The organism is Streptomyces prunicolor NBRC 13075, from assembly GCF_000367365.1.
Classification (GTDB): Bacteria; Actinomycetota; Actinomycetes; order Streptomycetales; family Streptomycetaceae; genus Streptomyces; species Streptomyces prunicolor.
Genome location: NZ_BARF01000033.1, coordinates 57,672 through 100,403 on the forward strand (window position 1 = coordinate 57,672; position 42,732 = coordinate 100,403).

47 protein-coding genes and 3 pseudogenes (1 of these 50 cut by a window edge) are annotated in these 42,732 nt (G+C 70.0%); 24 read left to right on the forward strand and 26 right to left on the reverse strand.

Annotated features, from left to right (window positions below; genetic code table 11):
* Positions 1–724 carry the 3' portion of a polyphosphate kinase 2 gene (ppk2, locus tag SPR02S_RS15540; RefSeq protein WP_019057898.1) on the forward strand. It extends 80 nt beyond the left edge of the window, so the window shows 724 of its 804 coding nt (coding positions 81–804); the start codon falls outside the window, past its left edge; it ends in the stop codon at positions 722–724.
* 21 nt (positions 725–745) lie between these two features.
* The gene (locus SPR02S_RS15545) at positions 746–2,485 is read left to right on the forward strand and encodes a SulP family inorganic anion transporter (RefSeq protein ID WP_019057899.1); all 1,740 of its coding nucleotides are present in this window, start codon (positions 746–748) and stop codon (positions 2,483–2,485) included.
* 188 nt (positions 2,486–2,673) lie between these two features.
* On the opposite strand, the gene SPR02S_RS15550 is transcribed toward SPR02S_RS15545, so the two are convergent.
* Positions 2,674–3,504 carry a serine hydrolase gene (locus SPR02S_RS15550; RefSeq protein ID WP_019057900.1) on the reverse strand — a complete coding sequence of 277 codons (831 nt, stop codon included), beginning with the start codon at positions 3,502–3,504 and terminating at the stop codon, positions 2,674–2,676.
* 500 nt (positions 3,505–4,004) lie between these two features.
* On the opposite strand from SPR02S_RS15550, the gene SPR02S_RS15555 reads away from it, so the two are divergent.
* From SPR02S_RS15555 to SPR02S_RS15570, 4 genes are read left to right on the forward strand one after another with little or no spacing between them, the layout of a single operon-like run.
* Positions 4,005–5,036, forward strand: coding sequence for a FecCD family ABC transporter permease (locus SPR02S_RS15555; protein WP_052346984.1), 1,032 nt, complete (start codon positions 4,005–4,007; stop codon positions 5,034–5,036).
* Positions 5,037–5,050: 14 nt separating this feature from the next.
* Positions 5,051–6,103 carry a FecCD family ABC transporter permease gene (locus tag SPR02S_RS15560; RefSeq protein ID WP_026150566.1) on the forward strand — a complete coding sequence of 351 codons (1,053 nt, stop codon included), beginning with the start codon at positions 5,051–5,053 and terminating at the stop codon, positions 6,101–6,103.
* Positions 6,104–6,156: 53 nt separating this feature from the next.
* Complete coding sequence (locus SPR02S_RS15565; RefSeq protein ID WP_019057903.1) at positions 6,157–6,966, forward strand: ABC transporter ATP-binding protein; 810 nt, start codon at positions 6,157–6,159, stop codon at positions 6,964–6,966.
* 26 nt (positions 6,967–6,992) lie between these two features.
* Positions 6,993–8,087: an iron-siderophore ABC transporter substrate-binding protein gene (locus tag SPR02S_RS15570; RefSeq protein ID WP_019057904.1), complete on the forward strand. Its 1,095-nt coding sequence runs from the start codon at positions 6,993–6,995 to the stop codon at positions 8,085–8,087.
* A 287-nt stretch (positions 8,088–8,374) separates the two neighbouring features.
* On the opposite strand, the gene SPR02S_RS63110 is transcribed toward SPR02S_RS15570, so the two are convergent.
* Both SPR02S_RS63110 and SPR02S_RS63115 read right to left on the reverse strand, forming a co-directional pair.
* Positions 8,375–8,608, reverse strand: coding sequence for a helix-turn-helix domain-containing protein (locus SPR02S_RS63110; protein ID WP_026150567.1), 234 nt, complete (start codon positions 8,606–8,608; stop codon positions 8,375–8,377).
* Positions 8,608–8,803, reverse strand: a pseudogene (locus tag SPR02S_RS63115) (DUF2975 domain-containing protein); the annotation flags it as partial. The gene SPR02S_RS63110 and the pseudogene SPR02S_RS63115, both read right to left, overlap by 1 nt.
* Positions 8,804–8,862: 59 nt before the next feature.
* Here SPR02S_RS63115 and SPR02S_RS65710 point away from each other — a divergent pair.
* Entirely contained in the window at positions 8,863–8,988 is a 126-nt protein-coding gene (locus SPR02S_RS65710; RefSeq protein ID WP_281169881.1) for a hypothetical protein, read from the forward strand.
* A gap of 139 nt (positions 8,989–9,127) precedes the next feature.
* On the opposite strand, the gene SPR02S_RS15585 is transcribed toward SPR02S_RS65710, so the two are convergent.
* Positions 9,128–9,850 carry a dienelactone hydrolase family protein gene (locus SPR02S_RS15585; RefSeq protein ID WP_026150568.1) on the reverse strand — a complete coding sequence of 241 codons (723 nt, stop codon included), beginning with the start codon at positions 9,848–9,850 and terminating at the stop codon, positions 9,128–9,130.
* Between the two features lie 241 nt (positions 9,851–10,091).
* Positions 10,092–10,823, reverse strand: a complete 732-nt coding sequence (locus tag SPR02S_RS15590) for an MgtC/SapB family protein (RefSeq protein ID WP_019057908.1) — start codon at positions 10,821–10,823, stop codon at positions 10,092–10,094.
* 179 nt (positions 10,824–11,002) lie between these two features.
* Here SPR02S_RS15590 and SPR02S_RS15595 point away from each other — a divergent pair, with 179 nt between their 5' ends.
* Positions 11,003–11,575, forward strand: a complete 573-nt coding sequence (locus tag SPR02S_RS15595; RefSeq protein ID WP_019057909.1) for a dihydrofolate reductase family protein — start codon at positions 11,003–11,005, stop codon at positions 11,573–11,575.
* Between the two features lie 191 nt (positions 11,576–11,766).
* On the opposite strand, the gene SPR02S_RS15600 is transcribed toward SPR02S_RS15595, so the two are convergent.
* Positions 11,767–12,168 carry a hypothetical protein gene (locus tag SPR02S_RS15600; protein ID WP_026150569.1) on the reverse strand — a complete coding sequence of 134 codons (402 nt, stop codon included), beginning with the start codon at positions 12,166–12,168 and terminating at the stop codon, positions 11,767–11,769.
* A gap of 200 nt (positions 12,169–12,368) precedes the next feature.
* Between SPR02S_RS15600 and SPR02S_RS15605 the strand changes: the two genes are divergently transcribed.
* Entirely contained in the window at positions 12,369–12,923 is a 555-nt protein-coding gene (locus tag SPR02S_RS15605; RefSeq protein WP_026150570.1) for an alpha/beta hydrolase, read from the forward strand.
* Entirely contained in the window at positions 12,890–13,294 is a 405-nt protein-coding gene (locus SPR02S_RS15610; RefSeq protein WP_026150571.1) for a hypothetical protein, read from the forward strand. Before SPR02S_RS15605 ends, SPR02S_RS15610 begins: the two co-directional genes overlap by 34 nt.
* A 76-nt stretch (positions 13,295–13,370) precedes the next feature.
* Here SPR02S_RS15610 and SPR02S_RS15615 read toward each other — a convergent pair whose 3' ends face one another.
* The gene (locus tag SPR02S_RS15615; protein ID WP_158697832.1) at positions 13,371–14,069 is read right to left on the reverse strand and encodes an RICIN domain-containing protein; all 699 of its coding nucleotides are present in this window, start codon (positions 14,067–14,069) and stop codon (positions 13,371–13,373) included.
* A 361-nt stretch (positions 14,070–14,430) separates the two neighbouring features.
* Between SPR02S_RS15615 and SPR02S_RS15620 the strand changes: the two genes are divergently transcribed.
* The 4 genes from SPR02S_RS15620 (at position 14,431) to SPR02S_RS15630 (ending at position 16,709) form a co-directional block, all read left to right on the forward strand.
* A complete protein-coding gene (locus tag SPR02S_RS15620; RefSeq protein WP_026150572.1) occupies positions 14,431–14,886 on the forward strand; it encodes an RpiB/LacA/LacB family sugar-phosphate isomerase in 456 nt (151 codons plus the stop codon).
* A 147-nt stretch (positions 14,887–15,033) separates the two neighbouring features.
* Positions 15,034–15,204, forward strand: a complete 171-nt coding sequence (locus tag SPR02S_RS64850; RefSeq protein ID WP_078622906.1) for a hydrophobic protein — start codon at positions 15,034–15,036, stop codon at positions 15,202–15,204.
* A gap of 51 nt (positions 15,205–15,255) precedes the next feature.
* Positions 15,256–15,606 carry a PRC-barrel domain-containing protein gene (locus SPR02S_RS15625; protein ID WP_019057913.1) on the forward strand — a complete coding sequence of 117 codons (351 nt, stop codon included), beginning with the start codon at positions 15,256–15,258 and terminating at the stop codon, positions 15,604–15,606.
* A gap of 170 nt (positions 15,607–15,776) precedes the next feature.
* Positions 15,777–16,709, forward strand: a complete 933-nt coding sequence (locus SPR02S_RS15630; protein ID WP_019057914.1) for an anti-sigma factor RsbA family regulatory protein — start codon at positions 15,777–15,779, stop codon at positions 16,707–16,709.
* Between the two features lie 4 nt (positions 16,710–16,713).
* Here the strand turns inward: SPR02S_RS15630 and SPR02S_RS15635 are convergent, their stop codons facing one another.
* From SPR02S_RS15635 to SPR02S_RS15660, 6 genes are all read right to left on the reverse strand, one after another.
* A complete protein-coding gene (locus SPR02S_RS15635) occupies positions 16,714–17,076 on the reverse strand; it encodes an STAS domain-containing protein (RefSeq protein WP_019057915.1) in 363 nt (120 codons plus the stop codon).
* Positions 17,073–18,341, reverse strand: coding sequence for a PP2C family protein-serine/threonine phosphatase (locus tag SPR02S_RS15640; protein WP_019057916.1), 1,269 nt, complete (start codon positions 18,339–18,341; stop codon positions 17,073–17,075). The genes SPR02S_RS15635 and SPR02S_RS15640 overlap by 4 nt, the downstream gene beginning before the upstream one ends.
* On the reverse strand, positions 18,341–19,150 hold the full coding sequence (locus SPR02S_RS15645) for an alpha/beta fold hydrolase (protein ID WP_026150573.1): 810 nt from the start codon (positions 19,148–19,150) through the stop codon (positions 18,341–18,343). The genes SPR02S_RS15640 and SPR02S_RS15645 overlap by 1 nt, the downstream gene beginning before the upstream one ends.
* Positions 19,151–19,211: 61 nt before the next feature.
* The gene (locus tag SPR02S_RS15650) at positions 19,212–19,658 is read right to left on the reverse strand and encodes a GvpU-like protein (protein WP_019057918.1); all 447 of its coding nucleotides are present in this window, start codon (positions 19,656–19,658) and stop codon (positions 19,212–19,214) included.
* 52 nt (positions 19,659–19,710) lie between these two features.
* A complete protein-coding gene (locus SPR02S_RS15655; protein ID WP_026150575.1) occupies positions 19,711–20,586 on the reverse strand; it encodes an RNA polymerase sigma factor SigF in 876 nt (291 codons plus the stop codon).
* A 224-nt stretch (positions 20,587–20,810) separates the two neighbouring features.
* On the reverse strand, positions 20,811–21,665 hold the full coding sequence (locus tag SPR02S_RS15660; RefSeq protein ID WP_019057920.1) for a DUF1206 domain-containing protein: 855 nt from the start codon (positions 21,663–21,665) through the stop codon (positions 20,811–20,813).
* A 271-nt stretch (positions 21,666–21,936) separates the two neighbouring features.
* On the opposite strand from SPR02S_RS15660, the gene dacB reads away from it, so the two are divergent.
* Together dacB and SPR02S_RS15670 are read left to right on the forward strand one after the other, a co-directional pair.
* Entirely contained in the window at positions 21,937–23,208 is a 1,272-nt protein-coding gene (dacB, locus tag SPR02S_RS15665; protein ID WP_019057921.1) for a D-alanyl-D-alanine carboxypeptidase/D-alanyl-D-alanine endopeptidase, read from the forward strand.
* A 173-nt stretch (positions 23,209–23,381) separates the two neighbouring features.
* Entirely contained in the window at positions 23,382–23,669 is a 288-nt protein-coding gene (locus tag SPR02S_RS15670; protein ID WP_043258301.1) for a DUF6355 family natural product biosynthesis protein, read from the forward strand.
* 60 nt (positions 23,670–23,729) lie between these two features.
* Here the strand turns inward: SPR02S_RS15670 and SPR02S_RS15675 are convergent, their stop codons facing one another.
* Complete coding sequence (locus SPR02S_RS15675) at positions 23,730–24,728, reverse strand: L,D-transpeptidase (protein ID WP_019057923.1); 999 nt, start codon at positions 24,726–24,728, stop codon at positions 23,730–23,732.
* A gap of 223 nt (positions 24,729–24,951) precedes the next feature.
* Entirely contained in the window at positions 24,952–26,079 is a 1,128-nt protein-coding gene (locus tag SPR02S_RS15680) for an NAD(P)/FAD-dependent oxidoreductase (protein WP_078622907.1), read from the reverse strand.
* A 71-nt stretch (positions 26,080–26,150) separates the two neighbouring features.
* Between SPR02S_RS15680 and SPR02S_RS15685 the strand changes: the two genes are divergently transcribed.
* Positions 26,151–27,248 carry a hypothetical protein gene (locus SPR02S_RS15685; RefSeq protein WP_026150577.1) on the forward strand — a complete coding sequence of 366 codons (1,098 nt, stop codon included), beginning with the start codon at positions 26,151–26,153 and terminating at the stop codon, positions 27,246–27,248.
* Positions 27,249–27,284: 36 nt separating this feature from the next.
* Here the strand turns inward: SPR02S_RS15685 and SPR02S_RS15690 are convergent, their stop codons facing one another.
* From SPR02S_RS15690 to SPR02S_RS15705, 4 genes and pseudogenes are all read right to left on the reverse strand, one after another.
* Positions 27,285–27,572 (reverse strand): hypothetical protein, encoded by a 288-nt coding sequence (locus SPR02S_RS15690; RefSeq protein ID WP_373283321.1) that lies wholly within the window; start codon positions 27,570–27,572, stop codon positions 27,285–27,287.
* 56 nt (positions 27,573–27,628) lie between these two features.
* Positions 27,629–29,504 (reverse strand): annotated as a pseudogene (locus SPR02S_RS55770) (APC family permease); the annotation flags it as partial.
* Between the two features lie 159 nt (positions 29,505–29,663).
* The gene (locus SPR02S_RS15700; protein WP_019057929.1) at positions 29,664–30,596 is read right to left on the reverse strand and encodes an LLM class F420-dependent oxidoreductase; all 933 of its coding nucleotides are present in this window, start codon (positions 30,594–30,596) and stop codon (positions 29,664–29,666) included.
* 135 nt (positions 30,597–30,731) lie between these two features.
* A complete protein-coding gene (locus SPR02S_RS15705; RefSeq protein WP_019057930.1) occupies positions 30,732–31,385 on the reverse strand; it encodes a nuclear transport factor 2 family protein in 654 nt (217 codons plus the stop codon).
* 213 nt (positions 31,386–31,598) lie between these two features.
* On the opposite strand from SPR02S_RS15705, the gene SPR02S_RS15710 reads away from it, so the two are divergent.
* On the forward strand, positions 31,599–32,249 hold the full coding sequence (locus tag SPR02S_RS15710) for a TetR family transcriptional regulator (protein WP_019057931.1): 651 nt from the start codon (positions 31,599–31,601) through the stop codon (positions 32,247–32,249).
* Positions 32,250–32,273: 24 nt separating this feature from the next.
* Here SPR02S_RS15710 and SPR02S_RS15715 read toward each other — a convergent pair whose 3' ends face one another.
* From SPR02S_RS15715 to SPR02S_RS15730, 4 genes are all read right to left on the reverse strand, one after another.
* Positions 32,274–33,614: a cytochrome P450 gene (locus SPR02S_RS15715; RefSeq protein ID WP_019057932.1), complete on the reverse strand. Its 1,341-nt coding sequence runs from the start codon at positions 33,612–33,614 to the stop codon at positions 32,274–32,276.
* Positions 33,615–33,702: 88 nt separating this feature from the next.
* Positions 33,703–34,980, reverse strand: a complete 1,278-nt coding sequence (locus SPR02S_RS15720) for an MFS transporter (RefSeq protein ID WP_019057933.1) — start codon at positions 34,978–34,980, stop codon at positions 33,703–33,705.
* A gap of 12 nt (positions 34,981–34,992) precedes the next feature.
* A complete protein-coding gene (locus tag SPR02S_RS15725; RefSeq protein ID WP_019057934.1) occupies positions 34,993–35,886 on the reverse strand; it encodes a dihydrodipicolinate synthase family protein in 894 nt (297 codons plus the stop codon).
* 93 nt (positions 35,887–35,979) lie between these two features.
* A complete protein-coding gene (locus tag SPR02S_RS15730) occupies positions 35,980–37,305 on the reverse strand; it encodes an aminotransferase class I/II-fold pyridoxal phosphate-dependent enzyme (protein WP_019057935.1) in 1,326 nt (441 codons plus the stop codon).
* 246 nt (positions 37,306–37,551) lie between these two features.
* Here SPR02S_RS15730 and SPR02S_RS15735 point away from each other — a divergent pair, with 246 nt between their 5' ends.
* Positions 37,552–38,064, forward strand: a complete 513-nt coding sequence (locus SPR02S_RS15735) for a hypothetical protein (protein WP_019057936.1) — start codon at positions 37,552–37,554, stop codon at positions 38,062–38,064.
* A 34-nt stretch (positions 38,065–38,098) separates the two neighbouring features.
* On the opposite strand, the gene SPR02S_RS15740 is transcribed toward SPR02S_RS15735, so the two are convergent.
* A complete protein-coding gene (locus SPR02S_RS15740; RefSeq protein ID WP_026150578.1) occupies positions 38,099–38,488 on the reverse strand; it encodes a VOC family protein in 390 nt (129 codons plus the stop codon).
* Positions 38,478–38,786, reverse strand: a complete 309-nt coding sequence (locus tag SPR02S_RS66145; RefSeq protein WP_019057938.1) for a TetR family transcriptional regulator — start codon at positions 38,784–38,786, stop codon at positions 38,478–38,480. Before SPR02S_RS66145 ends, SPR02S_RS15740 begins: the two co-directional genes overlap by 11 nt.
* A gap of 100 nt (positions 38,787–38,886) precedes the next feature.
* Between SPR02S_RS66145 and SPR02S_RS15750 the strand changes: the two genes are divergently transcribed.
* A complete protein-coding gene (locus tag SPR02S_RS15750; protein ID WP_158697833.1) occupies positions 38,887–39,048 on the forward strand; it encodes a hypothetical protein in 162 nt (53 codons plus the stop codon).
* A 170-nt stretch (positions 39,049–39,218) separates the two neighbouring features.
* On the opposite strand, the pseudogene SPR02S_RS15755 reads toward SPR02S_RS15750, so the two are convergent.
* A pseudogene (locus SPR02S_RS15755) lies at positions 39,219–39,467 on the reverse strand (sugar phosphate nucleotidyltransferase); the annotation flags it as partial.
* A 278-nt stretch (positions 39,468–39,745) separates the two neighbouring features.
* Between SPR02S_RS15755 and SPR02S_RS62225 the strand changes: the two are divergent.
* From SPR02S_RS62225 to SPR02S_RS15775, 4 genes are all read left to right on the forward strand, one after another.
* The gene (locus tag SPR02S_RS62225) at positions 39,746–40,186 is read left to right on the forward strand and encodes a hypothetical protein (protein ID WP_158697835.1); all 441 of its coding nucleotides are present in this window, start codon (positions 39,746–39,748) and stop codon (positions 40,184–40,186) included.
* A 340-nt stretch (positions 40,187–40,526) separates the two neighbouring features.
* On the forward strand, positions 40,527–41,519 hold the full coding sequence (gene dhaK / locus SPR02S_RS15765) for a dihydroxyacetone kinase subunit DhaK (protein ID WP_019057942.1): 993 nt from the start codon (positions 40,527–40,529) through the stop codon (positions 41,517–41,519).
* A gap of 46 nt (positions 41,520–41,565) precedes the next feature.
* Entirely contained in the window at positions 41,566–42,180 is a 615-nt protein-coding gene (gene dhaL / locus SPR02S_RS15770; RefSeq protein WP_019057943.1) for a dihydroxyacetone kinase subunit DhaL, read from the forward strand.
* On the forward strand, positions 42,173–42,583 hold the full coding sequence (locus SPR02S_RS15775; RefSeq protein ID WP_019057944.1) for a PTS-dependent dihydroxyacetone kinase phosphotransferase subunit DhaM: 411 nt from the start codon (positions 42,173–42,175) through the stop codon (positions 42,581–42,583). Before dhaL ends, SPR02S_RS15775 begins: the two co-directional genes overlap by 8 nt.
* The last annotated feature ends 149 nt before the right edge of the window (positions 42,584–42,732 follow it).

Genomic DNA, 42,732 nt, shown 5'->3' on the forward strand with positions numbered 1-42,732 from the left:
GCTCCAGGAGTGGGTACGGGCCGAGGGCACCCGGCTGGTGATCGTCTTCGAGGGGCGGGACGCGGCGGGCAAGGGCGGCACCATCAAGCGCGTCGCCGAGCACCTCAACCCCCGTGTCGCCCGGATCGCCGCACTGCCGAAGCCGACCGACCGCCAGCGCACCCAGTGGTACTTCCAGCGGTACGTCGAGCATCTGCCGGCCGCCGGGGAGATCGTGCTGTTCGACCGCTCCTGGTACAACCGGGCCGGCGTCGAGCGGGTGATGGGCTTCTGCTCCAAGGAGGAGTACCAGCTCTTCCTGCGCCAGTGCCCCATCTTCGAGCGGATGCTCGTGGAGGACGGGATCGTGCTGCGCAAGTACTGGTTCTCGGTGAGTGACGCCGTGCAGCAGGACCGGTTCCGGCGCCGGCTGGAGGATCCACTGCGGCGCTGGAAGCTCTCGCCGATGGACCTGGAGTCCATCACCCACTGGGAGGACTACTCGCGGGCCAAGGACGAGATGCTGGTGCACACCGACATCTCCGAGGCCCCCTGGTACGTGGTCGAGAGCGACGACAAGCGCCGGGCCCGGCTGAACATGATCGCCCACCTGCTCGGCTCGCTCCCCTACCGCGAGGTGTCGCCCCCGGTCCTCGAACTCCCGCCGCGCCCGCCGTCCACCGGCTACGAACGCCCGCCGCGCGATCTGCAGACGTACGTCCCGGACCACGCGGCGAGTCTCTGAGCCGGTCGGTCGAGGAGCACCATGTCCCCCAGCCCGGGCGGGCCCGCCCTGGAGTGGCGGCGCCTGACGCCCGGAATCGCCGCGCTGGCCGGATACCGGCGTTCATGGCTGCGCGGCGATCTGCTGGCCGGAGTCACGGTGGCCGCGTACCTCGTCCCGCAGGTGATGGCGTACGCCGGGGTGGCAGGCCTCCCGCCGGTCGCCGGCCTGTGGGCGATCCTCCCCGCGCTCGCCCTGTACGCCGTCCTGGGCTCGTCCCGGCTGCTCTCGGTCGGCCCCGAATCGACGACCGCGCTGATGACGGCGACGGTCGTAGGCCCGCTCGCCGCAGGCGACCCGGCCCGCTACGCCACCCTCGCCGCCGCTCTCGCGGTCACGGTCGGCCTGCTCTACCTCGTCGCATGGGCGGTACGGCTCGGCTTCGTCGCCGATCTCCTCTCCCGCCCGGTCCTGATCGGCTACTTGGCGGGCGTGGCCCTGATCATGATCGTGGACCAACTGCCCAAGCTCACCGGGGTGTCGACGACAGGCTCGGCCTTCTTCCCCCAACTCTGGTCGTTCCTAAGGCACTTGAGCCAACTCCACACGCCCACACTCCTGTTCGCCGCCGTCATGCTCACGTTCCTGTTCACGGTGGCCCGCATGTCCCGGATGGTGCCCGGCCCGCTGCTGGCCGTGGTGCTGGGCACGGCGGCCGTAGCCGTCTTCAACCTCGACGACCGCTACGGCATCAAGGTGATCGGCCACGTCCCGGCGGGACTTCCCACGCTCGGCCTGCCCGACCTCACCCAACTCCCCCACCTGGTACTGCCCGCCCTCGGCGTCCTGCTCGTCGCGTACACCGACTTCATCCTCACCGCGCGGGCCTTCACCGGCGGTGACGATGACGGCCCCGGGCTCGACGCCGACCAGGAGTTCCTGGCGCTGGGCGCGGCCAATCTCGGCGCCGGCGTCCTCCACGGCTTCCCGGTGAGCAGCAGCGCCAGCCGCACCGCGCTGGCCTCCTCGGCGGGCGCCCGCAGCCAGGCGTACTCACTGATCGCCGGAGCGGTCGTCCTGGCCGTCCTGCTCTTCCTGAGCCCCCTGCTGTCGCGCACCCCCTCGGCGGTCCTCGGCGCCCTCGTCGTCTACGCGGCAGTCCGCATGATCGACCTGTCCGGCTTCCACCGCCTGGCGACCTTCCGCCGCCGCGAACTCCTGCTCGCCCTCGGCTGCTTGACCGGAGTACTGGCCCTGGACATCCTCTACGGCGTGATCGTCGCCGTAGGCCTGTCGGTGGCCGAACTCCTCACGCGGGTGGCCCGTCCGCACGACGCCGTCGAGGGCCTGGTCCCCGGGGTAGCCGGCATGCACGACGTGGACGACTATCCGCAGGCCCGCACGATCCCCGGCCTGCTCGTCTACCGCTACGACTCGCCGCTCTTCTTCGCCAACGCGGAGAACTTCCGCCGCCGCGCCCTGGCCGCCGTAGCCCAACAGGCCGTCCCCGTACGCTGGTTCGTCCTCAACGCCGAGGCCAATGTCGAGGTGGACATCACCGCGCTGGACGCGGTCGACGAACTCCGGCGCGAACTCGCCCACCGGGGCGTCGTGTTCGCCCTCGCCCGGGTCAAACAGGACCTCCTCGACGATCTGGTGGCGTACGGGCTGGTGGAGTCCGTCGGCACGGACCACATCTTCCCGACCTTGCCCACGGCCGTGGCCGCGTATCGGGAGTGGAGCGGTGCGCCTGATCAGGGGGCGGCGGGGTCGGTGACGTAGCGCCCGTTCTCGGCGTGGAGGCAATGGCCACGTGGACGCGAGGGACTGTCGGTCGACGGTTTCGCCGAGCGTCGGGAGGCCGGCGTGGCCGCGTCGCCGAGCGGCGGTCGCCGCGCCTGTCGGGGATCTGGGGCGCGCGGCGCGAAGCGGGTGGGCAGATGAAGGAGGCGTGCCGTCGTGTACCGGCGTCAGCCGGCCGCTCGTGCCGAGGTGACCGCGGTGCGGGCCGCTTGTTCGACCGTGGCTATGCCGCCTGTCATCGACGTGTTGCCGTCGGAGAGGACCGCGACGAGGTAGTGGTGTGCTCCCGAGGTGACCCGTCCGACGCTGTTGATGTCCCACAGGCCGGTGGTGCTGCGTTGCAGCCAGCCGTTCTTGAGCGCCCACCCGGAGTCGGAGGCCGCCGAGACGCCCCACGACTGTCCGGCGGCGATGCGAGTCATCAGCGTACGGATGTGGTTCCGGGACGCCGTGGTCAGCGCGGGCTCGCTCGCGGACGAGGTCCCGGCGTCGGCGAACACCGCGCGCAGCAGGCGGATCTGGTCGGTCACCGTGGTGCGCGTGAGTCCCCACTTGCCGCCGGTCCCGCCCACGGTCGAGGACAGCCCGAGGCGCTTGTTCACCGCCTCGAGACCGGGCGCCAGGCCGATCCGCCGCCAGAGCGCGTTCGCCGCGTCGTTGTCGCTGCGCTCGATCATCGCCTCGGCCCAGGTGCGCTCCTGCTGAGTGAGGCCGTGTCCGGCGTCCTGCGCCTGGAGAAGCAGCGTGGCGAGGATGTCCACCTTGATGATGCTGGCCGTGTCGTACGGGACGTTCCTGCCCCGGACCTGCGGTTTGCGGTCGGGGTGGTCCAGGTCCAGCACGGCAGTCGTCACACGCGCCGCGCTCCGCGCAGCCGCCGGCGTCCCGGTGGCGGCTGCCGCGGCCGGACCGACCCCACCGACCGTGACCAGGCTGGTCACGAATCCGGTGAGAAGCGCCGCGCAGAAGCCGGCACGCCTGCCGCGTCGGCCGGGCATCCTCGCGTTCCGCGTGGTCGGTCGGGGGTTCGGGCGGTACGGCATGGGGCCTCAACGGTTCGGGGACACGGACCTGTGAACGTAGACGAGGCAGCGGTTCCGTGACGTGACCGGTGCCACGAAAAAGCCTCAACTGCCTGATTTGTGAAGATAGCCACAACTCCAGGACCGGCCCGCACCTGGCCGGGGCGGCCCGACCCGGCCACCATCGGCACCCCGCGTCCGACGGCCGCGACGATCAGGAACGCCACTCCCCTCACGACCCCCGAACCGGCGGACGGCACACGTCGGGTAGGTTAGGCTTACCTAAGTTAGCGGAGGTACTTCCTCCGATTCTTGTTGTGCGTGTTCGCAGCGGCGGGCCCCTGACACGGCGGGCGCTCCGGCGAACACTCCGAGCCTCCCCTCCCAAGGATCCCCATGCGCCTGCCGCCCGCCATCCCCGCGTCTCGCCTGTCAGGTCGTCCGTGAGCGTCCTGACGGGGTCCGCACCGCGAGGGCTGAGACCCGGGAAGGGCGTAGCGCGGCCTCGGCGCACGATCGTGCTCGGCACGGGACTCGCCCTCCTCGCCCTGCTGTTGGTCGCCGCGACGGGGCTGAGCCTGGTGGTGGGTTCGGGTCACGTCGCGCTGCACGACGTCGTCGACGGTGTGTTCACTCCGGACCGGTCCGTGCGGGGACAGCTCGTCATCCAGGAGGTGCGGCTCCCGCGCACCCTGGCAGGGCTGCTGGCCGGTGTGGCCCTGGGGCTCGCCGGCACCGTGATCCAGGGGCTGACGCGCAATCCGCTCGCCGATCCAGGTCTGCTCGGCGTCAACGCGGGCGCGGCCGTGTTCGTGGTCTTCGCCATCAGCGTCCTGTCGCTGACCGAGCCCGGCCAGTACATCTGGTTCGGTTTCCTCGGCGCCTGTCTCGCCACCGTGCTCGTGTACGGGATCGGAAGCCTCGGCCGCGAGGGAGCGACACCGGTGAAGCTGGCACTCGCCGGCGCCGCCACCACGGCCGTGCTCTCCTCCATGACCAGCGCCATGCTCCTCACCGACAGCCAGACCTTCGACCAGTTCCGGTTCTGGCAGGTGGGTGCGCTGGGCGGCCGTGACATCGATGTCCTGCGGCAGGCGCTGCCGTTCGTCGTCGTCGGCGGTCTCCTGGCCAACGCCATGGGGCCCCGGCTGAACGGGCTCGCCCTCGGCGACGACGTGGCCCGCGGACTGGGCCAACGGCTGTCCACCACACGGGTGTTGGGCGCCGCCTCGGTCGTTCTGCTGTGCGGGGCCGCGACCGCCGTGGCCGGCCCGCTCGGCTTCGTGGGCCTGGCCGTGCCGCACGCCGCGCGGCTGGTCACCGGGCCGGACTACCGCTGGATCCTGCCGTACAGCGCCTTGCTCGCGCCGACCCTGTTGCTGCTCGCGGACGTCGTCGGACGCGTCGTGGCGCGGCCCGGCGAGGTCCAGGTCGGCGTGGTGACCGCGGCCCTGGGCTGCGTCCCCTTCATCCTCCTCGTCCGCCGCTCCGCACGGGCCGCCCTGTGAACGGCCTCGACACGATGGCGGAACAGCCAACCGCGGCAGAGGCGGCAGCTCGTCTCGGGCGGCTGCGACGGCACCGCCGGCGCGGCTTCGGCGCGGTCTGCCTCGTCCTCCTCCTCGCCGTCCTGACGGCCCTGCTGGTCTCGCTCTGCACCGGTGACATCGCGCTGCCGGTGGGGGACGTCTGGGACACGCTGCTCGGCGGGGGCGACGCCGGAAGCCGGTTCGTCGTCGTCGAACTGCGCCTGCCGCGCGCCCTGTTGGCCCTGTTGGTCGGGTTCGCCTTCGGTCTGTCGGGGGCCGTGTTCCAGGCCCTGCTGCGCAATCCGCTGGCCAGCCCGGACGTCATCGGCGTCAGCTCGGGCGCCGCCGCTGCCGCCGTGCCGGCCTCGATGGTCTACGGCGTCAGCGGCATCGCGCTCTCGGGTACGGCCCTGGTCGGCGCCCTGGCGGCAGGGGCCGGCGTCTATCTGCTGGCCTGGCGGCGCGGCATCAACGGCCAACGCCTCGTACTGATCGGCGTGGGCGTGGGCACCGGCCTGTCGAGCATCGTGTCGTACCTGATGACGCGCTCGGAGGTCACGGAGGCACAGAGCGCCTTCGTCTGGCTGGCGGGCAGCCTCAACGGCCGTTCCTGGCCGCAGTTCTGGCCCCTGTTCGGTGCTGTGGTCGTGCTCGCGCCGCTCACCCTTCTCGGCTCCCGGGCCCTGCCCGCCCTCCAGTTGGGCGACGGCACGGCGGCGGGCCTCGGGGCCCGGGTGGAACGCGACCGGCTCGTCCTGCTCGGCTGCGCCACCGCGCTCGCCGGAGTGGCGACGGCCGCCGCGGGCCCGGTCGGGTTCGTGGCGTTCGTCAGCCCGCCCATCGCCCGGCGCCTGCTGCCCGGACACGGTGCGGCCCTGCTGCCTGCCGCGCTCACCGGCTCCGCGTTGGTCGGGCTGGCCGACCTCGCCGGTCAACACGCCCTGCCGCACACGCAGTTGCCGGTCGGACTCGTCACCGGCGTCGTCGGAGCGCCGTATCTGCTCTGGCTGCTCGCGCGTGCCAACCGCGTCGGACAGGGCGGCTGACCGTGCGCCCAGCCGATCTCCCCCGCTCACCCGGCACCGACAAGGAAAAGACGATGACCTCCTCCCACACGCTCCAGGCAAGGCAGTTGAGCCTCGGCTACGGCGAGCGCGAGATCGTCTCCCGTCTCGACCTCGCCCTGCCGCCCGGTCGGATCACGGTCGTCGTAGGCCCCAACGCCTGTGGAAAGTCCACCCTGTTGCGCGCGCTGGCCCGCCTGCTGCCGCCCCTCGCGGGGTCCGTCCTGCTCGACGGGCGCGACATCCACCGGACGCCGACGAAAGAGGTCGCCGCCACGCTCGGTGTCCTGCCGCAGTCACCGGTGGCACCCGACGCCATCGTCGTCGCCGACCTCGTCGGCCGGGGCCGCTACCCGCACCAGGGCTGGTTCCGCCGCTGGACGCGGGCCGACGACGAGGCCGTCGCCGCCGCGATGCTCGCGACGGACGTCCTCGACCTCGCCGACCGATCCGTCGACGAACTCTCCGGCGGACAGCGCCAGCGCGTATGGATCGCCATGGCACTGGCCCAGGAGACCGACGTACTCCTCCTCGACGAGCCGACCACCTACCTCGACATCAGCCACCAACTCGACGTCCTGGACCTGCTCACCGACCTCAACCGGGCCCGGGGCGTCACCCTCGCCCTGGTCCTGCACGACCTCAACCTCGCCTGCCGCTACGCCGATCACCTGATCGCGATGAAGGCAGGCCGCATCGTCGCCGAGGGGCCTCCCGGCGACATCGTCACCGCATCACTTGTCCACGAGGTCTTCGGACTCCGCTCGGCGGTCATTCCCGACCCGGCGTCCGGAACGCCGATGGTCGTCCCCCTCGGCCGCCACCACGTCACGCCGCCCGCCTGACGACGTACCGCACAGAAAGAGCCACCATGTCCCCGGACACCAAGTCCCCCCATTCTCCCGCCCCGCACCTTTCCCCCCTTCGCTCCGCGCTCCGCACGCGCAGAACCCGGCGCACGCTGACCGGTGCCCTCGTCCTGGCGCTGCTGGGCACCGTCGCCGCCTGCGGCTCCTCCTCGGACGACGCCGACTCCGCGTCCGCCGCGCAGTCCTCGACGTCCTCGTCCGCCGGGGCCTTCCCCGCGAAGGTCGCCACCAAGTTCGGTACCGGCACGGTGAGTTCGCAGCCCAAGCGGGTGGTGGCACTGGGCTGGGGCGACGCCGAGACCGCCCTCGCGCTCGGCGTGCAGCCGGTCGGCGAGAGCGACTGGCTCGCCTTCGGCGGCGACGGCGTGGGCCCCTGGGCCAAGGGGATGTACGACAAGAGCCCCGAGAAGATCGGCACTCTGGAGCCCGAGTACGAGAAGATCGCGGCGCTCAAGCCCGACCTCATCCTGGACGTCAAGTCCAGTGGCGACCAGACGCGTTACGACATCCTGAGCAAGATCGCCCCGACCATCGGGGTACCGAAGGGCGGAGACCAGTACAAGATCTCGTGGCAGCGGCAGACCACGATGGTCGCGCAGGCGCTGGGTCTCGGCGCCGAGGGCAAGAAGCTGATCTCCGATACGGAGGCGAAGTCCGCGGCCGCCGCCAAGGCCCACCCCGAGTTCAAGGACAGGACCATCACGGTCGGGTCCCGCACCTCCAGCGGCTGGGGCGCCTACGTCAAGGGCACGGCCCGCATCGACTTCGTCCAGGCACTCGGTTTCCGCAACAACCCGAAGGTCGACGCCAAGGCGGGATCCGCGTTCTCCGTCCCGGTCTCCGAGGAGAACCTGGAACTGCTGGACGCCGACCTGATCGTGATGGCACCGATCGGCGTCAAGGCCACGAAGATCACGTCCGATCCGCTGTACAAGTCCCTGCCCGCGGTGAAGACGGGCCACTCGGTCGTCTTCGACGACCCGAACCTGAGCCAGGCCTTCGCCACGAACACGGTCCTGTCGGTCGGGTACGCGCTGGAACACGTTGTCCCGCTCTTCGCGAAGGCGCTGACGCAGACGCAGACGCAGACGAGCTGACCGGCGGTCCGGGCCACACCGTCTCGGAGCGTGGCCCGGACCTCCATGAGGGTCGAGCACGGCCCCGGGAGGCTCGCGGAGTCTGTCACGGCCGGGATGCTCAAGGGGTGGTCAAGGTCGGGATGCTCACGGAGTTGGTCAAGGCCGGGCGGGATGGGCGAGGTCGCGTCGGCAGGCACGGTCTACCGCGCGGACCGACCGGAACGCGAGGCGTCGAGCCCTCCAAGAAGTCGGGTCGAGCCCTCCAAGAAGTCGGGTCGAGCCCTCCATGAAGTCGGATGTGCACGTCATCCGCCCGCCGCAGCCTCGACCTCGACATCAGACTCCCAGCGCAACAGGTCCCCCGGCTGGCACTCGAGCACCTCGCAGAGCGCCGCGAGCGTCGCGAAGCGCACCGCCTTGGCGCGGCCGTTCTTGAGCACCGCCAGGTTGGCGGGTGTGATCCCCACCCGGTCGGCGAGTTCGCCCACTGACATTTTCCGCCTGGCCGGCATCACGTCGATGTCGACGGCGATCGGCATCAGATCACCTCGTCCAAACTCGGCCTGCATCTGCGCCGCTTCGGCGTCGCGCGCGACGGCCTGGACGAGCAGCATCCGCAGCACGAGCACGATGAGCGCGACGCCCAGGATGGCCACGCCGACTCCGCCCATGATGAGGGTCACGCCGGGATCGTCCCGCTGGCCCGGCGCGTTGACGGCCGTGACCGCGAACCACCCGCATGACCTTTGACCTCCCCAACAGAAGTCACCTCCCTGGCCGTTGCGTTATCCGGGTGAGCGTGCCCGTGCCGTACACGAAGGCCGACGGCACGACCGGCACCGACCTGTACCTCAGCAAGGACGGCCAGGCCGCCTTCGCCGCCGACATTTCCACCGCCGAGTTCCGGGTCCTGCCCTAGGTCTTCTGCAGGGCGCGGGTGTGGACGAGCACCAGTTCGGAGTAGTGATCTTCAATGCGCACCCACTATCGAGCTTGCCGGCCACCAACCCCGGCCCAGCCGGGGTTGGTGATCGAGTCGCTCGCCTGGCGGGCAGGCCCTACTTCAGGTGCCTGCCGTAGAACCGGAAAGCGTCCTCCGCCTCGAACCACGGGGTGCCGGTGTGGCCGCCCAGATTGGCGTGCAGTGTCTTCTCCTTGGTGCCGAAGGCGTCGAACAGGTCCAGGGCCCGCTGCCGGGGGTTGCCTTCGTCGTCCCACTGCAGCAGGAGCAGCAGCGGAATGGTGACCTGCTTGGCCTCCTCGCGCTGGGCGCGGGGCACAAACCCCCCGGCGAAGAAGCCGGCGGCCGTGATGCGCGGGTCGGTCACCGCGAGGCGGATGCCGAGGGCGGTCCAGCCCGAGTACCCGACCGGGCCGCCGATCTCGGGCAGCGCGAGGACTGCGTCCAGCGTGGTCCGCCATTCCGGGGCCGCGTTCTCGACCAGCGGGCCGACCAGGGACTCGAAGATCTCGTCGGTCGGCTCACCGGCCCGCATCGCCCGGCCGAGGTCGGCGCGAAGCTGTACGTCGGCGGCGGAACGGGGCCGGTCACCGCAGCCGGCGGCGTCGATGGTGACCGCTGCGTAGCCGGCCGCCGCGGTGGCCCGGGCCCGGGCCACCAGCCTGGACTGCGCCTTGGGCAGGCCGTTGTTGTGGGCGATCACGATCAGCGGGGCCGGTGCGGTGGAGTCGGGCGTCCACAGGGTGCCGGGGATCTCGCCGAGGGTGAATTCGCGTTCGAGGACGCCGTCGTCGAGGCGCTGCTCGGAAGTGAAGTGCATGGTCATGCCTTTCGGGAGGGCTCAGAACGGCGCTCCCGGACGACCTATCGCCCGACCGTGACCCCGGAGGAGAGCACCCATGTGGTTGATGTGTTCACGGGTACCACCTCCTCGTTCTCTCGCACGGCCTCCCGCAAGTTAGCAGTGGTCGCCGTGGCACACCAACAGGTTTTCGCGGCGGCTCCGTGACCGGCACCGCCCCACCTCACACGGGATGCCGCCGCGCACAGAGGACACGGTCCTACTCCTCGTCGCCGGCGGCGGCCAGCTCGACCTCCGTCACGCCGTCGTTCTGGAACAGTTCGGACGTCAACTGACCCGCGTCGGCCGCCCCTTCCAGCCGCAGCAGCACCCGCGCGGCCGGATCGGCACGCTCGGGCAACCGGTCGACCTTGACCTCCTGAATACGAAAACCCCGCCGCGTGCACGTCTCCATCAACTGCGGCAGCAACGCCGTACCGGTCCGATAGGTCAGCCGTACCTCGAACGTCGCCGGATCGGCACCGGGCATCATGTGCGCGAAGACCAGCGGATATCCGCGTACGACGAGGAAGTGCACGGCGGTGGTGGCCAGCGCGAGGATCGGCAGGCCGCCACCGCAGGCCATGCCCACCGCGCAGGTGAGCCAGATGGTGGCGGCGGTCGTCAGCCCTCGTACCGCGTCCCGTCGTACGAAGATCAGGCCGCCGCCGATGAACCCGATCCCGGAGACGATCTGGGCTGCCACGCGGGACGGGTCGAAGGAGACATTGTCCAGGCCGAGGACGTTGGTGAAGCCGTGCTGGGAGACCTCCATCATCAGCGCGCTGGCGATCCCGACCAGCGTGTGCGTGCGCAGCCCGGCACTCTTCTGCTGCGCCGCCCGCTCCCAGCCGATCAGGGTCGACAGCAGCAACGCCAGCCCCAGCTCGGCGAGTTGACGCAGCCCCTGCCCATTGCCCACGTCCCACAACGGGACCGCGAGTCCGGCCACCCGGCACCTCCCTTACGGCTCCTTGCCCGACAGTGCCTCTACCCGGCAGGCCGGAACCATGCCCACCTGACAACTTCCCGACCGACAACTTCCCCCTCCTTGACAATATTATTTGTCGGTTGGATCCTGGAGTGACACGCACACCGGCCCGCACGCACACCGACACCCGAGGAACCGCCATGCGCACCCTGATCAGCACCGCCTTCATCTCCCTCGACGGCGTCATGGAGGCCCCCGGCGGCGAACCCGGCTACCGCAACTCCGGCTGGACCTTCAAGGAGGTCGAGTTCCTGCTTGAGGCGTTCGACATCAAGGGGCGTGAGCAGGAGGAGTCCACCGCGATGCTGATGGGCCGGGCCAGTTACGAGGCGTTCAGCCCGGTGTGGCCCGACATGGAAGAGTTCGCGCACTACAAGACGCTGCCGAAGTACGTCGTCTCCACCACGCTCACCGACGACCGGCTCGTGTCGAACTGGGGCGAGACCACCATCCTGCGCGACCTCGACGAGGTCGCCGCTCTCAAGGAGACCGAGGGCGGCCCGATCATCGTCCACGGCAGCGCGGACCTCAACCACGGCCTCGCGGACGCCGGTCTGATCGACCGCTACCACCTGCTGGCCTTCCCACTGCTGCTCGGCGCGGGCAAGCGTCTGTTCCCCGCCACCGACAAGGACACCCAGAAACTGAAGCTGGTCGAGCATGCCGCGTACGCCAACGGGCTGCAGTTGAACGTCCTTGACGTCGTCCGCTGACTCCGCGCTGTCGCGCACACCCCCACGAACAGTCAGGGCAGCGCCCGCCGGTGGGGCCTGGACCGCCGCCGGCTGGATCAGCGGCGGGGAGCCGACTTCGGCATCCCGCCCGTGGGCGGGCGCCCCGGCCGGCCACGCCTGCTGGAGGCGCCCGAAAAGGCGCCGATCATGATCGCCGCACGAGCCTTTGGCTACAACTCACGCCATTCACCCAGAGGTTCGGCCGCCCGCGTCCGCATGAAGTCGTGCATCAGGTTCCACGCCCGATCGACATCCAGGACAAAGTCGCCCGTGAACGCGGCGAGGTCGTCCATGATCGGGACTTCGACCTCGACACCCGAGGGCACGGTGCCGTCTCCTGCAAGCAGAGACATCCGCCCTGTGTCACTCATCAGGTGGACGACCGCGTGATCATCCCGGAAGGCCAGGGTCAGCACCGGGAAATCCCTGTTGGGCGACCGGACCTCGACGTACCCCTGACCACGGGAACGCAGGTCGTTGAAGCGGTCTGCCAGATCCTTCGCCTCTGAACGCCTCTCCACCGGATGGAACCGTCCCGATTCCGGCGACGTCGCCGCCCACACCACGCTCATCCAGCCCCTCTTCCCCACGTAGGCCATAACCCACACTCTTGCGGAGATCCTCCCGCGACGGGCATAGGAAACTCTCGAAGGCACCCCTCCTGACGAAGGCACTGGCCGTGGTGGTGAGCGCCGCACTCCTGGCCGGGTGCGGAGGCGGCGGGGGCGGCACTGAAAAGAGTGCCGAAAGCCCCGAGGAGAGCAGCACGAAGATGGCGGAGATGGCGCAGAAGGCGGATTTCACGCTTCCGGCGCCCACCGGGAAATATGCGGTGGGGACCAAGGAGATCCACCTGGTGGATGAGAAGCGGCACGATCCCTGGAAGCCCGACCGCAAGCGGGAAACCATGATCAGCGTCTGGTATCCGGCCAAGGACGCGCAACGTTATCCGCGGCAGCCGTGGATCTCGGCCGGTGCGCAGGGGGCCGTCGACACGATGGTGGCCCCGGCCGGGGTGCCCAAGGGTGCCGTGGACTGGGCCGGTGCGAAGACGTTCGGGCACGTCGGCGCACCGCAGCTGGCCGGCAAGTGGCCGGCGGTCCTGTACTCGCCCGGGCTCGGCGGACAGCGGGAGTCCGGGACGGTCCTCGTGCAGGACCTGGCGTCGCACGGCTATGTGGTCGTCACCATGGATCACACGTACGAGACCACCGTGGAGTTTCCTGACGGTCGAATCTCGACAAAGTCGGCATGTTCGGGCACTCCTTCGGTGGTTTCACCGCCGCTGAGGCCATGCTCCAGGACAAGCGGATCGACGCCGGTATGAACCTGGACGGCCAATTGTTCACCGAATACGGCGATGTCGCCGAGCGTGGTGTCGACGGGCCGTTCTTCTTGTACGGCAGGCAGGACAAGGCCAAGTCGGGAAAGGTCGTCGGCCACTCGCCGTTCACCGATCTCGACCCGACCTGGGGCCTGTTCTGGAAGAACCAGAAGGCACCCAAGCACTACGCCGTGCTGGCGCATGCGCAGCACCAGAGTTTCACCGACATGCAGGTCATTCTCCCGCAACTGGCCAAGCCGCTGGGGCTGAAGGCCGGCCACTGGGTCGGTGCCATCGGCACCATCGATCCCGCGGAGTCGATCAAGAAGCAGCGAACCACCGTTCTCGACTTCTTCCAGTCCTCCCTCTCCTGACCGTTCCGGCAGACGAGGAGGGCGAGAAGTGACGGCCGACCGACCCCCGCAAGGGCCGAACCAAGCAGCAGCATGGTCAGCTCAGCTCCCAGTACATCTCGGGAGCCGGTGTCGGGTCTTCGCTCGTGTCCCAGGTCTGGATCGGGTGGCCGGGGTCCACGTACGGCCCGTAGATGGTCAGTTCAAGGCGTCCCGAAGTGATGCGCCCGTCGGTGAAGTGCCACTGCTGGCCGGTGCTTCGGTCGCACGTCGCCACCGTCATCCTGACGCCGCCGTGATCTGCGTCGGTCGTCATGCACCGCCCGTCGCTGGTGACAAGCTCACCCTGGGAGCTGCTCCGCCAGAGCTGGTTGCTCGTCTGGCCGCACGTGGCGGTTTCGACGGTGCCGCCGCTGGCCGCCATGCACAGTCCGGCGTAGACGCCCTGGGTCGCTCGGATGTGCGTCGCGGTCGAAGACTTGCGGGGTGTGCTCGGCCGGACCTTGGGTCGGTCGGACGACCCGCTGCTCTGCGTGCTCTTCGTCGGGTGAGCCTGGTCCGAAGGCGGCGGCGTGGGCGTCGACTCGTGCGAGGACGTAGGAGTGGCGGACGGAGGAGCCGTAGAGGACGCCGGAGTAGTCGCATCGCCGGGAGTCACCGAGGTGGCTTCTGAAGTGCGCAACGGAGACGCCAAGTCGTGGTCCCTGATGTCACTCGGGACGAACAGCACCACGACAGTGACGATCACTCCGAGCACGGCAACGACCGTCCCCATCGCCGCGAATTTCTCCGCCATCCCGAGAGAACTCTGCGCGATCCTCCAGCCCGCGAATGCCATGACAGCCAGCACTGCCACCAAGAGAATGACAATCAGCGTTGCCCGACCCACCGGTTCCCCCACACCCCGAAATCGCAGAACCATGAACCGTTGTGAAGACGCTATGTCGAGGTGTTGAGTTCCCACCACCGTGGACCGGCGAATCTACGCTCGGCGACGCGACACGGGGCGTAGGGAGGCCACACAGTTCTGGCCAATGGTTGACGCAATTCGCGAGCCGCTTCTTACCGTCAACACCTCCGCCTTTCCCGCAGATATCGGTGGAGCCACCGACATCCCGAGCTGGCTCCGGACTCCTCCCCTGAGTAGCCTCGGTGACATGCGGATCTCTGTTTCCTCGGACATGGACGAACCCGTGGCCCGTTCCCTCGTCGCCGAGTTGCGCGGCCGGGGCCACGAGGTGGCGGCGTACGGGGCGTTGCGGCCCGGGGACGACCCGCAGTGGGCGGTCTGCTCGGAGGCCGCGGCCCGCGAGGTCGCCGCCGGGACCTCGGACCAGGCGGTCGTGTGCTGCTGGACCGGTACGGGCGCGTCGATCGCCGCGAACAAGGTGCCCGGCGTACGGGCGGCCCTGTGCACGGACGCGTACACGGCGGACGGCGCGCGCCGCTGGAACGACGCCAACGTCCTTGCCCTCAGCCTGCGGCTGACGTCCGAGCCTCTGCTCAAGGAGATCCTCGACGCCTGGTTCACGGCGGAGCCCAGCGCGGACGCCGACGACCGGGAGAACGTCGCCCGCGTCGGCCGACTCGACCTGAACAGGCCTGCGCCGTAGGCGAGTTCGGGCAAGCACGCTCTCGCCGCAGGGGGCGTCGCTCTCGCCGAACCGGCCGTTCTCGGGGGCCGGTTCGGTTTTTTTTGTTTCCTCCGGGCGCATGATTTATTTCCGGCAGGGCACTCGGATGCCTGGAGGTCGATACATATGTTTCCCCTGATCCTTGTTCTTCTCCTTGCACTGCTTCTTTTCGGTGCGGGATTCGCCATCAAAATTCTTTGGTGGGTCGCAATCGTCGTTCTCGTCCTGTGGCTGCTCGGATTTGTCGCCCGTTCAACGGGTTCCGGCGGTAGTCGAGGGCGTTGGTACCGCTGGTAGGAGATAAATCGCCGGTCTCTCCCTTCACCCGCAATAAAGTGAGGTTTATACATGGCTGACAACATGTGGGACTACCAGGCCGATTCGGGCCACCAGACCGGTACCGATCTGACCGGATTCAAGGTCGAGGCGAGTGACGGCTCGATCGGCAAGGTCGACAAGCACTCCGAGGACGTCGGCGCGATGTACATCGTCGTCGACACCGGTGTGTGGATCTTCGGCAAGCACGTACTGCTGCCCGTCGGCACGATCTCGTCCATCGACGTGGCGGGGCGGACGATCCACGTCGGCCGTACGAAGGAAGAGATCAAGAACTCCCCGGAGTTCGACAAGGACAAGCACCCCGGTGACGCCGGTTACCACGAGCAGGTCGGCGGCTACTACGGGCACCCGCGCACCTGATCGGCGTTCCGCAGCGTGACGGGGTGGTGGGCATCGGCAGTTCGGCCGGTGCCCACCACCCCGTCGTGCTACCCCCGTAGACTGCCGGAGCGGTGACCGCCGTCCGCCTTGTCACCGCGTGCCGTGGACGTCTCCTGGCCCGGCCCGACAAGGATCGAGGTGGCGGCGCGATGAGTACGGCCACCACCGGTGATCCGTTCGTGCACCCCGCGCTGTTCTACCGGGGCGAGCAGCAGTACACGGCCGGTACGGTGCCGTTCGTGCGGGCCGGACTGGCCGCCGGGGAGGCTGTCGCGGTCGCCGTTCCCGGACCCCACCTCGAACTGATCAGGGCCGGCCTCGGGTCGAGCGCCACCAACGTACGGTTCCTCGACATGACCGAGGTCGGCCGCAATCCGGGGCGGATCATCCCCGGCGTGCTGCGGGCCTTCGCCGACGCCCACGCCGACCGCGGCCGGGTGCGGATCATCGGGGAACCGATCTGGCCGGGCCGCACCGCCGTCGAGTACCCGGCGTGCGTCCAGCACGAAGCGCTGATCAACTCCGCGTTCCGGGATCGCGAGGTGACGATCCTGTGCCCGTACGACGCGGACCGGCTGGAACCCGACGTGCTCGCCGACGCCCGCGCCACCCACCCGGTCGTCATCGACGAGGGCGCCCAACTACCCAGCCCCGCCTACGATCCGCAGCGCGTGATCGCCCGCTACAACGAGCCGCTCCCCCGCCCACCGGGCGCGGCCTCGATCTCGTTCGACGCGGGAGAACTCCCCAAGTCCCGCTATTTCGCGGTCCAGGAGGCCGAGCGGCTGGGCCTGATGGGCGTACGGCTTCAGGATCTGACGCTGGCCGTCGCGGAGTTGACCACCAACAGCGTGCTGCACGGCGGCGGTTCGGGGACGCTGCGGATCTGGGCCGAGGACGAGCGGATCGTCTGCGAGGTGCGGGACCACGGCCGTCTGTCGGATCCGCTGGCCGGCCGACGACCCGCGTCACGCGACCAACCCGGCGGACGCGGCCTGCTGTTGGTGCACTACATCGCCGATCTGGTCCGCGTCCATACGGCTCCGGACGGCACAACCATCCGTTTCTACCTGGCCCGTTGACGTCCTAGGGGCGGGTCTTCGGCGGTGTCCAGGCCGCTTCGGCGGCTTGAGCGGTGGGGTGGGTGGTGAAGACCTGGTCCAGTCCGACCATCTGGAAGATCCGGCTGATGTGGTCGGGGACAGCCACCAGGGAGATGCCCGCACGGGCGGCGAGCGCGTGGTTGCGGGCCGCGAGCAGGGCGGTGATGCCGCTGGAGTCGCAGAACGTGACGCCGGTCAGGTCGACGACCAGCTGCGAGCCGTCCCGGAGCACCAACTCCGGGAAGAGTGCACGCACTTGGGCGGAGCTGTCGTAGTCGAGTTCCCCGGTCAGCTCGACGACGGGCCCCGCGGGCGTGGTCCGGGTGCGGATGGCGAGTTGAGTCACGGCTGCTCTTCGCTGGTGGGTCGGGGCACGTTGATGGCGAGTACGGCGGTGTCGTCGTCGACGCCGGTACCGAAGGTGTCGAGCAGGTCGCGGATCGCGGCGACGGTGTCGGAGGCGGTGGTGGGTGCCAGGGCGCGGACGAAGTCGAGGAGGGCCTCGTCGCCGTAGCGGCCGCCACCCCTGGTGCCGTCCGGGTGGGCTTCGGTGAGGCCGTCGGTGTGCAACAGCAGGGTGTCGCCCGCCGCCAAGTGCACGGTGGCGGTGGCGATATGGGCGTCGGACAGGACGCCCATGAGCTGTCCGCCGGGAGTGTGCACATGGTCGGCGCTGCCGTCGGCACGCAGCAGCAGGGCGGGCGGGTGGCCACCGCTGGCCAGGGTGATGCGGAAGCCGCCGCGGTCGCCCTCGGGGGTGAGCAGGCCGAAGACGACGGTGCAGAACCGCGGGTCGTGGCCGTTGTACTCGTGGTGCAGGACTGTGTTGAGGTTGCCCAGGACGGCGGCCGGGTCGGGGTCGTAGACGGCGGCGGCACGCAGCGTGTAGCGGGCCAGCGAGGTGACGGCCGCCGCCGCGGCGCCCTTGCCGCACACGTCCCCGAGGAACAGCCCCCAGGTACCGGCGGAGAGGGGGAAGAGGTCGTAGAAATCGCCGCCGACCATGTCGGTGGAGGCGACGTGGTAGTGCGCGGCCACGTCAAGTCCGGGCACGTTCACCAGAGTTGGCGGCAGCAGGGTCTGCTGGAGGGTGGCGTTGAGGCGTTTGAGTTCCTCGCGTTCGAGTTCCGCCTCCTTTCGGGCGCGCAGCAGTTCCGTCTCGTAGGCGCGGCGGTCGCGGGCGTCGAAGACGGTGGTGCGGATCAGCAGCGGCCGGCCGTCGCCGCCGGTCTTGACGGTGGAGGTCACCAGCACGGGCAGCCGGGTGCCGTCGAGGGCCTTGAGTTCGAGGGCGATCCCGCTGACCTCGCCCTGCATACGCAGCAGCGGGCCGAAGTGGGTCTCGTGGTAGAGACGGCCGCCCACGGTCAGCAGGTCGGAGAAGGTCCTACGGCCCACCAGGTCACCGTGGTCGTAGCCGAGCCAGTCGAGGAGCGTCGTGTTGATCTTCGCGATGGTGCCGTCCAGCAGGGTGGAGAGGTAGCCGCACGGCGCGTGTTCGTACAGGTCCTCGGCGCTGTCCTCGAGGAGCGCGGAGAACGTCGCGTGATCGTCGCCGGGGTGTTGTGGACGTGGCTGATCGACGCTCTCGCTGTCGCCGCTCGCGCTCATCAGCGCCCGGCTCGGACGAAGTCGGTGATCGCGGCGGCCGTTTCCTCGGGCGCGGCGAGCTGGGGGCAGTGCCCGGTCGCCTTCAGGGTGACCAGGCGGCTGCCCGGGATCCGGGTCCGTACGAAGGCTCCGACCTCCGGGGGCGCGATCGCGTCGGCGGAACACTGGGCGACCAGCGTGGGCACGCCGACCTCGGCGAGGTCCTCGCGGTTGTCGGAGAGGAAGGTGACGCGGGCGAAGACACGGGCGATGTCGGGATCGGCGCGGCAGAAGCTGTTGGTCAACTCCTCGCCCAGTTCCGGGCGTTCGGGGTTGCCCATGATCACCGGTGCCATGGCGCCCGACCAGCCCAGGTAGTTGGCGTCCAGCGACTCCAGCAGCTCGTCGATGTCCTCGGCGCTGAACCCGCCGCGATAGCCGGTGGCGGGATCGTCGACGAAGCACGGCGAGGGGGCGAGCAGCACCAGACCGGTGAACGCCTGCGGCTCGCGGGCGGCGGCGAGGACGCCCATCATCGCGCTCACGGAGTGCCCCACAAACGTCACCGGGCCGAGCGCCAGTTCACGGCAGATCTCCAGCACGTCCTCGGTGTAGCCGTCCAGCGTGGAGTGGCGCTCCGGGCTCCAGGCGGACGGATCGGAGTGTCCGGCGCCCACATGGTCGAAGAGCACCACGGTGAAGTCGCGTTCCAGGAGCGGTACCACCAGCCGCCACATGTGCTGGTCGCACCCGAAGCCGTGCGCCAGCATCACGACCGGCCCACCGGCCCGGCCCGACACCGTCACGTGGTTCCTGCTCCGCGTACTCAGCCGGCACATCCTCACAGACCGCCTGCTTGTCCACCCGCCGCGCGCACCCGGTACCGATGCCTCAGGGCTGCTTCGGCTTGCCCAGGGACCAGCCGGACACATCCGTGAGCCGGCCGCGCCACAGCGGCATGACGTCGGTCCCGCCCCCGCCGACGACACCGGTGGCATCGCGCAGATGGATCCACTGCGGCAGCCGTTGCGGAACGGGTCCGCCCTGCCTGTCCTCGACCGCCTCGTCCACCTGCTGCGGGAACCGCTCCAGCAGATGCGCGCCAGGGCCGTCCATCGCGTGCAGGCTGCGTGCCCAGTCGGTGGTCCATGCCTCGTGGGAGATGAGATCGCCGTAGAGGAAGGCTCCTCCGACCGTGAGGGTGATGGGCAGGGCGGCCTGGGCGTCCTGGCCGATCAGCCGTACCAGCATCTGCAGTTGGAGGTCGGGAACGGGCTCCGTCACGATCGGTGCGGCGGGCTGGTGCAGGGGATCGTGGTCGGTGCTCGTGGTGCTCATGCGGGGTGATCCTTCCGGTGCCGCGCGAGGAGAAGTCTGTCGGGCGGAGGGATCACGTGGGTAGGAGGCCGGTGCGCAGCTTGGCGAGGGTGCGGTTGAGCAGGCGGGAGATGTGCATCTGCGAGAGGTTCAGTACGCGGCCGATCTCCGCCTGGGTGAGCTCCTGGCCGAAGCGCATCTCGATGATGGTGCGCTCCCGCTCGTCGAGCTGTTGCAGCAGCGGGCCGAGCGTGTGCAGGTCCTCGAACAGCTCCAGGGCCGGATCGTCGTCGCCCATCGTGTCCGCGTACTTGGGCGCGCTGTCGGACTCGTCGTCGCCGCTCGGGGTGTCGATGGACCCGGCGACATAGCCGTTCGCGGCGACCAGACCCTCGATGATCTCGTCCTCGGTCAGCTCCAGATGGGCGGCGAGTTCCTTCACCGTGGGGGTACGGCCCAGCCCGGTGCCGAGGGTCTCCTTGGTCTTCGCGAGGTCGACCCGGAGTTCCTGGAGGCGCCGGGGGACGTGCACGGCCCAGGTGGTGTCGCGGAAGAACCGCTTGATCTCGCCGAGGATGTAGGGGATCGCGAAGGAGGTGAACTCGACCTCGCGGGTCAGGTCGAAGCGGTCGATGGCCTTGATCAGACCGATCGTGCCGACCTGGATGACGTCCTCCATGTCACCGCTGCCCCGGTTGCGGAACCGGCGCGCGGCGAAGGCCACCAGCGACAGGTTCATCTCGATCAGCGTGTTCCGCGCGTACTGGTACTCCTGGGTGCCCTCCTCCAGCTCCTGGAGCCGGTCGAGGAAGATCCTGGACATCACCCGCGCGTCCTTGGGAGCGACCTTGGCCCCGTCCTCGATCCACGGGAGGTCGTCCACGACATCCGGTGCTCCCGCGCGGACAGGAGCAGTTGCTTCGAGCGTCTTCACGGAGGAAGCCACGATGCCGCCTTAACTGGAGAACAGGACGAACGTCGCGTGCCCCCCTCGGGCACAACCATGTCTCCCCGGACCTCACAATTCCGCAGCCGACCCGAAAGCCTGCCCCACCGGGCTCCGCCGACACGGGAAACGCCCGTGGTTTCACACCACTTCGCGGTTTCTTCACACCACTTCAGGGGTTCTACGACGATTCCGCGCATCGGGTCACCGCCACCGGGTGCCAGGGTTCACAGGCGGCGCCAGCGTGCCGAGGCGAACGAGAAACCGCCGAACAGCACGAGCCCGACAGCGACGGCGACCAGCAGCCACGGCCCCGCCGGAGTGTGCGCGAAGGTGCGCAGGGTGGCGTCCATGCCCTTGACCTGGTGCGGGTCGAAGCGGATGGCTGCCACCAGCGCGAACACACCCACCCCGGCGAACACGACACCGCGCGCCACGCCGCCGCCCACGCCCAGGCCGGTGACGACGTGCCGTACCCGGCTGCTCATCTTCCCGGTCTCCAGCCGCCGCAGGAAACGCCGCATCACCGCACGCACCGCGAGGGTCGCACCGACCCCGATCAGGACGCAGCCGACGAGACCGACCAGGACCTGCCCGCCCGGCAGTTTCAACGCCGAGGCGGTCCAGTCCTGCGACTTCGCGTCACTGCCGGACTGCCCGCCGCTCCCGGCGGCGAAGGACGCCGTACCCCAGCAGACGAAGCCGTAGAACACGGCCCGGCCGGCGTCCAGCAGGCGTGAACCGACCTTGTTCTTCGGCCCGTTCGCCAACAGCGCCTCGGAGGCCCGCCAGATGGCCATGCAGCCGAAGCCGACGACGAGCAGCCACAGCATCACCTTGCCGAAGGGCTGCGCCGCGACCTGTTGCAACGCGCCCTGCCGGTCCGCCTCCCGGCCCCCGCCGCCGAACGCGATCTGCAGGGCGAGCGCGCCGACGAGGACGTAGACGACACTGCGTGCCACGAATCCGGCGCGCCCTGTGACGCCGAGCGCCTGCTTGCCCTCGGCCGCTCCCGATGCATGGCTCCGGGCGGTCGAACTCGCCCTCCGGAGGCCCCACTTGTGCGTGTGCGACGAGGTCATGGTGCCTTCCTGGAAACACTGGACAGCCGAGACGTGGACGCACGGTGCGCGTCCCGTACTGTCGCGTGCCCCCGGCGAAGGCTTCGATGTGCGTCGCGGGGGACGGCGTCGTCCGATCACGCAACAAAGGCCCCGCACAGCTGTTACTTTCGCTTTCAAGATCCCCGGATCTTCCGTCCCCTCCCCCACCCACACACCCCGCGGCGAGGCCCCCATGCCCAACTCCCCCTCCGTAGACCGTGCGAGCGGACGCCACCGCAAGAGCAGAACGATGAGTCCGGCGCTGCGCCGTGCCGCCGTCATCGTGGTGACCGCCCCCGTCGCCGGGACGATCCTGTTCGGCACCTCCGCCTTCGCCGCGGAGCGGACCGTCTCCACGACCGCCACGCTCGACCCCGCCGAGCAGAAGATCGCGGACAACCTCGACACCCGTGTCCAGGACGTCCGGCTGGGCAGCACGTTCAGCGGTGTCGTCATCGACTCCCAGTCCCGGACGGCCGTTTGGGGCCATGACGCGAGCACGGCGCTGATGCCCGCGTCCAACACCAAGCTCGCGACCTCGACCGCCGCGCTGACGATCCTCGGCCCCGATCACCGCTTCACCACGAAGGTCGTCTACGACAACGGCACCCTCACCCTGGTCGGCGGCGGGGACCGCACGCTGACCAGCGCCGACCTCACCGCGATGGCCACAACTGCCGTAGCGGGCCTGAAGAACGCGGGCCTGACCTCGGTGAAGGTGGTGGTCGACGACAGTCTCTTCCCTGCGCCCACCCTCGCCACCGGCTGGAACGACGGCTACTACCCCGACTCGGTCGCTCCGGTAAGGGCGTTGGTGGTCGACGGCCACCACGTCACGGACACCTCGCTGGACGCCGGCCAGACCTTCGCGCGGATCCTCGCCAAGCAGGGTGTCACCGTCACCGGGAGCGTCGCGCACGGCACGGCCGGTACCGGGGCCGTTCCCGTGGCGCAGCACGAGTCCGCCGCGCTGTCGGCCGTCGTGGAGCACATGCTCAAAGTGAGTGACAACGATATCGCCGAGACCCTGCTCCGGATGACCGCGCTGGCCGCAGGCCGTCCGGCCACCTTCGAGGACGGCACGGCGGTCGTACGCCAGGTGCTCACCCGGTACGGCGTGTCCCTGGACAACTTCGAGATCCACGACGGCAGCGGGCTGTCCCGCTCGAACCGCATCCCGGCCCAGACCATCGCCGCCATCCTCCACCTGGCCGACGACCCCGCGAACAGCCAGACCCTGAAGTTCATCGTGGACGGGCTGCCCGTCGCGGGTGAGGCGGGTTCGACGCTGGGCCCCGAATGGGGCCGCTTCGACACGGCGGACTCGCAGTGCGCCGTCGGAAAGGTCAGCGCCAAGACGGGCACGCTCACCGGCGCGATCGCGCTGAGCGGATTCACGAAGGCCGAGGACGGGCGCTGGAAGATCTTCTCCTTCATCGAGAACAACTCGACCGCCGCCCCGGACGCCACCAAGGACGCCCTCGACGGCCTCGCCGCCACGGTCAACGGCTGCTGGGCGTAAGCAGGGCGGAGGCGAAGGCGGAGGGACCGACACGGCCTCTCCGCCGCAACCATCCGATTGACGTAGCGACAAATCGATTCACCGGGTGATCGCGGCGGCATTCGGCCAACCGCGCAGGTCAGTACGGCAGTCTCGGTGGGGCAACCGTTTCCTCCCCTGACCAAGGAGTTCCCTTGCGTTTTCGTCGTACGGTGATCAGCGCCCTCGGTTCCGCCGCCCTCGTGCTGACCTCTCTCGGCACGGTGGCCACCGCCAGCCCTTCGGCGGCCGGCCCCTGCGGGTTCTACGAGACCGGGTCCGACGCCTTCTACCGCCACTGCACCACCGACGGCTCGCGGGTCGTCATCAAGGTCGAGGTCGCCCACGCACGCGACTACGAGCGGTGCGTCGCCCGCGGCAGGACCTGGCTGGGCTCCGCCCGCAAGATCCAGGGCGCGCACTACGTCGGGCGCACCTGCTGACACCGATCGACGTACCGCCCGGTGACGTCACCTGCTGCCAGGTGACGTCACCGTGTTGCGTCACAGCGCCGCGGTCGTCCCCTCGCCGGAGCCGCTGCCCGCGAGCCACTGGTCCCAGCCGAGGTTGAAGTCGGCGTAGCCGTTGTCGGCCGGGGCCTTGCCGCGGGGCGAGCCGGTGATGGTGATGGGGTCGCCCTGCTTGACCTGGCCGTAGAACCACTTGGCGTCCGACAGGGACAGGTGGACGCAGCCGTGCGAGCCGCGGGCGCTGCCGCTGCCCGGGTTCGGGTCGCCGGTCGAATAGTGCACGTAGGTGCCGGACTGGGTGAGGTGGATGTCCCAGGGCAGTGTCAGGTCGTAGTAGTTGGCGCTGCCCTTGTCGCAGCTGATGCCGACACTGCAGGAGGTCATGTGGACCTTCTTCTGCTTGTCGATGACGGCCATCGTGCCGTCCCACGTCGGGTACTCGGCGCTGCCCGCGTTGATCGACAGGGTGCGCACCGCCGCGCCGTTCTTGGTCACCTTCATGGTGTGGTTGGTGACGGACACGTCCGCGCGGACGTCGTCGCCGATCTTGAAGGTGTGCGTGTAACTGTGCACGCCGTAGCGGCCGTTGCCGTTGCTGACGCCCTTCATGTCGGCGTCGATCTTCACCGTCGTGCCGGAGGGCCAGTACGTCTTGGGGCGCCAGTCGACGCGCTTGTCGCCCATCCAGTGCCAGGCGCCGAGCACCGACTGCGAGGCGCTGACCTTCATGTGCTTCTCGACCGTGGCCCGCGCCTTGGAGGACACCGGGTTCGTGAAGATCACCGAGATCGGCATGGCCACGCCGACCGTGGTTCCCGTCTGCGGGGTGATCGTGTCCAGCAGCATCGGCGGGCCCAGGGGCTTCGTCGGCGACGGAGAGGCGGTCGCACTCGCCTTGCCCGACGCCTTCGCGTCGTCCGCGCTCGCCTTGTCGCTGCCACCTCCGCCGCAGGCAGTCGCCCCCACCAGCACCGCACCCGTGACGAGTGCGATCCCTATGCTGCCCTTGCGCCGTCCCACGACGTGCCCCACTCTCTAGCTCCTCGACCCTGACGGGCCCGACTCATTGTCAGACAGCGACAGCGGGGGCGTCAGTTGCGTGTCGCATGTAAAACGTGTCTCAAGACTCGGTACGCACCGAGTGATCAGGCACGACGAGCGCCCCGTGTCACCGGCTGCTGTCCCCCGGCCGCGACTTCTGTCGCCGCCCTGGCGTCTACCACGAAAAAGCCCAGGTATGCCGACAGCCCGACGGTCATTGGGGGAACCGCTCCGGACGGAAGTCCGCGAGCGACTCGGACCTCTCCCCGCCGAGGATCTCCGCGGCGAGCAGCCTGCCGAGCACCGGACCGAGCGTGATGCCGCTGTGGGACACGGCCTCGTAGTAGCCCGGCACGGACGGCACCGCTCCCACCGAGGGGAAACCGTCGGCCGGGATGGGCCGGAAGGCCACCCGGGTCTGTGCGATGCGGGAGTCGGCGAGTTCGGGGACGGCGCGCCGTGCCAACTCGTAGAGGAGTCGCGCGAGTTCCGCCGGTTCTTCGCCCGTGTCGATGAGTGCGTCGATCTCACGGCTGTGGAGGACCATCGACGTGTCCGAGTCGGGCCGGATCTCGATGTGCGGGGCGTGCATGGCCCGGTGGATCGGGACGGCTCGGGCGCAGTCGATCCGGGTGACGACTCCGGGTTCCCGGCGCATCGGCAGGTGCCGTGCGACGAGCCCGGCGATCTGGGAGGCGCCCGGGCCCGCCGCGTTCACCACGAGGTCCACGTCGAGACGGCTGCCGTCGGACAGAACGACGGTCCGGACACTTCCGTCGGCACCGGTCCCGATGTCGCGGACCTCGGTGGCGGACCGTAACTCCCCGCCTGCTGCCACGACTTGGCCGACCAGGCGGCTGACTAGATGGCGTCCGTGGACCCAGGCCTCGTCGGGGTAGAGCAGGACGGGAACCTCGTCGGGCAGTGCGAGAGCGGGTTCGAGGCGGCGGCGCACCTCGGCCCCCGTGGACACCTCGACCCGGTAGCCCCAACTCCCCAGCAACTCAGCGGTCTTCAGGAACTTCGCCTCGACCGCGGGATCGTCCGCCCAGCGCAGGTGGCCGCCGGGATACCACCAGGAGTCCGGTCCGATGATCCCGGCGAGCTCGCGGTGCGCCGCCATGCCCGCGATGTTCAGGTCGAAGTAGGACCTGCGTACGGTCTTGTTGCTGGCGTTGACCCACGAGAAGGACCAGTTGGTGACGCCCTCGCCCGGTCGGCCCGCGTCGATGAAGACCACCTCGGCACCGAGCCGGGACAGGTTCCAGCCCACGCAGGCTCCGACGATGCCCACTCCGATGACGGCGACACGTCGAGGCCGCTCCACTGACCCGATTCCCATGAACGCCCCCTTCCCGGATCGCGGGCGGACTGAACTCCCGGCGTTCACCCGGGCCCTGCACAATCGCCGCTGTGACGATCACCAAGGGCGCGCCGCCGCCCCCGCGCACCACTCCCGTCGCCCTTGCCCGGGGCCTCCTGACGGGTGGGGTGACCGGGGGATCGCTGGCCGCCTTTGTCGTGGGCTGTGTCATCGAGAGCGTGCCACTGTGCGTCGTGGGTGTGGGTCTGCCCGTGGTCTACGGTCTGCTGTTCTTCCTCGCCGGGATGCCGAGGCGTGCCCGGGAGGCGGCGATCGCGCCCCGCACGGCTCTCGCGCGGATCGAGAGTCTGGCGGCCGTCGGAGGTGAGGCGACGAGTGACGTGGCGGTCGAGTTCGACGTCACGGTCGCGCCGGACGACATACCGGCGTACCGCGTCGAGTTCACCCAGCACATCAACCTCGTCGACCTGTCCGACTACCGGTCCGGCGGCGTCGTGGTGGTCGAGTATCCGCCGGACCGGCTGTGGCGAGTGCGGATCGTGAAGCGGCCGACACCCGAGTGGGAGGAGCGGGCGGCCGGCGCCCGGCTCGACTCGGTGCCGGGTCCTGCCGTGGTGCGCGAGCCCACCCAGGGCTGTGCCGTCGGCTGCGTCACGGTCCTCGCTCTGCTGCTCGCGGCGGCCGCCGTGATCCTGCTGTTCCGCGCCGACCTGTTCGACCAGGACACCACCGCGCAACCGTCCCCGTCCGGGCGGCCCTCCGTCTCCTCCACGTCGTCGACCACGACCGTGTCGTCGGCGTCCGGCACGGTCGCCCTCGGCCCCGGCCAGTCGTTCCTCGACAAGGGTGAACTGCGCCGCGCCGTCGACTCGTTGACCAAGGGCGAGGACACCGCACGGGCGCTCACCGTCGTCGTACAGGAACGCCTGCTGTCGGTCGTGTTCGCGCCCACCGGCACGCAGGCCGCGCGGTTCGACCCGGACTCCGTGCCCTACGAGCGTTTCCCCGCCCTGGTCGAGGAGGCCAGGTCGACCCTCGGCGTCCGCTCTCCGCAGACCTGGCAGATCACCGTCGACGGCCTCACCGGCTCCCTCTCGATTCGCGTCGGCGTGACCGGCCGCGACGGTGCGGCCTCGCTGGAGGCGGACGGACAGGGCAAGGTCGTGCGGCGCACCCCGGTCGGCTGACCGCGCTGCGATCTGTCTCCTGTCGCGGGCGACCGCTCAGGCCGGCCGGAAGGCCAGCACCGCGTTCTGTCCGCCGAAGCCGAACGAGTCACTGACGGCCAGTGAGACCTTGCCGGTTCTGGCCGTGCCGCTCACCAGGTCCAACTCCGCGTCGTCGAGCGGGCGTTGGAGGTTGGCCGTGGGTGGGGCGGTCGCGTGGAAGACGGTCAGGGCGGTGAGCGCGGTGAGCGCGGATTCGATCGCTCCGGCGGCGCCCATGGCGTGGCCGGTGACGCCCTTCGTCGAGGTGACGGAGGGACGGCCGGTCAGAAACCGTTCGATCACCGCTCCCTCGACCCGGTCGTTCAACTGGGTGCTGGTTCCATGGGCGTTGACGTGGTCGACGCATAGGTGCGGCGCGCGATGAGCAGGGTCAGCACGGTGTGGCCGTCGGCGGTCTCGTGGACGGCCAGTTCGGCCAGGGCCCGCTCCAGTCGACGGTCCGGGCAGTCGACGACCTCCAGCGGGACATCGGTGGTCCCGACCGCCTGCCAGCGCGCCACCAGCCGCCGGGCGCGCACCGCGTCGACCGCGATGTGTACGGCCCGCACCTCGTCGGGCCTCAACTCATGGGCGTAGCGCAGGGCGTGGAAGACGGCCGGGTCGACGGCGTCGACGAGGACGCACACGACAGGCCGGTGCCGGCGTGGCCGGTCGCTCTGTCCGGCGGGCGGGAGTGACTCGACCTCGGCGGCCTCGGCGCGGTATTCGCGGTTGATGCGAATCAGTGCCCACACGCCGAGCGGGAAGACCACGACGACCAGCCAGGCGCCCTCGGTGAATTTGGTGACGGCGAAGATGAGCACCACGCGCGCCGAGACGACCGCCGCCGTCGCGTTCACCGCGATCTTCCAGCGTCGGCCGGGTTCGCGTCGGCGTGCGTGGTGGACGGTCAGTCCGGCGCCCGCCATGGTGAACGCGGTGAACACGCCGATCGCGTACAGGGCGACGAGCCGGTCCACGTTGGCGTCGGTCACCAGCAGCAGCGCGAGGGCGACCACGGCGAGCGTGATGATGCCGGTGGAGAAGGCGAGTCGGTGTCCGCGCCGGGTCAACTGCCGTGGCAGGAAACGGTCTTCGGCGACGAAGCTGGCCAGGTAGGGGAAGCCCGTGAAGGGTGTGTTCGCCCCGGTGTAGAGGATCAGCGCGGTGGCGAGCTGTACGAACACCAGCCCCGCCGTGCCGAACACACCGCTGCCGAAGACGAGTCGGGCCTCCTGCGCGATCACGGTCGGCGTGCCGTCGGTGTAGGGGACGGCGTGGGTGAGGTGGGCGAGACCGGAGACACCGAGCACGAGGACGCCCAGGACACAGCTCATGGTGACGAGCGTGCGGCGGGCGTTGCGGCCCTGCGGTTCGCGGAAGACGGAGATGCCGTTGGAGATCGCCTCCAGGCCGGTGAGCGAGGAGCCGCCGTTCGCGAACGCGCGCAACACCATGAACAGCGACGCCCCGTACAGCCACCCCTCCCCCGGTGTGCCGAGCGGCACGACACCTTGCGCGTGGACGTCGGCGTGCGGCAGATCCCCGAACGCCCAGCGGGCCAGGCCCACCGCGAGCATCAGTCCGACCGCGGCGATGAAGAGGTACGCGGGCACGGCGAACACCCGCCCCGCCTCGCGCAGGCCGCGCAGATTGCCGTACACCAGGATCAACACCACCCCTACGCTGACAGGGAGTTGGAGGTGGTCGAGGCCGGTCCAGCCGTTGCCGACGAGGTGGGCGAGCGAGATGAGCGTTCGTGCCGGCCGAGACCTGGACGGCGACCGTCACGACGTAGTCGACGAGCAGTGCTACGGCGGCGATCTGTGCGACGTCGGGGCCGAAGTTCTCGCGGGCGACGACATAGGAGCCGCCGGCCCGCGTGTAGATCGTGACGACGTCGCTGTAGCAGAGCGTCAGCAACACCAGGATCAGCAGGATCGCGCCGGTCACCGGCATCAGCAGCGTGAAGGCGGCGACGCCGACCACGGGCACCAGGACCCGCAGCATCTCCTCGCTGCCGTAAGCCGACGAGCTGACGCAGTCCGAGGCGAGGACGCCGAGCGCCGTCCGGTTGTCGAGCTTCTCCTGTTGGATGCGGGCGGTGACCAGGGGCGGACCCAGCAGCCGGCGCTTTAGGCGGTAGGAAAGCGGCTCGGGCAGGGACCCGGGTGGCGGCCCGGGTGCCTGGGAGCGGTCGGACGCGTCCGGGGCGGGTACGGCGGAGTCGGTCATGGGGCCATCACACCCGCACCCGCGACAGCACCAGCACCAGCACCAGCACCAGCACCAGCACCAGCACCAGCACCAGCCGAGGATCACCCGGCGGGCCCCGAACTGCACCCGGCCGGGCGGACGGTGGCCCTTCGGATGCCGTCGGAGCCCCAGCCCTGGTCAGAAACCGGCCGCCCGGGCGGTCGTGTACACCTCGGCGGCCACGTCCTTGAGTTCCTGTGCGTCCCGCGCGGCCCACGAGACGTCGACCAGGAACTCGTCGAGGCCGATCTCGGCGTACGCCATCAGATCGCTGACGATCTGCTCGACGTCGCCCTGGAAGGGCCTGCGGTCCGGTCCCTCGTAGCGCTTGGGGGTGTAGTCCGGGTTCACCCGCACCACGGTCCGCAGCGGCCCGGTCCGGCCCCGCTCGGCGGCGAGGTCCTGCAACTGGCGCCAGCCTTCGGCCACTTGGGCGGGTCCGTCGGCGTACGGCAGCCATCCGTCGGCGTGGTCGACGAGTCGGCGCATCGCCCGCGGGGAGTTGGCCGGCACCAGGATGGGGATCGGCCGGGCCGGCTTCGGCCCGACCACGGCCGAGGCGATCCTGGTGATCCGGCCCCCCTCATAGACCACCGGGTCCGGGCCCCATACCGCCCGGCACACCTCGAACACCTCGTCCATGACCTTGCCGCGCTCCTCGAACGGGCGGACCCCGGCGGCCGCGTACTCGTCGAGGGACCAGCCGCTGCCGAGGCCTGCGACCACCCGGCCGCCGCTCGCCGCGTCCAACGTGGCCAGTTCTTTGGCGAGTTGGAAGGGGATGTGCAGCGGGGCGACCAGTACGGCGGTGCCCAGTTCGACCCGCTCGGTGGCCGCCGCCGCGAGGGTCAGCGTGACCAGCGGCTCGGCCACGCCCCGGTAGGCGTCGGGCCAGGGCAGGCCCGGGACGCCGTACAGCGGCTGGGTCCGAGGGTCCGGGAACAGGGCGCGTTCGTACACCCAGAGGCTGTCGTATCCGATGTCCTCGGCGGCGCGTGCCACGTCGGGCACGTCCTTGCCGAGGTCGTACTGGCGGTTCTGCGGGAGTCCGATGCCGAGCCGGGTCGTCATTCCGACGCGCTCCTCTGTCGTGTGTGGTTGCGCGATCAAGTCAGCGTTGTTGTGGCGGAGTTGGGGAGAAGGCGGATGGGCCCCGGCGGGTGACGCGCGGGCGGTGGGCTCGCGCTTCACCCGCCGGGGAGCGAGTCAGTGCTGGTTGACCGCCGAGGCCCAGTCGAAGTTCACGCCCATGTCGGAGTACATCTTCGAGTACCCGACGAAGCAGTTGAACGTCGTGACCTTGCCGTTCTTCAGGTACCAGAAGTCGGCGGTCGGCGCGTCGACCTTGTGGCCGTTCCCCTTGACGACGCCGCCCGTGGGGGCCTGGAGCTGTCCGTCGAACGTGCCCTGGATCGACAGTTCGATGCTGACGGTGTCGCCGTTCACGGTGATGCGCTTGAGGTCACGGTGAACATTGGAGAAGAGGCTCTTCATGTAAGGCAGCACGCTGCCGAGCGCCTCCCCCCGGTATGCCTGGCCCGCGACCATGTCGTTGAAGACGCCGTCCTTGGTGAAGCTGTTCACGAAGGTCGGGACGTCGATGTGGCTGCCTTCCGCCACGTAGTAGTCGCGCAGAACGATCGCGAGGTTGGCCTTCTCGTGCTTGGTCAGGTGGCGGTCGGTGAGCGGCAGCTTCGCCAGCTGGCGGGCGGTCAGGGTCGGAGCCGCCGTACTGCTGTGGGCCGGCACCTTTTCATGGGCGGGGCTCGCCGCCTGCGACGGCACGGCGGCGATGGAAAGACCACCCACGACAGCCACAGCGGCCGCGGCGGTGATCGACTTCCGGCTGATCAGCTTCATGACGTATTCCTTCACGTTCGTTCTCAGGATTCGGGAGCCGCAGCGGCGGCCCCTCTCGCGCTTAGTAAATCAAACGCTGGCTTGACTTTATGAACGGCGGCACAACCTGTCAAGCCACTGTTTGAATTGTGTGGTCCACGACCACGGAGGGGTGCGCCTCGACCGCGAGGCGGCTGTTGACAATGAACTCAAGCAACTGCTTGAGTACAAGCTATGACCAGGGTGGAGAAGACGGACCTACGCCGCGAGGCCGGTCAGCGCACGCGGGACGGCCTGCAGGCCGCCGCCCTGGAGCTGCTCGCGCAACGGGGCCAGGAGGGCGTGACACTCCGCGAGATCACGGATCGCGCCGGAGCCAACGTCGCCGCGGTGAGCTACCACTTCGGGTCGCTGAAGGCACTGTGCGAATCGGCGATCGAGCACGCGTTGGAGCAGTATCTGGACGCGCAGATGGCGGCACTCGACTCTCTGAGCCCCACTGCGACCCTCCACGAAGTGGCGGCGGCGTTCGCCGGGCCGATGATGCGCGCGTTCGTGGCCGGTGGACAGGACCTGGCCGTGATGCGGACCGTGGCACGCGTCGGCATCGAACCGCCCCAGGGGTGGGAGCGGCTGACCGCCAAGTTCGACAAGAGTCGCCGGGATGCCCTCCGGGTGCTGAAACCGAACGTTCCCGGGGTCGACGAGGAGGAGCTGATCTTCCGTACGCGCTGCGCGGCCGGCATGTTGAACTGGCTCGCCCTGGCCCCCATCGGCGCCGAACTGGCCACCATGTCCGCCGAACAGCTTGAGCGGCAACTGGTCCCCGTGGTGGCCGGGGCGTTCCGCGGGGACGCCGCCGGCCCACCCGCTGCGCGCCCCTGACCAGGGCGGAGCACTCGTCCGGGGTCACACGGCGGGGGCGTCTCCGGGCTTCGGGTGGACGGGGCACACGCCGACGGGAGCCGGTTGGGTCGGGCGGTCGAGGGCGCTCGGGGAACCCTGGGCCGGCGTGACGCGTGCGCCGCTGTCATCGTCCGACGGCGGGGTGAAGGCGACGTCCAGGCGGGTCAGGCCGCGGAAGTTGAGGCTGCGCTGCCACTTCAGGGGCTCGGTGGTGTCGAGACTCAGGTCGGGGAGGCGGGTGAGGAGCGCCTCCAGGACGATCGTGCCTTCCAGCCGGGCCAGCGCCGCGCCGAGGCAGAAGTGCGGACCGTGCCCGAAGGACATGTGCCGTCCGCCGGGCCGTTCGAAGTCCAGTACATGGGGATCGGGGAACACGGCCGGATCCCGGTTGGCGGCGCCGCACACAAGGAGCACCGTCTGCCCTTCGGCGATGCTGCGGCCCGCCAGGTCCAGGTCGTGCCGGGCCCGGCGCAGCATGAGCTGGACCGGGGCGTCGTAGCGCAGGAGTTCCTCGACCGCGGCGGGCAACAGGTCCGGCCGTTTGCGCAGTTGCTCGGCCGCGTGCGGGTGGCGGAGGAGAGCGAGGGTGGCGTTGCCGATGAAGTGGGTGGTGGTCTCGTGGCCGGCGATCAGCAACAGGGCGCAGTTGGCGAGGAGTTCGTCGGGGTCCTGGTCGGTGCTCTCGGCCTGTGCGGTCACCAGGGCGCGCAGGCTGTCCGGGGCCGGCGGGGTTTCCGGGCCGGTGAGAAGGCCGCGGAAGTAGGCGAGCATGTCGGCCATGCTCTGCGAGGCCTCGCGGTTGCGGTCGGCGTCGAGCCGGGAGTTGCCCATGGCTTCGGCGATCGGCTCGGACCAGGCGGTGAGGGCGGGGCGGTCCTCCTGCGGTACGTCGAGGAGGTCGCAGATGATGGTCAGCGGCAGCGGGCGGGCGAGTTCCGCGACGATGTCCATCCGTCCGGTCGGCGCCGCCTCGTCGATGATCCGGTCGACGGCTTCGAGGATCCGGGCGCGGAGTGTCTCAACTGCCCGCGGGGAGAAGGCTCTACTGATCAGGCCCCGCAGCCGGGAGTGGTCCGGGGCGTCGTTGTAGAGCATCTGTCGGCTCAACACCCGGGCCAGCGGCCGCAGTTCCTCGGACACGGCGTCGAGGTCGGGATAACGCACCGAGGACAGCGCCGGGTTGCCCGTGGCGCTGCTGACGACCCCGTGCCCGGTGGCGATCCAGGCGCTCAGGTGACGGTCCCAGAAGAGCTCGTCCGTGTTCCGCAGCTCCTCGTAGAAGTCGTAGAGGCGCTCTTGGACCTGGGGCCGGAAGGCCGGCAGCAACGAAGGTGTGGTGCGCATCGCGCCAGGCTAGATCAGGTACGGACATGAGGGAGTTGCCGTTCCGGAAACAGGCTGTGTCCGTTCGATTCGCTCACCACTGGCACCGTCACGGGAGGCGTTTCTCGTCGGCTCCCCCGAAGCGCGTCTCGGCGGTCGCGGCGACGACAGCCGCGGAAACCGCCAAGAGGCCGACCACTAGGGGCAGTTGGACGGTCACACCCGTCAGGGAACCGGCCAACGCCGTTCCGGCGGACCCGGAGGTGATCTTCAGGGCCGCGACCCAGATGAAGACCTGGCCGCGTGCTCCGCTCGGCGCGTACTCCGTGCGGGCCGCGAGGGTGGAGGCGAAGAAGAAGGCGTTGAGGATCCCGGTGAGCGCGTACGCCGAGGCGGTCACCGCGAAGGCCGGGCTCGCGGTGACGGTGAGGAGGCCGGCGACGACGCCCAGGGCGAGGTGGCGCATCAGCCGACCCGGGTCGCCGGTGAGCGGGAAGACCATGACGGCTATGGACCCGGTGAGATTGCCGAGGCCGTAGGCGGCGGTCAGTACGGCCGCGGTGGCCGGTTCGGTGCCGAGGATCTTCGTCAGGTGGACCGCGGTGATCGGCAGGGCGGCGACGCTCAGGGCGACGATCATCGTCAGGTAGACGGTGCGCCGCAGAGGTCCGCTGCGGACGATCAGCGCGAGGGTCGCTCCCGGCTTGAGGATCGCCGTCCGGTCGCCGCCGTGGGACGGCGCGGTGAACGGCAGCAGCAGGACTCCCCCGGCCGCCGTGACCGCCCCCACCACGAGGGCGAGTGCCGCCGCGGTGGGCGAGACCCAGCCCGAGAGCCCGGCCACCAGGGACGGGCCGACGGTGCCGCCGATGCCGTAGGTGGCCACGTCCCACCCCTGGGCCCGCCGCTGCGTGCGCAGGCCCGGTCCGACGATGGCGGGCAGCCGGCTGCTGATACCGCCGGTCAGCAGCGGCCCGCAGGTGCCGGCCGCGGCCAGCAGCAGTCCGGTCACTGCGGCGGGCGCGTGCCCGTACGTCAGCACTCCCCCGGTCAGCGCGATGGCGTAGAGCAGGCAGGCCGTCGCGATGACCTTCCGGCCGTCGCGGGCGGTGTCCAGGGGCCGCGCGACGAAGGGGCCCAGCAGATGCGGGGCAGTGATGCAGGCGCCGAGCACCCCGGCGAGCGTCCCGGAGCCGCCGCAGGAGGTGACGAGCAGAACGACGGCGACCACGGCGCCGCCGTCGGCGGTGCGGGCGAGTGCCGCGGCGACGACGTAGCGCGCCAGCCCGGTGCCACCTTTTCCACCCTGGCCGCCCTTTCCGCCCTTCCCGGACGGAGGCGGGGCGTCCCACACCTTCGACGTGCTTGCTATGTGGTGCTCACCCATGGTGGTTGGCGCTCAGGAGGTGAGCCCGAGGGCGTCCAGCGCGGCGACGACCTCCTGGCGGGCGGTCGCGTCCAGCCCGCGCAGGGGACGCGGCAGGTTCGGCTCTTCCGTCAGGCCGAGGTGGGAGGCGGCGGCGGAGATGACGCGCAGGCTGCCGTGACGGCGGAACAGGGCCCACAACGGTTCGAGCCGGCCGGACAGTTCGACCGCTTGGTCCGCGTGGCCGGTCTGCGCGGCGCGAGTGAGGGCGAGGGCGGTCTCCGGGAAAGTACCGCCGATGACCGAATACCAGGCATCACAACCGGAGTTGAGGCCGCGGGCGGCCGTCCAGTCGCCGCTCACCCCGATGGTGACGGTGTCGGGGATCAGCGCGCGCAGCGCGCCGACACGGAGCGCGGCCTCGCGGGGGTCCTCGGGCACACCGGGGATCTTGATCGAGCCGACGTTCGGCAACTGCGCGATACGGCCGTGCAGTTCGTCGGTGAAGTGGACGTGCGTGGTGCCCGGGTTGTCGTAGACGCACAGCGGTACGGAGAGCTCGCGGGTGACGTCCTCGTAGAGCCCGAACACCTCTTCCTCGGTGAGGAGTTGATACGTCATCGGGGCGAGCAGCACTCCGGAGGCGCCCGCCTTCTGGGCGTCCTCGGCCAGCTCCAGCACCTGCGAGGTGCGCAGTGCGCCGATACCGACGATGACAGGGGTCCCGTCGGCGGCCTCGACCGCGATCTTCGCGGCGTGGGCGCGCTGTTCGCGGGTGAGGTAGGCGTAGTTGCCGGTGGAGCCGAGCGCGCCGATGGAGTCCACACCGGCGGCGGCGAGTCGGGCGACGAGTGCCGCGTACGCCGTTTCGTCGATGCCCTGCTCGCTGGTGGGTGTGAGGGGGAAGGCGCTCAGGCCGCGGAACATGATGGCTCCTTGAGGGGGTGGGACGAGTGGGTGGGACTAGTGGGCGGTGAATGCGTGATGGTCAGGTGGCCGCTGAGCGGGAAGGCATGACGGTCAGGTGGCCGTCGAGTGCAACTCCGCGACAGTGGCGGCGAGTTCGGCCGCGAAGGCCTCGGCCTGCGGTTCGGTGAGGGTGGCGGCGGTGACCCGGATCGCGCCTTGGTGGGCGGCCGGATCCGGCGCGAAGAGGTGCCCCGGCCGCACCGCCCAGCCCCGCCGCGCGAGGTCCGCGACGGCGGCCCGTCCGTCGACGTCGAGTTCGACCCATACGTTCAACCCGTCGGGCCGGTACGGGACTTCGATGCCCTGGGCACGCAGCCGCTCGACGAGCAGGCCACTGCGCCGCGCGTACAACTCGCGGGCCCGTTCGTGGAGTTCGTGCACCCGGGGATCCAACAGGAGTTCGCGGGCGGTGTGTTGCAGCAGCCGACTGACCCAGGTGGTGCCGGCGCTCAGCCGTGCCTCCAGGCGCGCGGTGGTCCCGGCATCGGCGGCGACGAGGGCGAGCCGCAGATCCGGTCCGAGGAACTTGGACACGGACCGCACCAACGCCCAGCGCGTACTGCCCGGCGGGGTGACCCGGTGGTACGGCCGCGCGGAAACCGCCGAGAAGTGGTCGTCCTCGATCACGAGAACCTGGGGGTGCCGCGCGAGGATCGCCCGCAGGTCGGCCGCCCGTTCCTCGGTGAGACTCGCACCGGTCGGGTTGTGGGCGCGGGGGGTGCAGACGACCGCGCGGGCACCGGCCGCCAGTGCTGCGCGCAGCGCGTCGGGGCGCATGCCGGCGCCGTCGACCCGGACGGGCGCGGAGCGGTAGCCACCCAGTCGCAGGGTGCCGATGCTTGCCAGGAAACAGGGGTCCTCGATCGCGACCAGATCCCCGCGGGTGAGGTGGGCGTTCAGCAGCCGCTCGGTGGCGTCCACCGCTCCGTGCGTCACCAGCGTGCGGAACGGCTGGTCGACGTCCTCGGCGAAGTCGGCGCGGGCCCAGGTGTCCAACTCGGGGTCGACGGCGGGCGCACCGTACAGCGGCGGGCCGTACTCCCCGCGCCGGGCGGCGCCCAGGAGGTCGGGCAACAGCAGCGGGTCGGGGTTGCCACTGGCCAGGTCGACGCAGTCACCCCCGACACCGGCACCGACGCCCTCCCGCGCGAGCTGCGGCACCGCCGCGACGACCGTGCCGCCACGCCCCCGCGTCTCGGCCACACCCGCTTCGACGAGCCGCCGGTACGCGAGGGCAACCGTGTTCCGGTTGACCCCCAACTCGCCCGCGAGCACGCGCACCGGGGGCAGGCTCGCCCGCGGCGCCAACTCGCCCGAGGCGACCTGGTCCCGCACACTTCCCGCGATCTCGGCCGCGGTGGTGCCCTTGATGCGCACGTGATCAGCTCCGCCCATACAGAGGTATTCGTCCTATGCCAAAGATTGTCCTAGGCCAAACATACGGCATGGGTGGGGGGTGCATGTTCATGTGTCGCGAGGTCGGGTGTCGCGAGGTCTGGGTGCGGGCAAGGGCCGACCACGCCTCGGCCGGCGATGCCGGTACCGCTACGGTGTGCGCGTTGCCGCGCCGGATATGAGAAAACGTGGGGACCCATGCCCTTGAGCCAACCCCGGAGACTTCCCGTGTGGCCGTTCGCGATCGGGGGCTCGGTACTCGTCCTGGCCGTCCTCGCGGCGGTCGGCACCTGGGTGTACGGCGTCTACCGCATGTCGGACCCCGTGCCGCCCGTCCTTGGCGCACGCGTGGAAGGCAGGACGATCGTCGTCAAGTTCCCCGTCTGCCCCACGGACGTGATCCAGCGCGTGGAGGTGACGGACTTCGACGACGACACCAGCGCGAATCCGCACATCCTGTGGTGGGCCGCCAACCCCACGACGCCATCGGCCAAGAAGGGGATCGCCAGGCTCTGGTCCGGCGAGGGATTCGAGCGCCACGCCCCGGAACCGGCCCGGTCCGCCGTCCCCCGCAACCTCGACATCGGGTACGCGGATCCGTCGGACGACGGCCGAGACGGCGTCTTCACGCTGCGCACGATATCCACGGCGAGACTGAAGGCCGGACAGTACTGGACCGACGACGGCCCCAAGACCGCCGCGCAGATCGACGCACAACTCACCTGCCACAGGGGCGGTTGAGGAGGCAACGCCCTGGCCCAGGACGCCAGTTCCGCTACGGCGCCAGGGTGCGCATGACGTCGAACTCGTTGCCCTCGGGGTCGGCCATGACCACCCAGTTCCGGTCGGAGCCCTGACCCACATCGGTCGTGGTGGCGCCGAGCGCGAGCAACCTGGTCACCTCGTCCTCGGTACTGCCGTCGATCGGACTGACGTCGAGGTGAAGTCGATTCTTGACGGTCTTTCCCTCGGGCACCTGGATGAACTGCAGGCTGGGCGGCATCTGACGGGCCCGCACCTCCTCGGCGGTCGGCACCCAGGAACCGATCTCGACCTTGCCCTCGCTCCGGTCGATCACCTTGAAGTCCAGGACCGCGCACCAGAACGCCGCGAGCCGCTCCGGATCACGGCAGTCGACGACCAACTCGGTAAACCTACTTGTCACGACTCTCCCAGATAGCCAGGTCTGTATCGAAGGCGGGCGACAACCGGCCTTGGTCCTGGGCCGCTTGCAACCGGGCGACGGTCAGGTCGGCCTGCGGGGCGATGAAGCGCTCAAGGGCGCCCTTGGAGGGCCATCTGCGATAGCTGGTGTACTTCCCCGCGCCGGCTCGGGTCGCGATCGCTTCGATGCCGAGCTTGGCGTAGCCGAACTCCCGACCCGGTTCCAGCGCGGTCCGCATGATGGCCTCGGTCCGGATGATTGCCTCGGTCCGGGCGGCACCGCGGTGGAGGTCGGTCACGCCGTAACCCTACCGGCAAGGCACGTACCCGTACTTGCCGGAATCTCGACCTGTGCGATCTTCTTTGCGGCACGAAATGCGCTGTTCCAGCGGGGAGTTCATGGACATCGACGTGATCATCGCGGGAGCCCGCCCGACCGGTGCGGACGCCGGGTACCGGACCACGGTGATGCCCGGCGTCCGCACCGGGCACGGAGCGATCACTGCTTCCGGCACCGTGGACGACCGGGAGGCCGCAGCCCCCGATCCCTCCCCGCACTGAGAAGCGAGCCGTCAGCATGCCCCGTCCATCCCCCGGCACCCCGTTCACCGACTGGCTCCGCGAACATGCCGTCCCGCTCACCCACCTCGACCCCTAGGCGCCGCTCGACGACCTGGAACCGCTCTGCGGCATCATCGGAGACGCCCGCGTCGTCGCGATCGGCGAACACTCCCGTCTTCGCGGAGTTGTTCGACGAGGGCGGGGTTGGGGCGAAAGTGCTCCTGGATCAAGGACTTGCCGCCCGAGACGACGACGGTGATATCGGTGATGCCGAAGTCCACCAGCTCGCGGACGGTGTGCTCGATGACCGGCTTGTCGCCGACCGGCAGCATCTCCTTCGGCGTCGCCTTCGTCAGCGGCAGCAGCCGGGAGCCGAGCCCTGCGGCGGGAATCACGGCCCTGCGAATCGTCGGCGACAACACATCTCTCTCCGGTCGAACGTCATGTGCGTCATGTGCGTCATGTGCTTCTCAACGGGCGCGGCGTTCGGACGCTACCAACAGCCGTTGCCGAATCCCGCACTGCAATGGAACGGCCATCTGCGCTGGAAGTTCCTGTACGCACCCGTAATTGACGTAGTCGTGCTCAAGGTGAAGACCGAGGGGCCTTGACCCGGAATCTTGGACACGGGCTATGCGGCTGGGGCCAGGGTAGTTGATGTTGAGTTGAGGGCTGTCTCGTAGGCGATGGGGCTGCGTTGTCCGAGGCTGGAGTGGCGGCGTCGGGTGATGACACGGACCCGCGTGCCCGCGTCGTCGCAGGATGGGACGCGCACATCGCATTCGCGCTCGCCTACCCGGGTCTCTACCCGGCGAGGTACCCGACATCGGGCCCGCTGCCGAGCCAGGTCGAAGGAAGCGGCGCGCTGCTGCGCGCCGGTTTCGACGAGCTGGAGCAGGCAGGCGCCCTCCGGCCCGGGATCACCGCAGCACTGGCGACGAACGCGCTCCGCGCAGCCTTGCGCGGTGTCGCCCACGCAGTCGCCGCGAACCCCGACAACGGCGACAACGACGCGACGTCAGCCGTCGTCCGCGACGCGCTCATCCACGCGCTCGTCGGGGACCGGGCACATAACCGACTCCTCGCCGATCCGGCCCCGGACCGAGCGAGAACCCGCACGATGGAGCAACACCCATGACCGATCTGCTCACAGGCAAGACCATCCTCATCACCGGCGCCTCAGCGAAATGCCACCGAGTCGCCACACACCGCCTCTCTCCTGGTCCGTCAAGCGGCTCGACCAGCAGAACGGTCCCAGGCGGCCCGGCACGCCTATGCGCGTCCGAGCCCGTGACCTTCACTGCTGCAAGGTCGATACTTTCCACATGGGCACTCCGACCGCCCCTCGTCAGCATCGGTACCGCCGGAGCCCGCTTCGGACCGCCGAGGACCGCCAAGATCGACAACCGACCAAACCCACTCTGGCCAGCAAAGACATAGGTCAGAGGCCCATCTGCTCATCTCGCCAGGAGGTACCGATGAAGATGCTGATCAACGTCGCGGAGACCGTGGTCACGGACGCGCTGCGGGGCATGGCGGCCGCCCATCCCGAGTTGACGGTGGACGTCGAGAACCGGGTGATCGTACGGCGGGACGCGCCCGTGGCCGGGCAGGTCGGGCTTGTTTCGGGTGGGGGGTCGGGGCACGAGCCGTTGCACGGGGGGTTCGTCGGGCCGGGGATGTTGTCGGCGGCCTGTCCCGGTGAGGTGTTCACGTCGCCGGTGCCGGATCAGATGGTGCGGGCCGCGGCCGCCGTGGACAGTGGGGCCGGGGTGCTCTTCATCGTGAAGAACTACACGGGGGACGTCCTCAACTTCGACATGGCGGCCGAGCTCGCCGAGGACGAGGGCATCCAGACCGCCAAGGTGCTGGTCAATGATGACGTGGCCGTCACCGACAGCCTCTACACCGCAGGGCGGCGCGGAACCGGCGCCACGCTGTTCGTGGAGAAGATCGCCGGTGCCGCCGCGGCCGAGGGGCAGCCGCTGGACCGGGTGGCGGCGATCGCCCGGCAGGTCAACGAGAACTCGCGCAGCTTCGGCGTCGCGCTCAGCGCCTGCACCACCCCGGCCAAGGGCAGCCCCACCTTCGATCTGCCGCCGGGCGAGCTGGAGTTGGGCGTCGGGATCCACGGCGAGCCGGGCCGCGAGCGGCGGGCGATGATGACCTCCGGCGAGATCGCCGACTTCTCCGTCCACGCGATCCTCGAAGACATGACACCGCGCAACCCGGTCCTGGTCCTGGTCAACGGCATGGGCGCGACCCCGCTCCTGGAGCTCTACGGCTTCAACGCCGAGGTGCACCGGGTGCTCGCCGAGCGCGGGGTCGCCGTCGCCCGCACACTGGTCGGCAACTACGTCACGTCCCTCGACATGGCGGGTGCCTCGGTCACCCTGTGCCAGATCGACGAGGAACTGCTGCGGCTGTGGGACGCGCCGGTGAAGACGCCGGGACTGCGCTGGGGCATGTGACCCGGCGGTACCTCCGGCCAACTCGCCCACCACGCAAGGAGATTCCGTGCTCGACGCCGACTTCTTCCGCCGTTGGATGACGGCGACCGCCGCCTCCGTCGCCCGCGAGGCGGGACGGCTCACCGACCTCGACTCACCCATCGGCGACGCCGACCACGGCGCGAACCTGCAACGCGGGTTCACCGCCGTGACAGCCACCCTGGAGAAGGAGGCGCCGGACACCCCGGGCGCCGTCCTCGTGCTCGCCGGACGCACGCTGATCTCGACGGTCGGCGGCGCGTCGGGTCCGCTCTACGGCACGCTGCTGCGCCGCACCGGCAAGGCACTCGGGGACGCGGCCGAGGTGAGCGAGGAGGAGTTCGCCGTCGCGCTGCGCACCGGGGTCGACGCGGTCATGACCCTCGGCGGTGCCGCGCCCGGCGACAAGACCATGATCGACGCGCTCGTCCCGGCGGTCGACGCGCTCCCCGACGGCTTCGCCGCGGCGAGCGCCGCCGCCGAGGAGGGCGCCGTGGCCACCACACCCTTGCAGGCCCACAAGGGCCGGGCGAGCTACCTCGGCGAACGGAGCATCGGGCACCAGGACCCGGGCGCGACGTCTGCTTCGCTGCTGATCGCCGCACTCCAGGAAGCCGCGACCGCGGAGGCCACCGGTGAGTGACGAGAAGCTGGTGGGCATCGTGCTGGTCTCGCACAGTGCGGAAGTCGCCGCCTCCGTGGCCGAGTTGGCGCGGGGACTGTCCGGCTCGGGCGCCTCGGTACCGCTCGCTGCGGCCGGCGGAACCGAGGGCGGCGGGCTCGGCACCAGTTCCGAACTCATCGCCGCGGCGGCCGCGTCCGTCGACCGCGGCGCCGGAGTCGCCGTCCTCACCGATCTCGGCAGCGCCGTACTCACCGTGAAGGCCCTCCTCGCCGAAGGCGACGAACTCCCGGCCGACACCCGCCTGGTGGACGCCCCGTTCGTCGAGGGCGCGGTGGCCGCGGTCGTCACGGCGTCGACGGGAGCGGACCTGAACGCGGTGGAGGCGGCGGCTGCGGAGGCGTACACGTATCGCAAGGTGTGAGGCGGGACGTAGAGGAAGGTGTGGGGCAGGGGCATAGCGGGAGCCGGCGGGCGAACGGCTGGCGGCTGGCGGCTGGCGGCTGGCGGCTGGCGGCTGGCGGCTGGCGGCTGGCGGCTGGCGGCTGGCGGCTGGCGGCTGGCGGCTGGCGG

Excerpts from the sequence above, each read along its gene's own strand:
- SPR02S_RS15545 (WP_019057899.1), top strand. The coding sequence starts at position 746 with ATGTCCCCCAGCCCGGGCGGGCCCGCCCTGGAGTGGCGGCGCCTGACG.
- SPR02S_RS15550 (WP_019057900.1), bottom strand. The coding sequence starts at position 3,504 with ATGCCCGGCCGACGCGGCAGGCGTGCCGGCTTCTGCGCGGCGCTTCTC.
- SPR02S_RS15560 (WP_026150566.1), top strand. The coding sequence starts at position 5,051 with ATGGCGGAACAGCCAACCGCGGCAGAGGCGGCAGCTCGTCTCGGGCGG.
- SPR02S_RS15565 (WP_019057903.1), top strand. The coding sequence starts at position 6,157 with ATGACCTCCTCCCACACGCTCCAGGCAAGGCAGTTGAGCCTCGGCTAC.
- SPR02S_RS15570 (WP_019057904.1), top strand. The coding sequence starts at position 6,993 with ATGTCCCCGGACACCAAGTCCCCCCATTCTCCCGCCCCGCACCTTTCC.
- SPR02S_RS63110 (WP_026150567.1), bottom strand. The coding sequence starts at position 8,608 with ATGCCGATCGCCGTCGACATCGACGTGATGCCGGCCAGGCGGAAAATG.
- SPR02S_RS15585 (WP_026150568.1), bottom strand. The coding sequence starts at position 9,850 with ATGCACTTCACTTCCGAGCAGCGCCTCGACGACGGCGTCCTCGAACGC.
- SPR02S_RS15595 (WP_019057909.1), top strand. The coding sequence starts at position 11,003 with ATGCGCACCCTGATCAGCACCGCCTTCATCTCCCTCGACGGCGTCATG.
- SPR02S_RS15600 (WP_026150569.1), bottom strand. The coding sequence starts at position 12,168 with ATGAGCGTGGTGTGGGCGGCGACGTCGCCGGAATCGGGACGGTTCCAT.
- SPR02S_RS15605 (WP_026150570.1), top strand. The coding sequence starts at position 12,369 with ATGGCGGAGATGGCGCAGAAGGCGGATTTCACGCTTCCGGCGCCCACC.
- SPR02S_RS15610 (WP_026150571.1), top strand. The coding sequence starts at position 12,890 with ATGCTCCAGGACAAGCGGATCGACGCCGGTATGAACCTGGACGGCCAA.
- SPR02S_RS15615 (WP_158697832.1), bottom strand. The coding sequence starts at position 14,069 with ATGGCGGAGAAATTCGCGGCGATGGGGACGGTCGTTGCCGTGCTCGGA.
- SPR02S_RS15620 (WP_026150572.1), top strand. The coding sequence starts at position 14,431 with ATGCGGATCTCTGTTTCCTCGGACATGGACGAACCCGTGGCCCGTTCC.
- SPR02S_RS64850 (WP_078622906.1), top strand. The coding sequence starts at position 15,034 with ATGTTTCCCCTGATCCTTGTTCTTCTCCTTGCACTGCTTCTTTTCGGT.
- SPR02S_RS15625 (WP_019057913.1), top strand. The coding sequence starts at position 15,256 with ATGGCTGACAACATGTGGGACTACCAGGCCGATTCGGGCCACCAGACC.
- SPR02S_RS15630 (WP_019057914.1), top strand. The coding sequence starts at position 15,777 with ATGAGTACGGCCACCACCGGTGATCCGTTCGTGCACCCCGCGCTGTTC.
- SPR02S_RS15640 (WP_019057916.1), bottom strand. The coding sequence starts at position 18,341 with ATGAGCGCGAGCGGCGACAGCGAGAGCGTCGATCAGCCACGTCCACAA.
- SPR02S_RS15650 (WP_019057918.1), bottom strand. The coding sequence starts at position 19,658 with ATGAGCACCACGAGCACCGACCACGATCCCCTGCACCAGCCCGCCGCA.
- SPR02S_RS15660 (WP_019057920.1), bottom strand. The coding sequence starts at position 21,665 with ATGACCTCGTCGCACACGCACAAGTGGGGCCTCCGGAGGGCGAGTTCG.
- dacB (WP_019057921.1), top strand. The coding sequence starts at position 21,937 with ATGAGTCCGGCGCTGCGCCGTGCCGCCGTCATCGTGGTGACCGCCCCC.
- SPR02S_RS15680 (WP_078622907.1), bottom strand. The coding sequence starts at position 26,079 with ATGGGAATCGGGTCAGTGGAGCGGCCTCGACGTGTCGCCGTCATCGGA.
- SPR02S_RS15700 (WP_019057929.1), bottom strand. The coding sequence starts at position 30,596 with ATGACGACCCGGCTCGGCATCGGACTCCCGCAGAACCGCCAGTACGAC.
- SPR02S_RS15705 (WP_019057930.1), bottom strand. The coding sequence starts at position 31,385 with ATGAAGCTGATCAGCCGGAAGTCGATCACCGCCGCGGCCGCTGTGGCT.
- SPR02S_RS15710 (WP_019057931.1), top strand. The coding sequence starts at position 31,599 with ATGACCAGGGTGGAGAAGACGGACCTACGCCGCGAGGCCGGTCAGCGC.
- SPR02S_RS15715 (WP_019057932.1), bottom strand. The coding sequence starts at position 33,614 with ATGCGCACCACACCTTCGTTGCTGCCGGCCTTCCGGCCCCAGGTCCAA.
- SPR02S_RS15720 (WP_019057933.1), bottom strand. The coding sequence starts at position 34,980 with ATGGGTGAGCACCACATAGCAAGCACGTCGAAGGTGTGGGACGCCCCG.
- SPR02S_RS15725 (WP_019057934.1), bottom strand. The coding sequence starts at position 35,886 with ATGTTCCGCGGCCTGAGCGCCTTCCCCCTCACACCCACCAGCGAGCAG.
- SPR02S_RS15750 (WP_158697833.1), top strand. The coding sequence starts at position 38,887 with ATGGACATCGACGTGATCATCGCGGGAGCCCGCCCGACCGGTGCGGAC.
- dhaK (WP_019057942.1), top strand. The coding sequence starts at position 40,527 with ATGAAGATGCTGATCAACGTCGCGGAGACCGTGGTCACGGACGCGCTG.